The sequence below is a fragment of the Polyangium sp. 15x6 genome (assembly GCF_029960785.1).
Taxonomy (GTDB): Bacteria; Myxococcota_A; Polyangia; order Polyangiales; family Polyangiaceae; genus Polyangium.
Map to the genome: position 1 here is coordinate 1 of NZ_JASBQE010000092.1, position 47,082 is coordinate 47,082.

44 protein-coding genes and 2 pseudogenes are annotated in these 47,082 nt (G+C 68.3%); 23 read left to right on the forward strand and 23 right to left on the reverse strand.

The genetic code is table 11. From position 1 onward, the window contains the following. Positions 1 to 199 (reverse strand): annotated as a pseudogene (locus QHF83_RS41385) (PE family protein); the annotation flags it as partial. A gap of 208 nt (positions 200 to 407) precedes the next feature. Then, complete coding sequence (locus QHF83_RS41390) at positions 408 to 1,763, reverse strand: carotenoid oxygenase family protein (RefSeq protein WP_282423615.1); 1,356 nt, start codon at positions 1,761 to 1,763, stop codon at positions 408 to 410. Positions 1,764 to 1,873: 110 nt separating this feature from the next. On the opposite strand from QHF83_RS41390, the gene QHF83_RS41395 reads away from it, so the two are divergent. Further along, complete coding sequence (locus tag QHF83_RS41395; RefSeq protein WP_282423616.1) at positions 1,874 to 2,281, forward strand: MarR family transcriptional regulator; 408 nt, start codon at positions 1,874 to 1,876, stop codon at positions 2,279 to 2,281. Between the two features lie 77 nt (positions 2,282 to 2,358). Further along, positions 2,359 to 3,912, forward strand: a complete 1,554-nt coding sequence (locus QHF83_RS41400; RefSeq protein ID WP_282423617.1) for an MYXO-CTERM sorting domain-containing protein — start codon at positions 2,359 to 2,361, stop codon at positions 3,910 to 3,912. Here QHF83_RS41400 and QHF83_RS41405 read toward each other — a convergent pair. From QHF83_RS41405 to QHF83_RS41420, 4 genes are all read right to left on the reverse strand, one after another. After that, complete coding sequence (locus QHF83_RS41405; RefSeq protein ID WP_282423618.1) at positions 3,897 to 4,691, reverse strand: hypothetical protein; 795 nt, start codon at positions 4,689 to 4,691, stop codon at positions 3,897 to 3,899. The two genes, QHF83_RS41400 and QHF83_RS41405, sit on opposite strands and share 16 nt — an antisense overlap. 60 nt (positions 4,692 to 4,751) lie before the next feature. After that, entirely contained in the window at positions 4,752 to 5,570 is an 819-nt protein-coding gene (locus QHF83_RS41410) for an SRPBCC domain-containing protein (RefSeq protein WP_282423619.1), read from the reverse strand. Beyond that, positions 5,567 to 5,923, reverse strand: a complete 357-nt coding sequence (locus QHF83_RS41415) for a metalloregulator ArsR/SmtB family transcription factor (protein WP_282423620.1) — start codon at positions 5,921 to 5,923, stop codon at positions 5,567 to 5,569. Before QHF83_RS41415 ends, QHF83_RS41410 begins: the two co-directional genes overlap by 4 nt. 113 nt (positions 5,924 to 6,036) lie before the next feature. Next, positions 6,037 to 7,428 (reverse strand): GH25 family lysozyme, encoded by a 1,392-nt coding sequence (locus tag QHF83_RS41420; RefSeq protein ID WP_282423621.1) that lies wholly within the window; start codon positions 7,426 to 7,428, stop codon positions 6,037 to 6,039. A 215-nt stretch (positions 7,429 to 7,643) separates the two neighbouring features. On the opposite strand from QHF83_RS41420, the gene QHF83_RS41425 reads away from it, so the two are divergent. The 5 genes from QHF83_RS41425 (at position 7,644) to QHF83_RS41445 (ending at position 12,561) form a co-directional block, all read left to right on the forward strand. Next, positions 7,644 to 8,375, forward strand: a complete 732-nt coding sequence (locus QHF83_RS41425) for a hypothetical protein (protein WP_282423622.1) — start codon at positions 7,644 to 7,646, stop codon at positions 8,373 to 8,375. A gap of 32 nt (positions 8,376 to 8,407) precedes the next feature. After that, the gene (locus QHF83_RS41430) at positions 8,408 to 9,679 is read left to right on the forward strand and encodes a radical SAM protein (protein ID WP_282423623.1); all 1,272 of its coding nucleotides are present in this window, start codon (positions 8,408 to 8,410) and stop codon (positions 9,677 to 9,679) included. Next, a complete protein-coding gene (locus QHF83_RS41435) occupies positions 9,676 to 10,629 on the forward strand; it encodes a hypothetical protein (protein ID WP_282423624.1) in 954 nt (317 codons plus the stop codon). Before QHF83_RS41430 ends, QHF83_RS41435 begins: the two co-directional genes overlap by 4 nt. Before the next feature lie 60 nt (positions 10,630 to 10,689). Further along, positions 10,690 to 11,520, forward strand: a complete 831-nt coding sequence (locus QHF83_RS41440; protein ID WP_282423625.1) for a hypothetical protein — start codon at positions 10,690 to 10,692, stop codon at positions 11,518 to 11,520. 66 nt (positions 11,521 to 11,586) lie between these two features. Beyond that, positions 11,587 to 12,561 carry a hypothetical protein gene (locus QHF83_RS41445; protein ID WP_282423626.1) on the forward strand — a complete coding sequence of 325 codons (975 nt, stop codon included), beginning with the start codon at positions 11,587 to 11,589 and terminating at the stop codon, positions 12,559 to 12,561. Positions 12,562 to 12,564: 3 nt separating this feature from the next. Here the strand turns inward: QHF83_RS41445 and QHF83_RS41450 are convergent, their stop codons facing one another. The 3 genes from QHF83_RS41450 to QHF83_RS41460 form a co-directional block, all read right to left on the reverse strand. Beyond that, entirely contained in the window at positions 12,565 to 13,254 is a 690-nt protein-coding gene (locus QHF83_RS41450; protein WP_282423627.1) for a hypothetical protein, read from the reverse strand. An 88-nt stretch (positions 13,255 to 13,342) separates the two neighbouring features. Then, positions 13,343 to 14,497, reverse strand: coding sequence for a PAS domain S-box protein (locus QHF83_RS41455; RefSeq protein WP_282423628.1), 1,155 nt, complete (start codon positions 14,495 to 14,497; stop codon positions 13,343 to 13,345). Between the two features lie 213 nt (positions 14,498 to 14,710). Beyond that, on the reverse strand, positions 14,711 to 15,955 hold the full coding sequence (locus tag QHF83_RS41460) for a hypothetical protein (protein WP_282423629.1): 1,245 nt from the start codon (positions 15,953 to 15,955) through the stop codon (positions 14,711 to 14,713). Between the two features lie 115 nt (positions 15,956 to 16,070). On the opposite strand from QHF83_RS41460, the gene rsmG reads away from it, so the two are divergent. Next, complete coding sequence (gene rsmG / locus QHF83_RS41465) at positions 16,071 to 16,790, forward strand: 16S rRNA (guanine(527)-N(7))-methyltransferase RsmG (RefSeq protein WP_282423630.1); 720 nt, start codon at positions 16,071 to 16,073, stop codon at positions 16,788 to 16,790. Between the two features lie 11 nt (positions 16,791 to 16,801). Here rsmG and QHF83_RS41470 read toward each other — a convergent pair whose 3' ends face one another. From QHF83_RS41470 to QHF83_RS41500, 7 genes are all read right to left on the reverse strand, one after another. After that, entirely contained in the window at positions 16,802 to 17,602 is an 801-nt protein-coding gene (locus tag QHF83_RS41470; RefSeq protein WP_282423631.1) for a metallophosphoesterase, read from the reverse strand. A 40-nt stretch (positions 17,603 to 17,642) separates the two neighbouring features. Next, on the reverse strand, positions 17,643 to 18,371 hold the full coding sequence (locus tag QHF83_RS41475) for a response regulator (RefSeq protein ID WP_282423632.1): 729 nt from the start codon (positions 18,369 to 18,371) through the stop codon (positions 17,643 to 17,645). A 25-nt stretch (positions 18,372 to 18,396) separates the two neighbouring features. After that, positions 18,397 to 19,524 (reverse strand): HAMP domain-containing sensor histidine kinase, encoded by a 1,128-nt coding sequence (locus QHF83_RS41480; protein ID WP_282423633.1) that lies wholly within the window; start codon positions 19,522 to 19,524, stop codon positions 18,397 to 18,399. A 14-nt stretch (positions 19,525 to 19,538) separates the two neighbouring features. Next, a complete protein-coding gene (locus tag QHF83_RS41485; protein WP_282423634.1) occupies positions 19,539 to 20,042 on the reverse strand; it encodes a GTP-binding protein in 504 nt (167 codons plus the stop codon). Then, positions 20,039 to 21,769 carry an OmpA family protein gene (locus QHF83_RS41490; protein ID WP_282423635.1) on the reverse strand — a complete coding sequence of 577 codons (1,731 nt, stop codon included), beginning with the start codon at positions 21,767 to 21,769 and terminating at the stop codon, positions 20,039 to 20,041. The genes QHF83_RS41485 and QHF83_RS41490 overlap by 4 nt, the downstream gene beginning before the upstream one ends. After that, positions 21,766 to 22,332: a hypothetical protein gene (locus QHF83_RS41495; RefSeq protein WP_282423636.1), complete on the reverse strand. Its 567-nt coding sequence runs from the start codon at positions 22,330 to 22,332 to the stop codon at positions 21,766 to 21,768. Before QHF83_RS41495 ends, QHF83_RS41490 begins: the two co-directional genes overlap by 4 nt. Positions 22,333 to 22,507: 175 nt before the next feature. Further along, positions 22,508 to 24,418, reverse strand: a complete 1,911-nt coding sequence (locus QHF83_RS41500; protein ID WP_282423637.1) for a mucoidy inhibitor MuiA family protein — start codon at positions 24,416 to 24,418, stop codon at positions 22,508 to 22,510. Positions 24,419 to 24,502: 84 nt separating this feature from the next. Here QHF83_RS41500 and QHF83_RS41505 point away from each other — a divergent pair, with 84 nt between their 5' ends. Beyond that, positions 24,503 to 25,030: a DinB family protein gene (locus tag QHF83_RS41505; RefSeq protein WP_282423638.1), complete on the forward strand. Its 528-nt coding sequence runs from the start codon at positions 24,503 to 24,505 to the stop codon at positions 25,028 to 25,030. On the opposite strand, the gene QHF83_RS41510 is transcribed toward QHF83_RS41505, so the two are convergent. Beyond that, positions 25,027 to 26,064: a hypothetical protein gene (locus QHF83_RS41510; RefSeq protein ID WP_282423639.1), complete on the reverse strand. Its 1,038-nt coding sequence runs from the start codon at positions 26,062 to 26,064 to the stop codon at positions 25,027 to 25,029. The two genes, QHF83_RS41505 and QHF83_RS41510, sit on opposite strands and share 4 nt — an antisense overlap. Before the next feature lie 332 nt (positions 26,065 to 26,396). Between QHF83_RS41510 and QHF83_RS41515 the strand changes: the two genes are divergently transcribed. The 7 genes from QHF83_RS41515 to QHF83_RS41545 all read left to right on the forward strand — a co-directional run bounded on the left by QHF83_RS41515 (position 26,397) and on the right by QHF83_RS41545 (position 34,314). Further along, complete coding sequence (locus QHF83_RS41515; protein ID WP_282423640.1) at positions 26,397 to 27,218, forward strand: class I SAM-dependent methyltransferase; 822 nt, start codon at positions 26,397 to 26,399, stop codon at positions 27,216 to 27,218. Positions 27,219 to 27,403: 185 nt separating this feature from the next. Next, positions 27,404 to 28,756 carry a hypothetical protein gene (locus tag QHF83_RS41520; RefSeq protein WP_282423641.1) on the forward strand — a complete coding sequence of 451 codons (1,353 nt, stop codon included), beginning with the start codon at positions 27,404 to 27,406 and terminating at the stop codon, positions 28,754 to 28,756. Positions 28,757 to 28,868: 112 nt separating this feature from the next. After that, positions 28,869 to 30,287 carry a C1 family peptidase gene (locus QHF83_RS41525; RefSeq protein WP_282423642.1) on the forward strand — a complete coding sequence of 473 codons (1,419 nt, stop codon included), beginning with the start codon at positions 28,869 to 28,871 and terminating at the stop codon, positions 30,285 to 30,287. 111 nt (positions 30,288 to 30,398) lie between these two features. Next, complete coding sequence (locus QHF83_RS41530; protein WP_282423643.1) at positions 30,399 to 31,019, forward strand: TetR/AcrR family transcriptional regulator; 621 nt, start codon at positions 30,399 to 30,401, stop codon at positions 31,017 to 31,019. Beyond that, positions 31,016 to 32,440 (forward strand): amidase family protein, encoded by a 1,425-nt coding sequence (locus QHF83_RS41535; RefSeq protein ID WP_282423644.1) that lies wholly within the window; start codon positions 31,016 to 31,018, stop codon positions 32,438 to 32,440. Before QHF83_RS41530 ends, QHF83_RS41535 begins: the two co-directional genes overlap by 4 nt. Positions 32,441 to 32,445: 5 nt before the next feature. Next, on the forward strand, positions 32,446 to 33,258 hold the full coding sequence (locus tag QHF83_RS41540; RefSeq protein WP_282423645.1) for a 2OG-Fe dioxygenase family protein: 813 nt from the start codon (positions 32,446 to 32,448) through the stop codon (positions 33,256 to 33,258). Positions 33,259 to 33,309: 51 nt separating this feature from the next. Then, complete coding sequence (locus QHF83_RS41545) at positions 33,310 to 34,314, forward strand: AraC family transcriptional regulator (RefSeq protein WP_282423646.1); 1,005 nt, start codon at positions 33,310 to 33,312, stop codon at positions 34,312 to 34,314. A gap of 3 nt (positions 34,315 to 34,317) precedes the next feature. On the opposite strand, the gene QHF83_RS41550 is transcribed toward QHF83_RS41545, so the two are convergent. Then, positions 34,318 to 35,136 (reverse strand): metal-dependent hydrolase, encoded by an 819-nt coding sequence (locus QHF83_RS41550; protein ID WP_282423647.1) that lies wholly within the window; start codon positions 35,134 to 35,136, stop codon positions 34,318 to 34,320. Positions 35,137 to 35,314: 178 nt separating this feature from the next. Here QHF83_RS41550 and QHF83_RS41555 point away from each other — a divergent pair, with 178 nt between their 5' ends. Next, a complete protein-coding gene (locus QHF83_RS41555; RefSeq protein WP_282423648.1) occupies positions 35,315 to 35,845 on the forward strand; it encodes an MXAN_0125 family MYXO-CTERM protein in 531 nt (176 codons plus the stop codon). Between the two features lie 24 nt (positions 35,846 to 35,869). Continuing rightward, on the forward strand, positions 35,870 to 36,949 hold the full coding sequence (locus QHF83_RS41560) for a hypothetical protein (RefSeq protein WP_282423649.1): 1,080 nt from the start codon (positions 35,870 to 35,872) through the stop codon (positions 36,947 to 36,949). Here the strand turns inward: QHF83_RS41560 and QHF83_RS41565 are convergent. Next, positions 36,931 to 38,436, reverse strand: coding sequence for a hypothetical protein (locus QHF83_RS41565; RefSeq protein ID WP_282423650.1), 1,506 nt, complete (start codon positions 38,434 to 38,436; stop codon positions 36,931 to 36,933). The two genes, QHF83_RS41560 and QHF83_RS41565, sit on opposite strands and share 19 nt — an antisense overlap. 55 nt (positions 38,437 to 38,491) lie before the next feature. Next, entirely contained in the window at positions 38,492 to 39,451 is a 960-nt protein-coding gene (locus QHF83_RS41570; protein WP_282423651.1) for an AraC family transcriptional regulator, read from the reverse strand. A 124-nt stretch (positions 39,452 to 39,575) separates the two neighbouring features. On the opposite strand from QHF83_RS41570, the gene QHF83_RS41575 reads away from it, so the two are divergent. Genes QHF83_RS41575 through QHF83_RS41585 form a run of 3 tightly spaced genes read left to right on the forward strand, consistent with a single transcriptional unit; the run spans position 39,576 to position 41,410 of the window. After that, a complete protein-coding gene (locus tag QHF83_RS41575) occupies positions 39,576 to 40,019 on the forward strand; it encodes a nuclear transport factor 2 family protein (RefSeq protein WP_282423652.1) in 444 nt (147 codons plus the stop codon). After that, positions 40,016 to 40,858, forward strand: coding sequence for an oxidoreductase (locus QHF83_RS41580; protein WP_282423653.1), 843 nt, complete (start codon positions 40,016 to 40,018; stop codon positions 40,856 to 40,858). Before QHF83_RS41575 ends, QHF83_RS41580 begins: the two co-directional genes overlap by 4 nt. Positions 40,859 to 40,909: 51 nt before the next feature. Then, positions 40,910 to 41,410 carry a hypothetical protein gene (locus QHF83_RS41585; protein WP_282423654.1) on the forward strand — a complete coding sequence of 167 codons (501 nt, stop codon included), beginning with the start codon at positions 40,910 to 40,912 and terminating at the stop codon, positions 41,408 to 41,410. Positions 41,411 to 41,513: 103 nt separating this feature from the next. Here QHF83_RS41585 and QHF83_RS41590 read toward each other — a convergent pair whose 3' ends face one another. Both QHF83_RS41590 and QHF83_RS41595 read right to left on the reverse strand, forming a co-directional pair. Beyond that, positions 41,514 to 42,830, reverse strand: a complete 1,317-nt coding sequence (locus QHF83_RS41590; RefSeq protein ID WP_282423655.1) for a lamin tail domain-containing protein — start codon at positions 42,828 to 42,830, stop codon at positions 41,514 to 41,516. 104 nt (positions 42,831 to 42,934) lie between these two features. After that, positions 42,935 to 44,131 (reverse strand): cytochrome P450, encoded by a 1,197-nt coding sequence (locus QHF83_RS41595; protein ID WP_282423656.1) that lies wholly within the window; start codon positions 44,129 to 44,131, stop codon positions 42,935 to 42,937. A 135-nt stretch (positions 44,132 to 44,266) separates the two neighbouring features. Here QHF83_RS41595 and QHF83_RS41600 point away from each other — a divergent pair, with 135 nt between their 5' ends. Continuing rightward, positions 44,267 to 44,893, forward strand: a complete 627-nt coding sequence (locus QHF83_RS41600) for a hypothetical protein (RefSeq protein WP_282423657.1) — start codon at positions 44,267 to 44,269, stop codon at positions 44,891 to 44,893. A gap of 24 nt (positions 44,894 to 44,917) precedes the next feature. Next, positions 44,918 to 45,721 carry a hypothetical protein gene (locus QHF83_RS41605; protein WP_282423658.1) on the forward strand — a complete coding sequence of 268 codons (804 nt, stop codon included), beginning with the start codon at positions 44,918 to 44,920 and terminating at the stop codon, positions 45,719 to 45,721. Between the two features lie 12 nt (positions 45,722 to 45,733). Here QHF83_RS41605 and QHF83_RS41610 read toward each other — a convergent pair. Continuing rightward, a pseudogene (locus QHF83_RS41610) lies at positions 45,734 to 47,082 on the reverse strand (hypothetical protein); the annotation flags it as partial.

Below are 47,082 nucleotides of genomic sequence, written 5' to 3' on the forward strand. Positions count from 1 at the left end.
CGCCGGTGCCGCCGGTGCCGCCGGTGCCGCCGCTGCCGGCGGCGCCGCCGCTGCCGCCGGCGCCGCCGCTGCCGCTGGGGTCCGGCGGGATCTGCGAGGAATAGGCGGTCGCGTCCCCGCCCGTGCCGCAGGATGCCGTCCCGAGCATGCAGGGCAGGAGCGCGAGCGCGCCGGCCAGGCCGAAAAATGAATGTTTCATAAGGATCCTCCAGGAAACGAGCCCCGAGGGCACATTCGCGTGCCCTCGAAACGCAAGCGTGACGTCTGAACGCGTGTGACAGCGACCCAGACTACACGATTCGGATGCTAGTCGCGCTCCTCTCTCGTTGTAAATGTGCGCTGGGTGCCGTAAACGTGCTTACGGCACGTTCAGCAAATCAGGCTGAAGGTCGAGCTCGAGACGGGGTTCACGAGGGCGCGTGCGCCGCGGGGACCCACGACCCGTGGAATCCGAAGGGGACGCGCTGGGGCAATCGGACGCGCGCCACCGGTGGAGCGCCGAAGTTCTTGGCGTCCAGAACGACGAGATCGCTGCCGTCGCGCTCGCCGTCGTAGACGATGCTGAGCAGAAAGCCCGCATCTTCGGTCGGATCGTCGCCCCGAGGGGCGAAGACGCACTCGCCGGGCACTTGCCGCGGGCCGAGGTCTTGCGCGACCGAGCCGCCCGTCGCCGCGTCGTACTGGCGCAAGACCGTGCCCGTCGGGACGCCGGCCACGAAATCCCGCATTTGGACGACGTACGTGTAGCGATGTGGTTCTCCGGTGCGGCGGTCGTCGATGCGAGGAAAATCGACCACGCGCTCGTCGATCGCCCCTTCGCGGGTGCGGCCGGAATCGAGGTCGATCTCCCAGCGGTAGAGAACCGGCGGGCTCACCTCGAAGCGCGCGGAGCGGGCGCCCGTGAGGACGAGCGTTCCATCGCGCTCGAATGCATTGGCGGTGTGACTGAGATACGCGGGCTCGAACTCGAACCAGCGCGCTGCCCCTCCCGCGCGCGGCACGACGCCGATACGCGTCCTGTGGGTATCGCTCCACGCGAAGGGCATTCCATCGCCCCAGTCCCGCGTCATCCGGAGGGGGGAATCGAAGAACACCGCGTATTGCTCCGTGATGGCGAAGTCGTGCATGAGGGAGGGACCGTCGACCTCGATCTCCCGCTTCGCGATCACCCGGCCCGCCGCGTCGGCGATGTAATATGTCAAATAGGGCTGTATCGGCTGGTAGCCGAAAAAGTGGAGCTCGCCGGTCCGGGGACAACGTTTCGGGTGCGCCGTCATCGGTGTGTCCAGGGCCCCGTCGAAATCGAAGGGCCCGACCGTCGACAGCTCCCGATCGAGCTGCATCGGCAGCGCGGCCTCGACCAGCGAGAGGATGCGGCCCGCGTGCTCGATGACGTGGGTATTCGACGTGCCGCCGCCGCGGAGACGCCTCGCCCGGGCCACGCTCGCATCCTCGCCGTCCTTGGGGCCGAGGTCCGTCCCGTGAAACCTTGCGGTCCGTACGTAGCGATTTCGGTACCAGCATGCCTTTCCGCCTTCGAGGTGGACGCCGTGCACCATCCCGTCGCCGAACCACCAATGGGGGGAGGTCCCGTTCTTCGGATTGGGGCCGTTGCGTAGATACATACCGCCGAGCTCGCGCGGTAGCTCGCCCACCACGGGCAGATCGTACGTGGTCACCTCATCGGCGACCGGGGCGAAGGGGCCGCGCAGCCAGAACGGCTGCACAGGAGAGCTGGCATCGCTCTCTTCATGCGTGGACATGCGTTTCTCTCCTGGCAGTTGGTTGAGTTCTCAACTAACATCCGTGCACGACCTCCGCAAGGGATTTGTTTGAGGACTCAACAAAAGAGAGGGGCATGTCTGCCTACCACTTGACGTTCCTGTTCGACCTGAACCGGGCACACGCGACCACGATCCGCCGTTTCGACGCCTCGCTCGGCCAGGTGCACGGTATCGGCCTCAACGATCTGCACCTGCTCCAGGTGCTCGACCAGGCGCCCAGTCGCAGGCTCAGGCGAATCGATCTGGCCCAGCAGCTCGGCGTGACGGCCTCGGGCGTGACCTGGATGCTCCGCCCGCTGACGCAGCGCGGCCTCATCTCGAGCCAGCCGAGCGAGGACGATGGTCGCGTCACGTTCGCGGTGCTCACCGAAGCCGGGCGTCAGCTCATCGCGGATGCCGTGCCGACAGCACGACGGATTGCGGCCGATCTTCTGGGCCCGGAATCCAGCAAAGAGGAGCTCGCGAGGGTGGCGGTCGCGATTGCGCGGCTTTCGTGAGCCGAACCCCGAGAGCCGCGCACGAATCCATCCCACGAAAAATCCCACGAACGCGCGGCGGTGCGGTACCCTGGGGCATGCGCCGTGTACCGCTTTTTGCTTCCACCCTCGCCCTCGTCCTCGCTTCCGGCACCGCTCTTGCGGTCGTCACCGAGCCCAATGGCCTCGTCGTGCCGCTCGATTCGGCCAACGCCGAGGTGCAGCTCTACACCTTCTTTCAGAACCAGAACGACCCCGTCGACTGGAAGGCCGACGCGCACACCACGCCGAACGCGTTCTCGCCGCTCTGCGGCTTCACCGCGACCTTCGTGCTGAACGAGGCCGGTTCGCACTTCGGCCTCGCCTGGTACAACGAGACCGGGCAGAAGCCGCCGGCTGCGGATCTGCACGTCCTCGTACCGCCGAACTCGCCGGTCGGCACCACGTTCAACGGTACGTCGATCAAGAACGACCCGGCCTACGCGGGCGGGCTCGTCGGCTTCGCGCTCGTGGGCGGCGAGACGCACTACTCGAACCCGGCATACAACAACCTCTGCTCGGCCTGCAACCCGCCGGCGCCGTGGATCACGGCGGTGATTTATGCCTCGAAGACCACGGCGAACGCCTATTACATCGCCTTCGAGGACGGCGCGACCACGGCCTCGGGCTGGAACAACGACGGCGATTTCAACGACGACGTCTACTTCCTGACCGGCATCACGTGCTCCGGCGGCGGCCAGCCCTGCGATACGGGCAAGCCCGGCGTCTGCGCATCGGGCGTGACGCAATGCACGTCGAACGGCGTCGTCTGCCAGGACCTCTCGCAGCCGAAGGGCGAGAACTGCAACGGGATCGACGATGATTGCAACGGGACGGTCGACGAGGGGGACATCTGTCCGAGCGGGTACGTTTGCGACAAGGGCACCTGCGTGCAGAGCTGCAAGGGCGGCGAGTTCGACTGCCTGCCCGACCAGGCATGCAACAGCAACGGTTATTGCGTGGACGCGGCGTGCAAGGACGTGACCTGCGAGGCCGGCAAGGTCTGCATCGGCGGCACCTGCAAGGGCCCGTGCGACGACGTCGCTTGCCCGTTCCCGCAGGTTTGTCGCGTGGGCGCGTGCGTCGATCCGTGCGCCGGCGTGACGTGCGAGAGCGGCCAGGTATGCGACGGCGGCGTGTGCGTCACGCGCTGCGATTGCCTGCCTTGTGCCGGCGGCGAGGCGTGCGAGACGTCGAGCGGCCTGTGCATCGAGCCTTCCTGCATTGGCGTGACGTGTGACGCGGGGACGCACTGCGCCGGCGGGACGTGCGTGGACAATTGCATGGGCGCCGTGTGCCCGACGGGCCAGGCGTGCATGGCGGGGCAATGCGTGGAGGCGCCGAGCAGCTCGGACGCGAGCAGTAGCTCGTCGGGGATCTTCGGCTCCGGCGGCGAGGGCGGCGCGGCCGGCGGCGGGATGGGTGGCGCCGCGGCGAGCGGCGGGAACAGCGGGAGCGGCGGTGCCGGCAGTGGCAATGCCGGGAGCGAGGGCTCGTGCGGGTGCCGGGTGGTGGGCAATGACGACGCGACGGGGGCCGCGTGGGCGGCGCTCGGGATGATGGGGCTCGCGGCGATGCGGCGGCGGCGACGCGCTCCTCAACCGGCCAAATGAAAACGCAGAAACCCGAGCATCTGCCGGATCCGCTCCCGCGACGTCTCGCTATCGTCGACGATGTCGAACGCATGCGGCGCGGTCGGGTCGTTGCTCAGGGTGATCGGCAGATTGCGCGAAAGCGCCGCCGCGACGAAACGATCGAGCGCGGTGTTGAGGCCGGCGTCGTCACGGCCGGCGCGCACGAGAAAGAGCGGCACGTCGGCGCGGAGATCGTCCATCGACTTGCCGGCGGCCGGCGTCGCGAAATGGTATTGCTTCGCGGCGTCGGCCACGTGCGTCGCGCCGTCGAGATCGAGCGTATGGCCGTACGCGAGCACGGCGCACGCGACGCGGACCTCGGCGTCGCGCAAGAGCAGCGATAACGCATTGGGGACGTTGCCCGAGGACGCCCACACCCCGATCCGATCCGGATCGATCCCGAGCGTCGCGCCGTGCGCGCGAAGATGCCGCATCACGAGGGCCACGTCCTCGGGCTGCCGATTCGCGTAGGTGACCGCGATCATCCCCGACGCCGCCACGAGTTTCGCCCAGGACACGTACGACGCCATGTCCTTGAGCTTGCATCCGAGCATCATCTCGAATCCCGGATCCGGGTATCCCGAGACGAACACGACGGCGGGCCGCAGCCCGCCGCCGCCCGGCGGTGTATACACGTCGAGGGTCGGACCACCGGCGTCGATGTCGGCCCGGACCGTCACCTCGTGCATGCCGGGAAGCTCGAGGACCACCGGCTTCAGGGTCATCGGGTTGCGCGGAGCACGCGTGGGTTCGCTCATGGTCGAGGGTTCCTTTCGGGGGACGAGCGTATCAGGAGCCGCAAAGCCGCGCCAGACGCCCTACGCCCCGCCCCGCCCGAGGTTCCGTCCTGAAACAGCATGCATCGTCCGCGTTCCCGCGGAAAACCTCCCCGACACACGAGCGCCCCTTGGGATGACGAACTCCCGCCCCGCGCCGAGCTCCATGTCCATGCCATTGATGCGCAGCACGTAGCTACCTTCCAGCACTGCCAGGTACTCGTCGAAGTCGCGCCACTGCTCGTCCGTATTCGCATCCGTCTTCGCGTGGCAAAGCAAGAGCTCGGTGCCATCCGCGCCGGTGAACGCGTACGCCTCGACGCCCGGGATGCGCAGGGCGCCTTCCGCGACGCGGTTTGCCTCGCTCGTCATGAAGGCCGGGAAGCTGCCGAGCCCGAAGCGCGCAGCGTACTCCGCATTGAGCGCGGAGAAGCGCTCCTTGTCGAACCCTGCGGCCGGCGTTCCGTCGACCGCCGCCTCCAGGTTGTCGAGACAGAAATGCCAGCCCGTGGCGTCGCGCGCGACGTTCGCGCGGTCTGCCGGGATCGTCGTGAAAATCAAGAGGCAGCCCGTGCCCTCGGGCGCGAGCTCCCACCGCAGGACGTCTCCCTCCCACGTGTATTCGAGCACGCGCGGCGGATCGAAGACGGAGATCTTTCCCTTGCCGGGCTCGCCTTCCGCGAAGAAGAACCGCAGCTCCGCGCCGACCTCGCGCGCGCCCTCGATGCGCGCGGGAAACCAGTGGGCGAGCTCCTGGCTCTCCGTGAGCGCGCGCCAAACCTTTTCGGGTCGGTGGGCGAGGCGCCGTTCGAACCGGAGCTCGACGTGATTGCCTTTCGTGATCAACGTCCCGTTTTTCATCGTTTCCTCCTCGGGGTCGGGCTCCGGCGGGAGCTTTCGGGCGGTTCGTCCGTCATCGTGTCCAGGTGGCGCTCCAGCGCGTCGAGCCGCCGCGACCAGAGCGCTCGATACGGCGCGAGCCATGCGTCGAGCTCCTCGAGGGGCTCCGGGCGCAGGCCGTACAGCCGACGCTGAGCGTCCTGCTCCACATCCACGAGCCGCGCCTCCTTGAGCACGCGCAGGTGCTTGGACACGGTGGGCTGCGTCAGCCCGAGCCGGTCCGAGAGCTCCCCGACAGGACGGCGCCCCTCGCGAAGGAGATCCAGGATGCGGCGGCGGTTCGGCTCCGCCACGACTTCGAACGCGCTCAGCATGGACGCGTATATGCCCATCGAGGTATATGCTTGTCAAGGCATATTCATCGATGGCCTCGCCTGGTCGTGTGTATGTGCGTTGCGTTGTGGACGGAATGTGCGTAGGAGGCGAGTCAGGCGGACGCGCGCCGTCGACGTCGCATCACCGACCCGAGCCCGAGGAACAGCGCGAGCCCGAAGGACCCTGCACCGCGCGCCCCGCCCGTCGCCATCGCGCACCCGCTCTCGCTGCCCGGGTCGCTCCCAAGGCCGCCGCCGTTTCCGCCCGCGCCGCCCGCGTCGCCCGCGTCGCCCCCGCCATTTCCACCCGCGCCGCCCACACCGGCGCCGCCCGCGCCCATGCCGGGCACCACTTCGAAGAGACCTTCGAGCTGCGCATCCGGCGGGCCTCCCTGACCCGGATCACTGAACCAGGTGACGCCCTCTTGCACGAGACCAAAATGCTCGTCGTACACGCCCGTCTCCAGGGGCGCGTGCAACGTAAAGGTGAACTTGTACGTCCCGCCCGGCGGCACCGTGCCCTCGACGCGCGCATAACGATTCGGCCCCGGCCATTCCGGGCCGGCGAAGGGGCTCGTCCGGTCCCGCGGCTCCGTGGTCGCGAGCAATGTATTGCCATCCCACGCCTTCGTGCCGACGTTCAGCATCTCGATGTACGCCTCGAGCGTCCCGCCCGCTTCCACCTGCAAGGGGCCTTCACTCGCATACGGGAACGATTGGCTCACGAACTTCGCAGCATATTCGGGCCCGCTGTTCGCGAAGGCCATCAGATCGGCCAGGCTGCCGTTGAACGCATTCCGATCCACGTTGCCCGCGACGCCAGGCACCGAACCGCTGTCGGTGTACTGGAACAGGATCCATTGGTCCCAGTAGTTGTCGGGCAGGTTCGGGCAATCGAAGCTGTAGTTCGGGATCCAGAGCGGGTAGTCGCCGAAATCGTAGCTCGCGACGTTGTCCTGCCAGAAATACTTGCCCGTGTAGATGATCGGCTTCGCGCCCGTGGCGGCCTCGACGTGGGCGAGCCATTGCTTCATCTTGCTCACGACCGTCGATTTGCTCTGCCCGGCCATGTCCTCGACGTCGAGGACCGGCGGCAGATCTCCCGGGCCGAGCTCGCCCATCGCGTCGATCATGAGATCGGCCTGGGCGATGGCGTCCTGGTGCGGCAGGAAAAACTGATACGCGCCCCGTACGAGCCCCGCGGACTTGATGCCGCTCCAGTTCGTATCGAACCAGGTATCCTTGCTGGTCCCGTAGCTGACGCGGGCGATGGCGAACTCGATGCCCGCGCCTTTCACCTGGTCCCAGTTCACCTCGGCCTGCCATACCGAGACGTCGATTCCCTCGACCGTATCGCCGTCGGCGCACACGGTGAAGGCCTGCTCGGTCTCGGCGAGCGGACCCTCGGACGAATCGAATGCATCCGCGCCACACGCGGGCAGCACGAGCGCGGCGAGGGGCAAGAGAGAAGCGCGGAACAGGTGTAGGCTGGACGAAGTATGCATGGTCGAACGCATCGGCGCGGGGCCTGCGCAATGCTCGTGCCAGCGCGCACGGCCCTCTCGCGTGGGGCCTTTCCGCGGTGAATCGAGACCCTTACCCGCGCGAGGGTGAAGCTTCAAGGATCCAGTTGGATCGCGGGCGCACCAGGTGGCCGTTCCGGGAAGAAACGACGTGTCGGATCGTTGACACGGGCGCGAGCGTACGATTTGCTGGTCCGATGGACGAGACGACCGAGATCGAAACCATGGGGGATGTCACGATCACCCTCCGGCGACCCAGGAGCAGGCTCGCGGAGCTCGCGGGCCGGGTTCGCGAGGTGCTCGGAAAAGATCTCCCCGACGACGTCGCGGCATTTTATGAAAGGAGCGACGGCCTCGTGTTTCGCGCCACCCGCGGCGGCGTGCCCCTCGGCGAGGAAGCCTCGATCTGCGGGCTCGAAGCGGCGTTCGCGGGGTTTCGTCCGCACCGGCAATATCGAAGCATGAGGGACCACGAGAACGACGTGGAGACGGGTGACCTTTACGCCCAGCCGTTTTGCGAGGAGCTCTGGAGCGACGGATTCGAGGTGGAGTCGAGGCGCGATCTCGATCGCCTGAACACGCTCAAGCGGTCGAAGCTCCTCGTCTCCGTCCCCGGCGAGTCCGTGTGGCTCACGATCGACCACTTCGATCCGAAGGGAGCCCCCTATCGGATCGGTATCGCCGAGGACGGTTGTGATCTCTTCCCCCTCGACCTCTCGTTCTCGGACTTCGTCGCGTACTTTCGCCGGTTCGGGGCGGCGCGCTGGTACCTCGCCTTCGCCGGCAAGAAGGCCGAGAAGGCGAAGAACATCGACTTTGGGGCCGAGATCGAGCGGAGCCTCGAAGGCCACGCGGCCGCCTTCCCGGCGGAGGTCGCGGCGCTCATCCAGCGGGTGGATCCGCGGCGAAAACCAAAGAAGTCCGGTTGACTCGAGTCCGTGGGTCGAGAACCATGTACGGTATGGAATCCTTCATCGCCTTCATCCCGCTCTCGAACTGGCTGCGGGGCTTCGACCGCTACGGGATGTGTTATTCGAAGGCGTCGATCGGCGAATCGAGGTTTCCCGACGCGTTCTACATGCTCAAGGAAGACGAGCGCTGGGCGCCGGGGCTCGAGAAGGCGCGGCGGCTCGTGGCGAAGCTCGGGCGCCAGAAGGATCGCGTGGTGGCGCTGCGCGCGCGGCTCCCGGTCGGGCCCGAAGGCATGCGCCCGAACGACGTGACCGGCACGGGCATCGGCTGGCGCTGGCCCGCGAGCGAGATCCCCTTGAGCGGCGTGGCGTGGGTCGACGAAAAGGACACGCTCGTCCCCACGAGGCACGAGGAAATCACCGCGGAGGCCTTCCGCTTGGGCGACGACGGGCTCGTCGAATGGGCGAAATGCCGGCCGCGCAGCGTGTCGGTCCTGCCGGTGGCGAAGGCTTGTCAGGCGCGTTGTGCATTCTGCTTCTCGAAGGCGAGCGTCTCCGATCTCGCACGCCAGCGGAGCGGCACGCTCGACCAATGGCTCGCCTGGGCGAAGCTCGCGAAGGAGCGCGGCGCCGAGCGCGCCGTCATCACCGGCGGCGGCGAGCCGACGCTGATCGAACCCGAGAAGCTTCACGCGCTCGTGCGTGGCCTCGCGGGGTTGTTCTCGAAAACCCTGCTCATCACGAACGGGGCGCGACTCGACCTCACCGAGCTCGAAGGCCTCCGGGAAGCGGGGCTCACCACGCTCGCGGTGAGCCGGCACGGCGTGACGCGCGAGGACGACGCGCGAATCATGGGGATCGCAGTCGACTCCGGGGCATTCGGCCGCGCGCCGGGCCTGCGCACGCGGGCCATTTGTGTGCTCCAGCGAGGCGGGGTCGACGATGCGGCGAAGGTGCGCGCGTACCTCGAACGGAGCGCTGCCGACGGCTTCCAGGAGGTTTGTTTCAAAGAACTCTACGTATCGAGCCTCTCGGAGAACCCGTGGGCGCCGAGCGCGGCGAACCAGTTCTGTGAGATGAACCAGGTGCCTCTCGCGCTCGTGCTTCGTACGCTCGCCGAGCTCGGCTTCGAGAAGCGCGAGGCGTTGCCCTGGGGGAGCCCGGTGTTCGAAGGTGAAATCGGCGGCCGCGTGCTCCGCGTGGCCGCGTACACGGAGCCCTCGGTCGGCTGGGAGCGGACGCATGGCATCGTGCGCTCGTGGAACGTGATGGCCGATGGAACCTGCCTCGCCTCGCTGGAAGATCCGAGCTCGACGTTATGAACCACGAAACCTTCCTCGCGCGCCGCGCGGAGCTTCGGGCCACGCGCCCGGCGCTCGTCGATCTCGCGGAGCTCAACGTCTACCGGAGCCTCGGGCGCGCCTTTGCCGCCATTGCGCCCTCGACGCACCCCGAAGCGCCTTATCGTTGTCACCTCGCGGAGCGCTTCCTCGCGCACCTCGAACTCCCGCAGGCGCTGAAGCCGCGCACGCAGGTGAGCCACGGTGTTCGGCGTTCGCTCCGCGCGCTCCTCGGGCTCCTCGCCAAGCGGAATGCGCGCGTCGGCGTGCCTGCCGACGTGTACCCCGTCTATCTGCAGCTCGCGGCGGAGGCCGGAGCGACGGTCGTCCCGTGGGAGGCGCGTGTCGGTCTTCCCGAGCTCGACGCGCTCGACGCGCTCCTCGTCTGCGAGCCGCTGAAACCCTGGGGTTCGTCGCTGACGTCGTTCGACGTGGAAGAGCTCCGGCGCTGGGCACGCGTGGACGAGCGGCGCATGTTGATCCTCGATTCGGTCTATGCGACGCCGCCGACGGCGGCCTCACGGGCATTGCTCGAAGACGAGAGCGCCCTTCTCCTCGCGTCGCTGTCGAAGGGCTGGCTCGTCCCGGATCACGCGGGGATTTGCATCGTGCCCGAGCGTTTTCGGAAAGAGACGCGGGACGCGTTCGCGGAGCTGCCGAAGGACGAGCCGAGGCTCCGCATCGGATACGCGGCCCTCACCGAGCATGCCGCGCGTCCCCGAGAGGTCTCGGCCGCTTTGCGCGAACGCGCGCGCAGGCTGGACGAGCTCACGAGCGCGAGACCCGAGCTCGGAGCGTCCTCGTGCATCGGCTACTTCGCCACATCGTCGAGGTCGTTCGACGCGCTGCTCGAAATGGGAATCCTCGGCGTCCCTGCCACGGTCTTCGGCGGACCCGAGGGCCTCAGCGTGCTCTCGAGCCTCGAAGCCTGAACCACCGCTCGCCGGGGATGACGTCCATGGGGTCGGGGCTCCATGACGATCCCAGACGCCGTGAGCTCGTACCGACCATTGCCGGCATTCGCCGCACTCGTGCTCATCCTCTCGACTGGCGCTCGGGCCTCAGCCGTCACGCCGCCGCCGGCCTCGGCGCGGGCGGGCACGGCCAGGGTCGATCGCAGCAAACCGAGCGGACCCACGCCCATGGTGCAGCGCGGGCTCATCTTGCCCCAGGGGCTGCTCGATCCCTACGTGAGCCCTTTCGTCGAGCACCCCATCGGGGAAGACTATTACCGCATGGGGACGAGCTTCGGCACTCTGTGGGGCTTCGCCCCCGAGATGCACGTCGACATCCAGATCGGCCCCTATTACATCGGTCAGGAGCCGCCTCCGGGCACGAACCGCGTCACCATCACGGGCCGCTACCTCAAAACCCCGCCCGTCGACCTCGGCGCCTCGTTCATGGCCGTGCTCGACCCGAACCCCAGGCACCCGTTCGTCAGCTACATTCAGCCGGGGCTGCCCGCCATCATCCGCCCGAACAAGCACCTCCGTATCGACTCCGGCGTCTATGTCCCCTGGTATCCCACCACGGATTCACATCTCGGCCTTCGCGTCCCGCTGAACGTTTACGTCCAGATCGCGGACCGCTTCCATGTCGGCGGGACGAGCGCCCTCGTCGTCTCGGACCTCCGCGATCCCCATGGGACCACGTCCATCCCGTTCGGTCTCACCGGCGGCTACAGCGCGGGCCCCGAGCTCGACTTCCTGGCGCTCACCCCGTACGTGACCTGGACGCGCTTCTATTCGACCGCGACAGGCGCCCTGGACACGCGCTCGTTCGTCGCCGGACTCATCGCCGACTTCATCATCGACCTTCGGTGAGCCTCCTATCACGGCAGGCGTGACGTGGCTCGGGTTTCCTCCTATCCTCGGGACCGGAGGTTTGCCATGCATTTTCTTCACCGCTCCTTGCAATTCGTAGTCCCTGCGGTGCTCGTCCTTTCCGCCTGCGGCGTCACGCCCAGCGGCGGAGGTCCTTCCGGGAATGGCGGCGACGGAGGCGAATCGAGCGGCGGGCTCGGTGGAAGCGCCGAGGCCGGCGGGATGGGCAGCGGGAACGCCGGTTCGGGCGGCGAGGGCGGAGATCTTTTCGGCGACGGCGGACTCATGGGCGCAGGCGGCGGATCCGGCGACGACGGCTGCGCGGACGAGGCGAAGCTCGTCTACATCATCGGCCAGGACAACGAGCTCTACAGCTTCAACCCACCCACGCTCGACGTGAAGCTCATCGGCGTGATCGACTGCCCCACGGGCGGCCTTGGCACGCCGTTCTCGATGGCCGTCGACCGCAAAGGGACGGCGTGGATCCTCTTCAGCGACGGCCGCATCTACCACGTCGACGTGAAGACGGCGGCCTGCGCGGCGACGACCTACGCGCCGGGGCAGCAGGGTTTTACCACGTTCGGAATGGGCTTCGTCTCCAATACGTCGGGCAGCGCGGAGGAGACGCTCTACGTCGCCGACTACAACGGCAAGGGGCTCGCGCGGATCGACACCCAGTCGCTCACGCTCTCCTTCGTCGGCCCCTGGGACCAACTCTCCGGCGCGGCCGAGCTCACGGGCACGGGCGACGCGCGGCTCTTCGGCTTCTTCAACTACAGTCCGATCATCATCGCCGAAATCGACAAAGCCTCGGGCAAGATCCTGAGCCAGGCCCCGCAGCCGAGCGTATCGATCGGGAGCGGCTGGGCGTTCGCGTTCTGGGGCGGCGATTTCTGGCTGTTCACGAGCCCCACGGGCGACTCGCAGATCCAGCAGTATCGACCCTCGACCGGGACGACGACCGTGGTGAAGACGGGGCTCGGTACGAACATCGTCGGCGCGGGCGTCTCCACGTGCGCGCCGGTCGAGCCGCCGAAATGAGCGCTACTGGAAGTTTATCGCGATCCAGCCGCCGGCGGAGCTGAATCCACACGCGACCTTCGAGAAGTACTTCGCGCTCATGTTCACGTAATGCCCACAGACGTCGCCCGTGGATTGCCCGTAGAAATCACAATTCGGGCAGTTCGGGTTGTACCCTTCATTGCAGGCGTCACAGCCGGAGCAGCCGGTCTGATCTCGCTCGGCCCACATACCATCGAGGCAACCCGCGACGTTCTCGGCCCCGTGGCCCAGGCACTCGTTCTGGCCGCTGCCATTGCAGGTCGGGTAGAGGCCCATGCCCCACGAGCCGTGCGCCTTGTTGTTCTGCTGATCCCACGTCGCCTGCTGATCCACGCAGGGCTCCGCTTCCTTCCAGCGCGCGTAGGGCGGGAGCCCCATCGTGGCGCGGTGCGCGTTGATCGTGTCGACGCACGCTTGCCGGGCCGCCTCGTACGGATCGGACCCGCCGCCGCTGCTGCTCGTCGTGCCGCCGCCGGCGCCGCCCTGGCCGTTGCCGCCGCTGCCGCTCGACGCGCTGCTGCTCGGCATCCCTCCTTGTCCGGCCGCGCCGCCGCTCCCGTCGCCGCCCGCCCCGCCATCACCGCCGCTCCCTTGCGACCCCGCGTCCGAACACGCGACGACGCCGAGCGCCAAAAGACCCAGAAAAACCCGGTAGGCCATCTTCATCCACATGGGGAAGCTCCTTGTTACCCCATCGAGTGTAGAGGACGACAACGGGCGCCTGGTATGGAAAACGACCGGGACGGGCGTCAAACCCGTTTCATGTGGACGGGGCAGGGGAGCGGCGTGGCTTCACGGCGCGGCGCTTCATGACGAACCGGAGCGCCTCCTCCAGATTCCCGAGCGTCATGACGCTCCCGAGATCGACCCCGAGGCCCACGAGCGCCGTGGCCACGCCGGGATTGACGCCCGTGACGAGCGCCGTCGTGCCGAGCAGCCCGAGCGCGCGCAGCACCTTGAAGAGGTGATCGGCGGTCGTCGCGTCGACCTCGTCGATGCCCGTCATGTCGAGGATCACGTAATGCGCTTGCTCGCTCACGACCGCGTCGAGCAAGGTGGCGAGGATGCGCTCGGCGCGCGCCGCGTCGATCGTCCCGACGAGCGGCAGCGCGAGCACGCCGTCCCATACCCGCACGATCGGCGTGGAGAGCGTGCGAATCGCGCCCTCTTGCTGCGCGATGAGGTCGAGCTGCTGGCGGAGCGTGCGTTCGGCTTCGATGCGCTCGGTGACGTCCATCGCGACGCCGAGCACACCCTCGACGGGGTCGCCGTCGCCGCCCCGGATCGGGATGTATCGGCATTCCCAGGAGGCGCCGCCTGCATGGGCGAGAGTGACCTGGTGGGTGCCGCCGAGGGCGGCGCGGATCGCGGACAGGATTTCGGGGACGTCGCGATAAAGATCGAAGGCGCTCATGCCGACGACCTCGCCGGGCGCGAAGCCGAGCGCGTGCAGCCCGGCGCCGTCGGAGAGCGTGAAGACGCCCTTTTCGTCGGTGGCCCAAAGCACGAGCGGGGTATTGTCGAGCATGCGCCGGATGAACCTGCGTTCGGCGGCGAGCGTGGCGCGCGTTTCGGTGGCCTCGGTCGTGTCACGAACGAAAGCGGCGCGGCCGAGGAGATCTCCGTTTTCGTCGCGCAGGGCGCGGAGTTGCCATTCGCAATGAAATCGCGCGCCGTCCTTCCGGGCGCACGGGGCCGAGAAGGACGGCGGGCTTTGCGTGTCGAGCTCGGCGAGGAGCGCGCCCGGGTCGACCTCCGCGTCGGGGCCGAGCAGGTCACGTATCGTTTTTCCGATGACCTCGGTCGCGCCGTAACCGAACACGCGCTCGGCGCCCGGGTTCCACGCCACGATGGCGCCGCTCGCGTCGAGGCCCACGATGCCGATCGGCGCCTCGCGCGCGAGCGCGCGTAGCATCTTTGGATCCTCGAAATAAGCTGACGCAGTCCGTTCGTGAATACCCATCCAACCCCGTGTACCAAAAGTGTCGCCGCACGGAAAGCACCCTTATCCTGAGGAAGTACGCGCGGTTACGGGATTGTCGGAAATGGCCCACTGCGTCAGTGATATGACAGTGGTCCGCGTTTCAGCGGCGCGCGCGGAGGTTTGGCGAAGCGAGCGCGCTCGCTTTCACGAAGCGGTGGGCTGGGTCGAACGGCGAGGCGACCGCGCCGCATGGCCACGCCCCTGCTCGACGAGCGCCTCGCCGGCCGGGCGGAGGACCTGCGCCGCCGCCTGCCGCCGCAGCGCGGAGACCTCCTCGGCGGGCAGGAAGCCGTGTTCGCGGGGCGGCTCGTCGCCCGGGACCGTCGCTTCCTTGCAGGCCATCCGGAGCGCCTTCTCCAGGGTCGTCGCGACCTCGGCCGCGAGCGCCGCGCCGCCCGTGCCGATCGCCCAGCGCACGAAGGCCCATCCGAGCTCGGCGTGGCGCATCTCGTCCTCGGCGATCTCCAGCAATGCAAGGCGAACCGCCCGCGGACCGGCCTCCTTTGCCGCCGCGGCCGCCTCGATGGCCGCGAGCGTCTCGCCCACGCAGCCCTCGACCACCGTGGCGAGCGTGGCCGCCGTGAGCGAGCCGAGATCCTCGAACGCGCCGTCCACCGCGAGCGGCCCGAAGCCGAGCGGCTCGCCTCCATACGCGGATGCGAGCGACATGGCGAGGCGCGCGTGCCGCACCTCGTCGAGCGCTGCTCGATGGGCCGCCTCGACGAGCGCCGGCGGCGCGCCGAGCGCCATGAGCGCCATCGAGAATCGGGCGAACGAGGCCACGGACGCATGCTCGTTGCGACCTCGCTCGGCCCAGCGCCGCGCGAGGAGCGCGCGCACCTCGGCCGGGAGAGCGGCCGTATCGAGATCGCGGAGGGCGGCATTGAATTCGCGGAGCGCCTGCCCGCGATCCGCGGGCACGTCCGGCGGGCTCGACCAGGCGCTCGGCCCTTCGCGCACGTCGGCGAGCCTGGGTTTTCCTTGTACGAGGAGGGGGCGCCCATCGCAGCCGATCGAGCCGACGAGATAACAGCAGCTCTCGGCGCTGCCTTGGTTTTCACTGGCATACGGCCCGCGGAGCGGCTCGCATTCGCATTCGCCGGAGCCCGGCGGCCGACCCTTGAGGACGACCTCGTTCGCGCCGGGACACACGCCGTTCACGGGCGCGGTGCAAAGCGTGATGTCGCAGCACTGGCCGTGATAGCCGAAATCGTCGTCGTACACGGGCCCGTAGCAGGCGGGCGCCGGCGCGGGCTCGAGGTTCTGGGCAGGAGCGGCCGGGCCGGGGGCGCCGGGAGCGCTTTCGACGTCGGCCCCGCACGCCGAGGCCAGGAGGAGGCTTGCGCCCCATTGAGAAGCGACGAGAAGGCGATGAAGGAAGACGCGCATGAGGGGCCATTGGGCAATTCGCATGCCGATGGCCGCGCCCGTGTTTTTCGCGAGGATGTGCTCCAGGGGCTGTGCCGGGTTGTGCCGAGCGCTCCGGGCGTGCTACGCCCTCGACGTGACCAAGGCCGCCCGTCCTCCCCTCCCGCTGCCGAGCTCCACGCCCCTCGCGCCTCCCGACGGCTTCGAGGCGCGCCTCGTGGAGATCGGCGTTCGCCTCGACGCGCCCGTGCTCGCGACGCTCGGCGACTACCTCGCGCGGCTGCTCGCGATGAACGAGCAGATGAACCTCACCGCCATCAAAGATCCGAGCGACGCCTGGGAAAAACACGCGCTCGACGCGCTCACGCTCGTGCCCTTGCTCGGGGACGCATCCCCGGGATCGCGGCTCGTCGACGTCGGCTCGGGCGGCGGTTTGCCCGGCATTCCGATCGCGATCGCGCGGCCCGATCTCCTGGTCACGCTGGTCGAGGCGACGCAGAAAAAAGCGGCGTTTCTCTCGGCCGTCGTCGCCGCGCTGGGCCTGCCGAACGTTACTGTGCGCGCCGAGCGGGCCGAGCAGGTCGGGGCCGGGGAGCTTCGTGGGGTGTTCGACGTCGTGACCGCGCGCGCCGTGGCGCGATTGAACCTGCTCGTGCCGCTCACCGCGCCGCTCGCGAAGCCGGGCGGGCTCGTGCTGCTGGTGAAAGGGCAGCGCGCCGAGGAGGAGCTCGCGGAGGCCAAGCGCGTGCTCGCCGAGCAGGGGACGACCCACGAAAAGACGGTCGCGACGCCGACGGGGCGGATCGTCGTGCTTCGACGAGGCGCGGGGGAGGCGCGGCGCAAGGCGAAGCGGTGAGGGGAGGCGCCTCAGAATTCGAATGTCGATTGCACGATCGGATTGCCGTAGTCGTCGACGTTCGGCGGCCAGCCCCCCGTGCGGACCACGAGGTTCGGCGCGGCCTCGAACACGCCTTGCCCGTGCGTGTGCCCGCAAAGCACGGTGATCCGTGTCGCTGGATGGTTTGCCGCGTACTCGGCGAGGACCTCGCCCGTCGAGACACACGTGAACCACGGGAGCCACTCCGGCGATGATTGCGCACCAGCGTACCAGCAGGCCTGGGGGAACGGCGGGACGTGCGTCAGGACGAACAGCTCTTCGGCGTCGGGCGCGCGGGCGAGCTTTTCACGCAGCACGCGGGCCTCATCGGCGCCGAGCTTTTGGAGCAGCTCGATCCGGCCGAAAGGATCCATGCGCACGTCGAAAAAATCCGTGATCAGGTGCCAGTCGGAGAGCTGGATGGGTGAGTCGAGATCACCGCATCGCGCGTCGCCCCAGCCGTCGACGCCGAGCAAGACGACGCGGTCGTCGAGCCGCACCGGATCGACGCCGGGGAGCCAGGTCGCGAGCTTGGGGATACGCGTGACCTGCTCGCGGACGTGGCGAATGCTCGATCGGTAATAGTCGTGGTTCCCGAGCACGAAATACACCTTCGCGCCGGTCTGCGTCGCGATCTCGTCGACGAAATGCACGACCGAGTCGGACTCGGCGATGTCGCCCGAAAGGAGGACGATGTCCGGCGCTTCCGCCTCGATGGCCTCGTAAAACTGCCGGAGCGCTCGAGGGAGCGGGAAGTTCAAGTGGATGTCGGTGCACCACGTCGCGCGCATGACGAGCGGAAGCATACCACGCCCGCGGCGCCCTCGTCGCTCACGCCGATCGGACGGAAAGGGTCGAGAGTTGCTCCTCGATCTGCGCGATCAACCACCCGATGAAATCCTCTTTCCGCATGACACGCGAGACGTGGAGCCCCGACCAGATCGGGGAGCGGACCGCGGAGGTGTCGCAGCTCTGCACGACGACGGGCAGATCGCGCATGCGGGCGTCGCTCCGGATGGCGCGGACGAGCTCCACTCCGTTCATCACCGGCATGTGGATGTCCGTGATGACCAGCGCGACCGGGTGCGTCGCGAGCAAGGAAAGCGCGTCGCGACCATTCTCGGCCTCGAGCACCTGGAATTTTGGCTCCAGCACCGAGCGATACACGCTACGCAAAAACGAATCGTCCTCGACGAGCAAGATGGCCCCGCCCGTGGCCCCGCCGAGGACGCGCTCCACCACCGCCCGGAGCTCTCCCGCCGTGACCGGCTTCTCCACGTACCCCGAGACGCCCTGGAGGATGGCCTCGGCCTCGCGCTTCACGACCGTGACGAACATCGTGGGGATGCCATGGCTCCGGAGGACGCGGTTGACGGCGAACCCGTCCATTTCCGACATCAAGACGTCGACGATGGCGAGGTCCGGTCGCCACGTCGAGACGACCTTGACCGCGTCGCGACCGCTCGGGCTCATGCGCACCTCGTGCCCGACGTCGGCGAGCGCGGTGGCCATCCAGAGCCTGGTTTCGTCGTCGTCGTCCACGATCAAAAGCTTCGCCATGGCCGGTCCTTCCTCGCTCTGTCCTTCACGCCGCCAGGGTCCCTGTCGAGCTGGGGGGCTTGCGGAGGCGGAACCAGAACCGGGCGCCTCCCTCGGGAGGCGCGGCGTACCCGATCGAGCCGCCCCAGCGCTCGACGGTGATGCGGCAGAAGTAGAGCCCGAGCCCCGTGCCCGCCTCGGGCCCGATCCCCCGGCCGAAGCGCTGGAACAGGCGCGTCGCGAGCGAAGGTGGCACGCCGGGTCCCTCGTCCTCGACGCTCACCTCGACGCTCGTGTCCTCCTCGCGCACGCGGACGCGCACGTGGCCCCCGACCGGGCTGTGGCGGACCGCGTTGTCGAGCAGGTTCGCGAGGACCCGCAAGAGCCGCGGTTCGTCCGCGACGACGAGGCTCGGGAGCGGCGGCACGTCCCGCTCGATGCGCACGTTGCGGCCGCGCGCGGTGAGCTCGTGCTCGGCGACGACGCGGAGGATCCCGGCGCGTAGATCGGAGATCGCGGTCTCCTCGTGCGTGGTGTCGAGGTCGCCGTGCTCGGACGCGAACACGCTCAGGATCTCGCGGATCATCCGGCGCTGTCGGAGCGCCGCGTCGAGCGCGAGGGCGATCATGTCGCCGTCCTCGCCGGGCGGATGTCGCTCGTCGAGGGACGAGAGCACGCCGAGGATCGTCTGGAGCGGGTTCGCGAGATCGTGGACGATGCAATGCATGAGGATGTCCTTCTGCTCGATCTCGCGGGCGAGCGCGTCATGGGTGATGCGCAGCTCGCGGGCGCGCTGCAGGACCAGGCGCCGCTCGTGGAAGAGCTCGTCGCAGCGGGTGATCACGAGCAGGCGGCAAGGGCCCACGAGGAGCGCGGTCGCCGCGAGAGGCAGCTCCTCGCCGCTTTCGGCGGTCTCGCACCAGAGGTCGGAGTCGAGCCGCGTCAGACCTCCGCTCTCTGCCTGCCAGACGGCCTCTGCCTCGGGCAGGAAGACGGAGAGGAACGGGAACATGCACTCCACGCGGATGGGCGTGTTCGCGCGGAGGACGCCCCGCAGCATGCGCGAATACCAGTCGGGCGCGCTTCCGCGTTGCAAGAACGTGCCGTCTGGCTGGCGTTCGAGGACGACCTTTTCGAGGGACGCGAGGATCGAGCTGGCAATCGAGGTCTCCATGGCAGGCCTGCCCTTCAGCGCTGGAGCAGCGCGTGGCCGAGCGCGCGGAACGCTTCTTCGACGCCCGCGCCGGTCTTCGCGCTCGCCTCGAAGACGGAAAAACGCGCGGTGAGCTCCCGCTCGTAGGCGTCGTCGAGCTCCCAGAAGGCGCGCAGATCGGCCTTGTTCAGCACGAGGACACGAGGCACGTCGCCCACGACTTCCGCGGCGACGTGGTGGAGGGCGATCGCGGTCTCCACCGTGGCGCGGCGGGTCCCGTCGGCGACGAGCAGGTAGCCCGCGGCGCCGCGCAGGTACGAGAGGCGGACGCGCTGGAACTCGTCCTCGCCGCTGAGATCCCAGAGCACCAGGACGAGCTCGTGATCGCCGTAGGTGAGGTGCTTCGTCTCGATCTTCGTGCCGATCGTGGTCAGGTATTGATCCGAGAAGATGCTGCGGACGAAGCGCATGACGAGGCTCGTCTTGCCGACGCCCGTCGCGCCGAGCAGGCAAACCTTCCGCTTCTCCAGCGTGTTCATGACCCCTCGCTCGCCGGCGAAAGGCGCACGTGGAAGGTCACCTTGCGCGCGGCCAGATCCGCTTCGCCCACGCCCCGCACGGAGAGCCGATCCGAAGCGACGCCGCGCGCGTCGAGCTCGGCCGCCACGCTCGAAGCGCGCTCCTCGCTGAGGTGCTGGTATTTCTCGGGTGTGCCCGTCGCGTCGGCGTGCCCCACGATCTCGATCCGCGCGGAGAGGCCACCCCGCGGGGCGGCGTCGAGGAGCGCCTGCACGGCGCGCGCCGCGGCGTCGAGGCGGGCGCGCTCGGCAAGAAGCGGACTTGCCGAGCCGGGCGGGAACGAGATCTGGAGGCCCTCCAGCGTGGCCGCCGCGGCCCTCGCGGACGTGATCGCCTCGGCCTCGAAGAGGCGCGTGTCGTCGAGCGCCGTGACGCCTGGGAGGCTCGTGGCGAGCAGACGCGCCCGGTCGATCCACGCGCGCTCGGCGACGCCCGCGGCCACGAGCGTCCCTCCCGCGAGGCGCAGCGAGACGTCGGGCGGAGGCCGCAGCACCTGGAACGCGCGTCGCTCCGTGAGTGGAGGATCCAGCGAGTAAACCGGCTTGAAGCGCAGCTCGACGTCGGACGCGCGCAGGCCGTGGGGCGCGAGCAGGGCGGCGGGGTCCTGCGCGAGCGGATCCCCGAGCCCTTCGACGAAGCGGCGTCCTCCGTCGCGCCCCGTCCGCGTGACCGTCAGGCCGGGCTCCTCGCCGAGCGCCTCCAAGTACGCGTCGAACCGCGCGTTTCGGTCGTGCACGACCTTCCACCCGATCCCGGCGCCGACCAGGGCGAGGACTGCGATCGCCGCGAGCGCGAGGGTGCCGCGGCGGCGGCTCTTCGGCTTCTGAATGCGCTCCTCGCGCATGCACCCGACGAGCGCGTCGCGGGTCGGCTCGAACGTGGCCACATCGCCTTTGAACTGCTCGAGCGGGGCCGCGTAGGTTCGGTGGATCTGCTCCAGCGTCTCGGCGAGTGATGCCTCCACGTCCTTCGTGGCGACGCCGCGGACGATGGCGACCAGCATGGCGCGTGGCCCGTGCTCGACGACGCCCGTGAGCCCACCGACGCAGAAGCGTGACAGGCCCGCCTCTTTTTCTTCGCGAAACGCGTCCCGCGCGAAATCGTCGATGGCCGCGAGCATCGCCGACACCTGATCGGGATCCTCCGCCGCCACGTTCTCCGCCGCGACGTGCTGCAAGACGAGCCCACTCTCGCGATGCACCAGGAACACGTGCTCCACCCGATAGGCGAGGTTGTGGAGCATCACGACCTCGACGAACGGCCGGCCGGTGCGGGCCGCCTCGATGCGCCAGCGCAGGCTCTCCAGCGTCATCGTCTGCTGCACCATGTCGTCGACCCGCTGGAGGAGCCCTTCGAGCGCGGCGCGGGCGGCCTTCCGGACGGCCGGGCCGATCGAGGGGAAGATGGCGTCCGCGAAGAGCTCCGGGTTTTTCCGGACGGTCTCGTGGATGCTCGACAGCATGAGCGGCTGCATCGCGGACGAGAGCTCCTCGCCGCGCTTCTGGCTCGCGACGGCGGCCTGGGGCAGCACCTCGCCGATGGCCTCGGCGAGGGCCTCGGGCGTCTCGAGCTTGTGTTCGAGGGACTTCAGCCGCTCCTGTTCGGGTTTCACGAGGAACGGGCGCAGGTCGTCGAGGGTGTAGTCGTGTTCTCGCCGCCGCGCCCGCGCGCGCAGGCGGGCGCTCATGACTGCTCGGCGCGAGGCTCCGGGGTGCGTGTGGCCTCGACAACCCCGCTCGCGGGGCCGCTGGCCTCCGAGGGCTCGCCGGTGTACAGGGCGAGCTCACGCTGGAGCGTGGACATGAGCTCGTCCCTGAGGGAGCGTGATTGCTCGACGAACCCCTTGGCTTCGTCGAGGATCTGTTGTCGGAAATCACGCTGCGCCCGGATCAGCCCGTCCTCGAGCTTCTTGATGCGCTGGTCGAGCTCGGCGACGGCGTCCCGCGCCTCGCGCGCGACGTTGTTCAGCGCGGCCATCTGGGCGGTGCGGTCGGATTCCCGCTGCGCGTTCTGCGCGTCCGTTTCGCGCTTCACGTGGGCTTCGAGCACGTCGATCATGCGCCTCGTATCGGCGCGGAGCTCTTCGCCCTGCGACGCGACCAGGCCCTCGATGCGGGCGATCTTTCGCTCGAAATCGCGAACGTAGGCGCCGAACAGGATCTCGCGCACCTGATCGAGGCTGTTCGCCGGTGACGGCGCGGCGTGCGTGGTCCCCCTGCTTTCGAGCTCGGCTCGTGCACTCGGGTTCATGGCTCCCCTCGTCGTGGACGGCCTCTCGCGTGGATTTGGCCGCGAGCGTTCCGGGCCGCCTTGTCGTCCAGATGCGCTGGAATCCATAGGAAATGACTCCCTTGGCCGCAGCGGATCCATAAAGCGGTGGACGCTCATCGCCACCCCGCGGCGCCGTGCGCACCCGGCCGGCTGCTCAGAACTGCTGCTCGATCTCGATCAGCCGCTCCTCGAAATCCATCTTCTTGCGAGGGGCGGCGGGGCTCGGCGCGTGCGGCGCTTCCATTTGTTGCTTGCGCCGCACGTCGAACACGAGGGACGGCGGGTATTCGACCTGGTACGACACGCGGAACTCGCGCTCCTCGCGCGGCGCGAGCGTCACCTTGAAGCGAACGATCCCTCTCGCGTCCGGCTTCTCGTTCGGCGTGATCTTGACGTTGCTCACGCGAATGTCGCTGTTCTCCGAGACGGGGATACGCTCGGCGAGGACCACCGTGACGGGGCGATCCGAGAGGTTCTTCGCTTTGCTCACGAACGAGAGCTGCATGCGATTTCGCGCATTGCGCTGGAGCGAGCTCTGGTGTTTGTCGAGCTCCCGCGTCAGCTTGACCTGGTCGGCGACGCTGAAGAAAACGGAAAAATCCTCGTCTTTCGCGACGAACTCGATGTCGGTCATGCCGAGGAACGCGCCGTCCTGGTACCGCGCGACGCTGCCGGGCAGGAGCGGCTGGCTCGTCTTGTTGGCCATCTCCAGGGTGATGGCGGCATTGAGGGATTCTTCCGGGGCGGCGATGATGTGGCGCTGGGCCTTGATGCGGCTCGAGCCGATGCGCAGCCGGATCGAACGACCGTCCGAGCGGACGATCGCCGGATCCTTCGCGATGAAATGCGCCGTCGTGCCGCGCGTCTGCAGGCCCTGGAAGATCTGCACCGTCTTGCTCTGCACGCGCTCGAGCAGCGCCAGGTTCGACGAATAGGATTGCTCGAACTGCTCCACCTCGGAGATGCGCTGCGACGTCGCCTGGTTCATCCGGTTCCAGTGGCGGTTCTGCTCCTCGAATTTCTTCTGCGCGGAGCTGAACGACGTCACCTGCCGCGTCACGCTCCGGGTGACCTCCTGGGTCTTGCCGAGCGCCAGCATTTCGAGCTCGGGGATGCGCTCGCTGTCGGAGGAGGATTGCGTGGAGAACGAGAGCTCCGCGTGGCTCCAGTCTTCGCCCGTCGTCTGGGTGACCACGGCGAACGACGTGAGCTCCACCCAGTCGGGATCGGCCGCGCTCGCGCGCACCTCGTGCATCGGCTCCCACGTGGCGCCGGGCGTCGCGTACGTCAGCGTCAACGCCGCATTGCCGGCGGCGCTGCCTTGCACCGTCACGAGCACGGTCGTCTCTTCCAGCTTGGTCAGGCGGCGGAGCTCCTCGAGATTGCGGGCGCTCGCCTCCACGTCGGGGGCGAGCTGCTCGCGCGCGGCCTGCACCTCGCGCCGCGACGCGCTCGTCTTGCGAAGCGCCCCGGAGACGAAATCGATCACTTGCCCGTACGTATCGACCTTGATGTCGCGGGTGACGGCGTCCCCTTCGAGCTTCTGCACGGAAAACACCTTGATCGATTCGACGTGCTCTTGCTGCGCGTCCAGGATCGCGAGCTCGTCGTCGAGCGCTTGCAGCTTCCGGAGCAGCGCCTTGTGTTTTTCCTCGACCTTGCGAAACCCGTCATCGGTCGATCGTGCCAGAAAGCGCCGCTCGACGGCCACGTCCACGATCTTGCCGGCGCTCGTCGACGCCCGCACGGAGCCTTCGTCGACCCAGCCGGGCAGCTTCTTGAAACGAAAGACCGTGGGCTCGGTCGTGAGCGCCACGGCGGCCTCGCGGCTCACGAGCGCCCGATCGGAGTACACGGTCACCTTCGTGATACGCGACGCCACGCCTCGGTCGGCGGGGTCCTCGGCCGTATCGGCGACGGTCGCCGCCAGGGCGAACAAGGGTGGCGTGCTCGGCGGCGGATTTTCCGCGCGTGGCGTCACGGGCGAGGGCGTACTCGTGCACCCGAGGGCCGCGGAGAACAGGAGGGAGAGGGCGATCCACTTCGAAGGGAGGGGCAGCGTCATGGAGATCCCTACTGTACGAACGAGACGTGCCCAGGATCTATCCGAATGTGTGACCCGACCACCTGCACCGGCTACGATGCCGCCATGCTGCTACCGACGCTGCGCTACCAGCTCGACGTGTCGTGGTCCCTTTTGGCCCTTCACCTCGACGGCTTGACCGACGAAATGTGCCTGTGGGAGCTGGCGCCCGGGGCGTGGACGGTCCGGACGACGAACGGACGCTGGGTCGCCGATCTCGTCTTGCCCGAGCCGGATCCTCCGCCCACGACCACCATCGGCTGGGTGACCTGGCACATCGGCTGGTGGTGGACGGGGGCGCATGCCCATACGTTCGGCGCGCGACGCGGCGAGGCGCTCGACATGATCGAGCACGCGAAGACCGTGGACTGGCCGGGCAGCGCCGCGGGCGCCGCCGCGTGGCTGACCCGCCTGCGGGATCAATGGACGCAGGCGCTCGACGGTCTCACCGAGGCCGACCTGGACCAGCATATCGCGTGGTTCGACAAACCCTTGAGCCACGTGATTGCCTGGGCAAACATCGAGCTCATGAAAAATGCCGCCGAGATCGGCCAGCTGAAGCTCTTGTACAGGGCGCGAAACGGCCGCGCTTAGTTGGCGAACCAATCGCTCGGCCGCTGCCGCTGGGTCACGACGATACGCGCTTTCGTCCACTGGCCCGCGGTGGGCGCGAGGGTCCCCGAGCATTCGATGGGCCGACTCGACGAATGCTCGTACTCGTCCATGAGGTAAAGCCAGGCGGAGAACCCGCTTCCGCCCTTCCGCTCGACGTTGTGCGCTCCGTAGCCCGTCAGGCTGACGTCGACCGTCTGCGCTCGGCTCCCGCGGGAGCAGGCGACGCTGCCGCTGACCTTGAAATTCGAGCCGCTCGTCGTCCCCTCGTCGACCACGAGCCAGACGTTGTTGAACGCGTACCCCGTGCCGTCCCATTTGAACTGGACCTTGAAGGGTTTGTCCGGCTCGACGGCCACGCTCGCGACCTCGGTATCGGGGACGTGTAGTCCGCGGCCCTCCTCCTGATAAAGGAGATATCCGCCGACGCTCAACACGAAGAGGACCAGGGTGAAGCAGCCGGCGCCGAGGAAAAGGCCGACCCGGTTCACTTTCCCGGACGTGGCCGGCCGGACGCCTGGAAACGGGGCGCCTTGCGGGCCGGGAGGCGCTGCGCTGCATTCCGCGGCGGCCGCGGCGAGGAACGTCTCGGGGCTCATCATAGGGAGATCGGCGCCCCGGATGCGCATGAGCCCTCCGCCCGGCGCCTGCCGCCATTCGGCCCAGTAGGCCCGCTGCGCGCCGCCCTCGCCCTCGATTCCCCGCTCCATCACGAAGTAACGGGGCGGCTGGCCGCCCGCGCGCACGAGGGCGACGTAATGGCATTCCGTGGGCGCCTGCGGAGGCGGCAGGGGGATGAGGAGCGCCTCGACGCCGGGCGCGGGGTACATCGGCGTGATCGCGAGCGCCGAACCGTCAACGCGATCCTCGGGCCCGAGGCCCTCGCCGGCGGCGGCCCATGCTTGCTGCAGCATCGCGTTTCCCTGCGCCGCCGCGGCCGCCCACCACGCGGACGGGTCACGCAGCACGGCACTCATCAAGACCTGATGCGCAAAACGGTAGTGTTGTTGTCTCACCGCGGACCTCCTCCGAGCCGTACGTTGGCGCCCCTGAGGTCTCACGGGCCGGCCGTCGCGTCAATGGTTGCCATCGAGCGAACGGTCGGTCCGGGCAACACGCGGCTTCGAGGGCGCTGGAAATTCAAATAATGTGCGTTCTCGCGGCCAGGGCAACGGACCTCCGACGGGAATGTGCTTCTTTCACGAGGCAGGCGACCTTTTTTCGGACATCGGGCATCCTCCTCGTGAGGAGGGACGCCGCGGGACCGGACGATCCCCCCAGGGGATGCAACGGAGCCCGCTTCGCAGGCCCATGCGCGGCTGAGTCCCACCGCGATCACAGGACGACCATGACGACCGACGAAAAGGTAACTCTGCGCGAGGAGAAAGAGACCCTCCTCCTCACGGTGTACGGCAAGGCGGAAGAGAGCCGCATGCCCGATTCCCTCCTGCGTGATCGTTTCGCCGCGGAGGCCATCCGCCGGGTCGACTACGATTTCTCGAAGCTGAAGGTCCGCCGGGACGACATGATCTCCCTGGCGATACGCGCGCACATCCTGGATGGCTGGACGCGCGAATTCATCGCCCGCCACCCGGACGCCACCGTGCTGCACCTCGGATGCGGGCTCGACAGCCGGGTCTTCCGCGTCGACCCGCCCGCGAGCGTCCGCTGGTTCGACGTCGACTATCCGGAGGTCATCGCGCTGCGCCGTCGTCTTTATCCCGAGCGTCCGGGCTATACCCTCCTCGGCACGTCGCTCACGGATCCGCAATGGCTCGACGCGGTGCCGTCGGATCGTCCGGCGATGATCGTCGCCGAGGGCGTCCTCCCTTATCTCCGCGAGGACGAAGTGCCCCGCCTCTTCGATAGGCTCACGTCGCATTTCCCGGCGGGCGAATTCGGATTCGACTGCTACAGCCGCCTCGGTGTGCGGCTCCTCCGGCGACACCAATCGATCAAGGCAACCGGCGCCTCCGTGCACTGGGCCCTCGACGATCCCCACGAGCTCGAAGCTCGCATCCCGAAGCTCGTGTTCCTGGCGGAGGTCAAGAGCCACGATCCCGCGCAGCTCGCCAGGATGTCGAGGGGAATGCGCCTCATCAACCGCGTCTTCATGGCGATTCCGGCCCTCAGGAAGGTCGGACGGATGGTGCGATACAAGTTTGGCTAGACAAGCTAGAACCACGCCACGGCGTCGATGTCCTCCGCGCCGGCTCCTGGTTCGATTACGTCCCCCGCGACGAACGATCGTCCCTCCGTCTCCACAACGAGCCGGAGACTCGCCTATCCCGGCTCGGCTTCCGGTGCGCAGCAACCGCCACGTTGTCACGAGCGAATCGTGGTAACATCGGCGTCATGCGTGTGCAATCGTATCATCTTTTTTGGATAGGGGTCGTCACGCTCGCCGCCGCTGTGGGCTGCGGCGGGCAGACGAACGAAGTGGACGCGACATCGGTGGGCGCCGGCGGGGCTGGCGGAGGCGGGAACGGTGGGGCTGGCGGAGGCGGGGCCGGCGGAGCGGGAGGCGAGACGTGCGACGCGCTCGTTCCCCTTGGCGAGCCGGTCGTCGTCGATGGGCCATTGGACCAGTCCGCGCTCTCCCCGAAGCTCGTGCGATCGGGCCTCGACGCGAAGACCGTGGTGCTCGCTTTCGTGGGCGCGCCGGTCGGGGGGCCCGCGGGCGCTTTGAACGACATTCACCTCCGCTTTCTTCTGGATCCCTGGAGCACGTGGCCGCCGACCGAGGGGTCGAATGTCGCGCTGGCCGACGCGCAAGGGCCCTTCGTGATATCCGAGGGCGCAGGCATCGAGGTCGCCACACTCCGCGGCACGAGCGCTGGGCCCGTGCGATATCAGGTCATCCCCAGCCTGGACATGGGGTTCCCGTCCTTCCCGTCCTCCTCGCTCCCGCCCGACGCGACCCAGGCAGCCCTCCTCCGAATGCATCCCGGGGGGCACATCGTCGGATATGGGCGCCCCCACGCCGGAGATACGATAGAGCTCCTCGTCGGGCTCGGCCATCACGACCAGAAGCCCACCGCGGAGGGATTCACGCCCATCGGCTGCACGAAAACCTCCGTGCTGATGGACGCCGTCCATACGGAGAAAGGGACGCTCGTCGGCTTTGCGAGCAATGACGAGTCGCCGAGCGCCAAGGGCTGCACGGGCTCGCTCGGGGCCGCGACGAGGGTCGCCGTCGCCCGCGTCACCGATGGGAGCCCGGTCGGCACCGAGCTCGCCGCGACGACGCCCGACAATCCGGCGTGGATCATGGGGCTCGCCATGGCAGGCCGCAACGACGGCGCGTGGGTGACCGTGGGGCGATCGGGTTGGATTGAGGCGACGGCCACGATCCTGGCGCACTTGCTCGACGCGGCAGGGGCCTCGGTGGCAGCGCCGTTCAACTTGGCGGGATCGAGTGACCTCAATCCGGATTCCGTCGGCGCCAGCAGCATGGCCGGCGATCTCGTCGCCGCGTGGTCCTACGGCGGGCTGCCGCCCGACCGTATCGAGGTGAAGCGCATCAACGCCGCGGGCGCGGTCGTGGCCACCGCGATGATCGAAGCAAACCCCAGCCTCTCCCAGCCGATCGCCGTCCTTGGATCCCCCACGGGCGACGCCGTGCTCCTCGCGTATTCGTCGATCTCGCCGGTGGACCAGACTGCACGTATCCATCTCCAGCGGCTCGGTTGCGTTCCTGCGCCCTGAGCGCGCCCCCAGGCGGGCGCATTTTTTTTTGCTATCCTCCTCCTCGGTGACCGTTGTAGAGAAGTCACAATGGTCGCGGGGGCTCACTCCCGCGGAGCGAGGGACAGCCGCAATGAACACGTTCAATTTCACACAAGCCGACGGCTCGTCACGGGCCGTCGTCGGATATCGGTATGCGCCGCCCAAGGCTGCGGCGAAGCGTTACGTCGCCGGCCGCGGCAATCTCTCGCGGTTGCCCCCCAAGGTCGATCTCCGGCCGTTCATGTCGCCGATCGAGGATCAGAAGAACACGAACAGCTGCGCCGCCAACGCCACGGCGGGCGCCTACGAGTACCTCGTCAAGCGCCACCTGGGCGAAGACGCCTACGACGTGAGCCGCCTCTTCATTTATTACAACGGCCGCGCCGTCGACGACCCCGAGAACATCGAGGACGAGGGCAGCTTCCTGCAATCCGTCATCGCGAGCCTCGAGGCGCACGGCGCGTGCTCGGAGGAGACCTGGGCCTTCGATGTCGAGGCCGTCAACGAGCAGCCCTCGGACGAGGCGTACCAGGAAGCCGCGCACTTCCGCATCGAGGACACCGAGCTCGTCCCGACGAACCTCGAGGCCTGGAAGACGGCGCTCGCGGAGGGGCACCCGATCATCTTCGGCGTCAAGCTCTTCTCCTCGTTCGACAAGCACAAGAAGGCGGGCCTCGTCCCCGTCCCGACCCCGCGGGAGACCGGGCGCGAGAGCCACGGCGGACACGCGATGCTCTGCGTCGGTTATTCGGACCCGGACCAGGTCTTCATCGTCCGCAACTCCTGGGGACCGGAATGGGGCGACAAGGGATATTGCTACATCCCTTATCGGTACCTCATGAACGAGGAATACAACTTCGGCGACTCGTGGATCATCAAGCGTATCGACGTCCTGCCGCCCGACGAGGAGACCTGGTCCGACGACGAGGAGTCCGTGCTGGAGGACGTATCGAGCGTCCTCGCCCAGCTCGACGAGGACGAATATACGAGCCTCCTCGACCGCATGGGCGACGTTCCGCTCGAAGTGCGGCTCTCGCTCCTCTTCTTGTGCGCCGCGGGCGCGGACGGGGACATCGCGGATGACGAGCTGCGGGCCACGGCGGAGTACGTCACGCCCGTGCTCGAGCAACTCGGCTCGCGGCAAAGCGCGGAGAAGGTGCTGCGCAATGCGCTGCGCCGCCTCGATGACGAGCAGCTCGTGGAGGAAACCATCGAGATCCTCGGCGAGGTCTTCTCGCAGGAGGTGCTCGCCTCGATCGCGTCCCAGCTCCAGGAGATCGTCGGCTCCGACGACGACGTCTCCGAAGAGGAGCAGGGCTTCGTCGACGCCGTCGTCGAGCGCTGGCAGATCGAGCCCGCGGAGGACGAGGGCGACGAGGACGACGAGGAGGAGGACGAGGGCGACGAGGACGACGAGGACGACGAGGAGGAGGACGAGGAGGACGAGGGCGACGAGGAGGAAGACGAAGGCGACGAGGAAGAGGACGAGGACGAGGAAGAAGACGAGTAGCCAGCCCGAGACCACGCTCGGCGAAAAGTGAACGCCTCGTTCACTTTTCGCCACCCCATCCTTGACGTCGTCCTAAAGTGAACGTACGGTTCACTCAACAGGGCGGACGACGTGGCACGACAGCTCAACGAACAGGTACGCGAACGGGTATTTCGCGCGGCGGCGGAGGTGTTTGCCGAGGCCGGGTACCAGGGCGCGACGATGGCGGCCATCGCCACCCGCGCCGGGGTCTCGACCGGCAATATCTACCGGTATTTCGAGCACAAGGATGCACTGTTTTACGCGGTGCTGCCGGACGAGTTCGCGGCGCAATTCCTCCGGCTCACCCGCAGGCGCGTGCAGGCGCTCGTGCGCGCGCCCGTGCCCACCGAGCTCGATGCGGGCGCGGAGGAGCGCGGCGAGGAGCTCCTCCGTTTCTGGATCGAGCATCGATTGAAGGTGATCACGCTGCTCGACCGCGCCCAGGGCTCACGGCACGAGGGATTCGCCGAGGCATTCGTGCGGGAGCTCATGCGCCCCTCGCTCGCCAAGCTGCGCGTCGATGCGCCAGAGAGGCGGGTGAGCCCCATCGCGCGTTTCGTCCTCCAAACCATCTTCCGCAACACGGTCCGCACGATCGTGTCGATCCTCGAAGCCCACGCGGACGAGGCGCAGATCCGCAAGGCGTTTCAAGGGTTCTGGAGTTATCAGCTCGCCGGTTTGTCCGGATTTACCAAATGGGTACAGTCATGAGCCAAGATCTCTGGGAGCTCGACGCGGTCGGGCAGGCGGCCCTCGTGAAGTCGGGCGAGGTGAGCGCGCTCGATCTCGTGGACGCGGCCATCGCGCGTATCGAGAAACTCGAACCCGTCGTCCACGCCGTGGCCAGCGTGGACTTCGACGCGGCCCGCGAAAAGGCCCGATCACGGCCTTCGGGGCCGCTCGGCGGCGTGCCGTTCCTCATCAAGGACGTCCTCGCGTATCCCGGGCACAAGTTCACGTTGGGCTCGCGCCTCTTCCGCGATTACATCGCGCCTGCGGGGTCGCCTTATACCGATCAGCTCGATGCCGCGGGGCTCGTCACGCTGGGAAAAACCACGACGAGCGAGTTCGGCCTCCTCGGCAGCACGGAGACGCTCCTCGCGGGGATCACCCGCAATCCGTGGGATCTCACGAAATCGGCCCTGGGCTCGTCCGGCGGCGCCGCGGCCGCGGTCGCGAGCGGAATGGTGCCGATGGCGCACGCGAGTGACGGCGGCGGATCGATCCGGATCCCCGCGTCCGCCTGCGGCCTCTTCGGCTTCAAGCCGGGGCACAGGCGCTGCGTGACCACGGGGCAGGTCGACACGTTCGAGCTCGTCATCGATCATTGCGTGAGCCGAACCGTGCGCGACAGCGCGCTCCTGTTGTCGCTGACGGAGGACCCGGACGCGCATCCGCGGGTCGGATACGTGGATCGCCCGCTCGATCGAAAGCTGCGCATCGGCGTGTATTCGACGACGCTCCTCGGCCGGGCGCCCGATCCCGAGGTGATGCGTGCTCTCTCGCAGACGATGCGGCTCTGCGCCGACCTTGGGCACGAGGTGGTGGAAGCGCCGCCGCCGCCCGTCGACGGCGTGCTGCTCTCCGAGGCGTTCTTCGATTCGGCCGGCGCCGCAATGCACGAGATCGTCCGCTCCATGGAGAGCATGCTCGGCAGGTCCATCGGCGAGGACGACCTCGAGCTCTTCACCCTCGCGCTGATCCACCATTCTCGCAGCTTGCCCGAGGGCGCCGAGGCGCGCGCGAAGGCCACGGTTGCCCACGCGTCCGCGCGAATGCTCTCCTACATGGAAAGCTACGACGTCCTCCTGTGCCCGACCCTCCCCGTGGCGCCGTACGATCTCGGCACGCTCGCGCCGCATCTCGATCGTGAGCTCCTCATTCGCCGCACGGAGGTGCTCGCGGGGTACACGCCCATCTACAGCATGGCGGGTGTCCCGGCCATGTCCGTGCCGCTCGGCTCCTCGGAATCGGGCCTGCCGCTCGGCAGCCATTTCGCCGCGCCGCTCGGACAGGAGGCGACCCTGCTCGGCCTCGCTTATCAGCTCGAAGCGGCCGCCCCGTGGCGGCATCGCTGGCCCGCCGTGACGATCGCGGCGCGGGAGCGCGCCTCCGCGGCCGTGCTAGGGTAGCGCCCATGTCGCCTGCCGAGTTCGAACCGCCGATCACCCCAGCCTCCGACATCGTCGAGACGGTGCGAAGACAAGGGTTCGCCGTCGCGAGTTCGTCCTGGGCCCAGGGCCTCACCGGCGCGCCGCGCCCCGATTGGGCAAAGATAGCCGCGGAATGGGACGACATGCCGCTCGACCCGTACCTCAAGGACGGCGGGCACTACCGACGGCGCCGGCACGCCTCGTTCATCGTCGACGAGGCGTCTTGCCGGCTCGTCCCGCACCGCGCGCACTTTCAGCCTCTGCAATACAATGCGCTCCACGGCGGCATGGAGCGCTGGTTCGAGCCGATGCGGCAAGATATGATCGGGCAGCCGTTCTGGTCCGACTTGCTCACATCCCTCGCGCGGGTTTGCTCCGAGATCAAGCGTCCTTCTTCCGTTCCACGCTCGGGGGCTACGCTCGGACAAGCCGAGCTACGCCCCCGAACCCCCTGGTACGTCGAAGCACACCAGTTCCGGATCGACACGAGCGAGGGAATCGGGCGGCCCACGCCCGAGGGCGCGCATCGCGACGGCGTCGACTTCGTCGCGCTCTTCCTGATCGGGCGCCACGGGATTCGCGGCGGCGAGACCCGCGTCTTCGATGCGCGTGGCCCGCAGGGGATCCGCTTCACGCTCACCGAGCCCTGGTCCTTCCTCTTGCTCGACGACGAACGCGTGATCCACGAGTCCACGCCGATCCAGCCGCTCCTCGGCGGAGAATCGGGGACGCTGCCTCACGGGCATCGCGACACGTTGGTCCTCACGTACCGCAGGAATGGGTTTCAGGACCGGTGAACCCGCGCGCGCCTCTTGACAGAGGCGGCCCTGTTCGATTCTCTTGCGTGCATGGGCGCGGGTAACGCGAGCGGAGATCTGCCGGCGGCGTACGCGCTGCACCTGGTCGATCTCGCGGCGCGATGGGGCGTCGCGCCCGACGAGCTGCTCTCCGGCCTCGGGCTCACGCGTGATTCCCTGACGAACCCGGCGGCTCGGATATCCCTGGAGACCACGGGCACGCTCGTGAAGCGGGCGACGGCGCTCACCGGAGAGCCGGGGCTCGCCGTTTTCATGGGCCTGCAGATGCGCCTCTCGTCGCACGGGTATCTCGGCTTCGCCGCCATGACGGCCGGGACGATCCGCCAGGCGATCGCGCTCGCCATTCGTTTCGTCCCCACCCGCACCACGGCGCTCGCCTTCCACCTGCACGTCGAGGGCGATACGGCGTCCCTCGTCTTCGAGGAGCGCGCGCCGCTCGGCGAGGCGCGGGAGTTCATTCTCATCGCGCTCATGATGGGCATTGCCCGGATCGGCCGGGACATCACGAAGCAGGAGCTCGGGGGGGACGCGTACTTCGCGTTCGCCGAGCCCTCTTATTTTTCGCGGTTTTCACACCTCGCGCCGGGGCGGATTCATTTCGGGCAGCCCTCGAACCGCATCGTCTTCGCCTCCTCGGTGCTCGATTTGCCCCTCGACATGGCCGATCCGGTGGCGATGCAGCTCGCGCGCGAGCAATGCGAGCGGGAAATGCAGGCCCTCGGGCGGGATGATCGGACGGCGGCGAAGGTCCGCGAGCTCTTGCCGCTGCCGGAGGGATATCGCTCGCTCGAGGAGATCGCGCAGCACCTCGGCGTCTCGCCGCGCACGCTCAAGCGGCGCCTCGCCGACGCGAATACCTCCTATTCAGAGATCCTCGACGAGCTCCGGCAGGAGCGCGCCATGCTCCTCCTCCGGGACGAGAGCCTCTCGCGCGAGCAAATCGCCGAGCGGCTCGGCTACTCCGACGCGGCGAACTTCGCGCGCGCCTTCCGGCGCTGGACCGGACGAACCCCGGGCATGCTCCGCAAACCGTGACCTTTACGGCGAGGTCGCGGCTCGATACGAGGCCTTCCAGCGATCGAGCTCCTCCCTGTTATCCATGTCCCAGGGATGGAAGCTAGGCCGGTAGTAATCGAGGTAATGCAGAAACAGCTTGAACATGCCGCCCGGGCGGAAGAATAGGAAATCGACGAGCGACACCCATTCCCGGGCCGAGAAGAGAATCCCGTTTTCGTGCATGAGCCGCGCCTGGTGCTCGATCACCTTCGCCCAGAAGATCAGGGTCGTCGGGATCATCAGGGCACAGCGCTCGAACGCGTGGCCGCCCGACGCGAGGTAGACGTCGAATGCGACGGCCTTGTGCTCGTTCTCTTCGGCGGCATGCCAGCGCCAGAGCGCGGCCATCTCCGGGTGCGCGCCTTCGAGGAGGCGCGGATCACCGAGGATGAAATGCCCCATCAGCGCGGTGAAATGCTCGAGGTTACACGTCACCGCGAGCCGCCAGCGCGGAGGCAAGAGCTTCGTCGCGCGGCGGAGGATGCGCTCGACCCGCTTCTCCATCGCGTCGATCGGATACCCCTCCTTGCGCAGCATCTCGTTGTACCGGTCGTGCTCGCGGCCATGAATGCCCTCCTGGGCGACGAAGGCTTTGATCTCCGCGAGGAGCCGGGGATCTCGGACCCTGTCCCGATGGGCCTTCACGGCCGCGATGAAGAATCGCTCGCCCGCCGGGAAGAAGATGGAGAGGTTGTCGAAGAAGAGCGTGACGGCCCGCCGCTCTCCGTGCCAGAAACGCGGGATCCGCTCGTCGGTCTCGAACCGCAGGTTCCGAACCTCGATCGTCGGGGAAACGGACATGGCTCACCTCGTACCGGGACATGCGGATCGTGACACGATGCGCCAAGCGTCGGCAGGTTCGCGCGTGCCAGATCCGTGTCATCTGGGGCCACGGCGGAAGGTCGGCGGCAAGCTGGCTTGCGAGACGGAGCGCTTCGCCGGGGTTTCGTGGTAGGGTCGCGTGCACGGAGGTCTTGTCATGAAATTGCTTGCGTTCGCCATTCCTCTCGCCGTTGCCTTCGTCCTCGCCCCGCGCGCCGCGCACGCCGGCTGCCCCCAGGCTGCCGGTGATGGATGCGATGCCATCATCAAGATCGAAGCTCGCCTCGAAGGCGCGCCCGCCTGCGCCCGCCTCGACCAGATCGAGCCCGAGAACGGCTGCGTTTGTCACGGCACGGTCTCCTTCGTGAACAATTGCGCCTTCGACATCGTGGCCCAGGATTTCTCGTTCGGCAGCGACAAGACCCTGATCCTCGCCGGCGAGACGGCCTTCCTCAACGTCGAGGGGAGCCCCTCGGACGACGCCGTGGGCGGACCGCCGGGCGTCCATCACGACGAGCTGAACCTCCAGGCCGACGGGCAGGCCTTCAAGCTGATCGTCGATTACACCGTCGAGCACCGCGTGCTCGAGACCGGGTGCAGCGTGTCCGGCGCCGATCGGCCGGGCCTCGCCGGCGCGGGTCTGGGCCTCGCCGCGCTTCTTTTCGCGCGTCGCCGCCGGGCTCGTTGAGGCTGCGGAGGAGGGACGGGCACCATGCGAATCGGAATGCGCATCTTCATGATCGCGCTGCTCCTCGTCGCGGCGCAGGCCACCGCCGGCTGCTCCGGCGGCGGGAACAGCGGAACGGGAGCGGGCGGCGCCGGAGGAACGGGCGGGGTTGGTGGAATGGGCGGCGCCGGCGGCATGGGAGGCGTGGGCGGCGCCGGAGGAACGGGCGGGGTTGGTGGAATGGGCGGCGCGGGGGGCGGTGATCCCGGGCCGAGCGTCGATACGACGAATCCGCAGCTTTACAAGGTCTCCTTCAAAGCGGACCAGGCGGATGCGGCGGCGACGCAGGCCCTCGGCACGCAGCTCGCGCACCTCGATACGCGGGTCACGCCGCGGGGGCAGCTCGTCGTGTATCTGCACGGCGCGGGCGCGCCTTCCACGTGTGGATCGAATGCCCACGGCGAGGTGCTCGCGGGCCTCGGCTTCCACGTGCTCGGCCCCTGCTACCTCAGCGATTACGGCGTGGGGAACTGCGGCGACGACATCGAGGGATGCCGCCTCGAAGCGTTCGACGGCACGGATCACCACCCGTTCGTCGACATCGCCCCGCCGGACAGCATCGAGACGCGTATCGTCAAGGGGCTCGCCTATCTCGCCGAGCAAAACCCCCAGGGCGACTGGACGTATTTCGTCGACGGCGACAAACCCCGCTGGGACAAGATCGTCATCTCGGGGATTTCCCACGGCGCGAGCACGTCCGCGGTCATCGGAAAACACAGGCTCGTCCACCGCGTGGTGAGCCTCTCCGGGCCGCTCGACAGCAACCAGGCCTGGCTGAAAGCACCGTCACTCACGCCCATCGATCGGTTCTATGCCCTCTCCCACACGGCCGATTCGCAGCACCCGGGGCATTTGAAATCCTTCGAGGATCTCGGCCTCCCCGGCATGCCGATCTCCGTCGACGGAGCGATGCCGCCCTACGGGGACAGCCATCGCCTCCTTTCGTCCGCCGAGACGAGCGACGGCCACGTCTCCACGCAGGCCGGCGGCCCCTCGCCGAAGGACGCGGACGGGAACTACGTGTTCCTGCCAGTCTGGACCTACCTTTACACCGGATCGCCCTGAGCGTTCCTGCCACATCGACGCGCCTCGCCCGCCCGCGTCTCGAGCGCGAGGCAGCGTCGCATGGCCTCCAGGAAATATCGATCTCCGAACGAGAGGGATTGCTGCGGCCCTCCGTAGGACGTGGATCCGCGCGCCAGAATGCCTCGGTGGGGAGAATCCACCGCGAGATAGGCGAGCTTGCCGTCGGGGGCGCGGAAGGTGAGCAGGGAATGCAGGATGTTCTCGGCGGCGCCGAGATACCGCTCCCGCAGGCCGGGATCGTCGACGAGCGCGCCGAGTTCGAGCAGACCCGAAGCCGCAATCGCGGCAGCGGACGAGTCCCGCGCCGTGAACGCATGCGTGCCCGGCCGCCGGTCGCCGAGGACGCCGTCGCCGTTCGCGTCGTTCCAGGGCCCCTCGGGCTCCCCGAGCGCCGCGTCGAAATCGCTGGGCGGAACGAAGTCGCTGGGGACGTGGTTGTAGGGATCGCGCGTGTCGTTCGGCAGGTGCGCAAGGAAATAGTCGGCGACGCGTGTGGCCGTTTCGAGGAACCGTGCCGGCTCGACCGAGGGATCGTCCCTGGTGAAGCGATAGACCGTGGTGAATCCGTGAAGGGCCCATGCCTGACCGCGTGACCACGTGGATTCCGCGGCAAAACCTTGAACACTGATTTTCTTGTGGATCCGACCCGCCCCCGGGCCCGCGCCCTCCCCGTGCTGGACGATGTGGTAGGTGCTGCCGTCGGTGCGAATGTTCTCGGCCATCACCGTCTTCGCGTGGGTCACCGCGTGCTCGTAGAGCATGCGCAGCGGCCCGGACCCGGGACGACCGGCGAGGTCCCAGGCGAGCAAGGGAAGCTCGACGTTCATCATGCTGTCGATGTACACGGGGTAAGGCGCGAGGTAATCGTTCGAGAGCGGGAACGCTCGGTAGGCCCCGACCTTCGTGGAGCCCGCGTCGAAGAGCCGATCCAGCGAGAACGCGCTTCGCTCGATTGCGGTCCGCGCGCGTCCCCGCCAAACCCCGCCCGGATCGTCGCGCTCGTCCAGCACGGAGAGCGCCTCGCCGAACGTCGAGAGGAAACGAAAACCGAGATCATGGTCGATCGCGTCATTTTCCAGCGTCGCCATGTGAGACGTCCACGCGAGCGCCGCTTGTCGCATCCGCGGATCACGCCCGTGGCGATAGAGCTCCCACACCACACCCGGGAAAAAGCCGCTGCGCCAATCCTCGACGGGCTTCTGCACCCAGCTCCCGAGGTTGGGCGGCGAAGGCTTGGTCACGACTGGGTAAAGCGAGGCGAAAGAATCGGGAGCCGCGCCCGCGAGCTCGTCGATCGTGGCGCGCGTCCGTTCCTGGGCGAAGACGAACGCGTCGTCGATTCGTGGGCGAAGCGGAGATGCGGCAGATTCGCTCGGCGGCTCCTCGGGCACGCACGTCGGGAGCGTGAGGCATAACGCGGCGATGACCGGGAAAATCCGACGGAGCCGGCCTTGGGGCTCGTGCATGCCTCATGTCTCGTGCTCCGGGGGGCCGGCGTAAAGCCGCCGAGTGCCTCACGAATCAGCGAGAAATCGCGGCGCTCTGCCCGGAGCCGAAGGTATCCGCCCCTGCGCGTCGCGCCGCGTGCGCGAGCCTGTGCTCCCGCGGGCCCTGGCCGTGGGCGCGCGTAAAAGCCCGCGTGAAGGCCGCTTCGCTATCGTAGCCGACGCGCGCCGCGATCACCTTGATGGGCAGCGTCGTCCCCGCGAGCAGCGCGGCCGCGCGGTCGAGGCGCAGGCGGCGCACGTAGCTCCCGAGCGGCTCGCCGAGCAGGGCGGTGGCGCGCGCCGCGAACGCCGAGCGCGAGAGGCCGACCCGACGCGCGAGCTCTCCGAGCTCCCAGTTCTCCTCGGGCGCGGCCCGCACCTCGGCGAGCGCGGCCGCGATGGGCTCGTCCTGCAGCGCCTCTCGGCCGGGAAGCGGCGAGGCCAGCGTGCGGAGCGCGCAAGCAAAGAGCGTGTGCCCGAAGGCCTCCACGATTCCGTCGCGTAGCGGCGGCGAGAGATCGGGCGCCTCGGCGAGCAAATGCAAGGTCTCACCGAGCCACCGGGACAACCCCGGATTCGAGCCCTGGAGGTGCACGAGCGAGGGCAGGAGCGAGAGCCACGGCGCGCCCGCGGCGTCGAAGCGTAGATCCACGATGACGAGGCGCGTCTCGGGCGGCGCCTCGGTGCGTATCGTGGTCGGGCCCGTGGGCCGGAGGGCCTTGCAATAAACGTCGGAGAAGCCCGAGAGCGAGGTCGTGGGTTTGTCGCGGATCGAATGCGCGTCGCCGCGGGGCAAGAAGACGAGCTCGCCCTCGCGGAGCGCGAGCCGCTGATCCTTCTGGCCGACCCAGCCGCCCCCGCGCAGGGCCGCGTAGACGCGCGCCTTGCCTTGCGAGGGGAGCTGTTTTCCCCATCGCTCGCCGAGATCGGCCTGCTGCACCTCGGTTCCTTGCAGGCGGAGCGTCCGTGCCAGCTCGTCGAAGGCTGCCGACATGCCGGGGAGCCTAGCGTGGAGGCGCCGGGACGTCACGCGTGGACGCGCGGGCATGTGATCCGGACGCGCGGCAAAGCCCTCTGCCGTTACCTTCTGGGCATCCCTCGAACGGAGGAGGTTTCCCATGACGAGTATCGGACATCGTGACGCCGCGCAGGCCCTCGACGAGCACCTCGCGCTCATTTCCCAGGACATCCAGCGCTGGATCGATCTCTTCGCGGACGACGCGGTGGTCGAGTTCCCTTACGCCCCGCCCGGGCTGCCGGCGCGCCTCGAAGGCAAGGCGGCGATCGACGCGTATTTCCGCCCCACGCCGCAGACCTTCGTTGGCCTCACGTTCAGCAACCTGCGCCGGTACGTCACGACGGACCCCGACGTGGCGCTGGCCGAGGTGCACGGCACGGCGTTCCTCCCCGCCACTGGTAAGCGATACGAGCAGGACTACATCATGGTGCTGCGAACGAAGGAGGGGAAGGTCGTTCATTATCGCGAATACTGGAACGTCGGGCTCGCGCTCGAATCGTTTGGCGGGACGGACGAGGTGCGCAAGGCCGTGGGTGCGCCATGAGCGGCCATATTCTGATCACGGGCGGGACCGGGAACACCGGTCGTCGGATTGCAGCGCGCCTCGGCGAACTCGGTGTGTCCGCGCGCGTGGCGAGCCGCGCGGCCAGCGGCGGCAATCACGTCGTGTTCGACTGGGCCGACCCCTCGACCCACGGGCCCGCGCTTTCGGGCGTGGATCGGGTGTATCTGATCGCGCCGGGGATGGTCGAGGATCCTTCCACGCTGATGCTGCCGTTTCTCGAACGTGCCCTCGCGAGTGGGGTCGGGAGGTTCGTCCTTTTGAGCTCGTCCGCCATTCCCGAGGGCGCTCCGGGGCTCGGCACGGTGGAGCGATTTCTGCGCGAACGCGCGCCGGGCTGGGCGATCCTGAAGCCCTCGTGGTTCATGCAGAATTTCGTCGATTCGCGACACCCGCACGGGGCGAGCCTGATCGGCGAGGGAAAGGTGGTCACCTCGACGGGCGCGGGGCGGGTCGGATTCGTGGACCCGGACGATATCGCGGAGGTCGCCGTGCGCGCGCTCGTGGACGAGGTGTCGCATGACACGGCGCACGTGATCACCGGGCCGGAGGCGCTCGCTTATGCGGACGTGGCGGCGATCCTGGAGCGCGTCACCGGCAGGCCGATGCGGCACGTACACGTGGACGACGACGAGGCCCGGCGCCGGCTCACGGCCGCAGGCATGCCGGAGCCGTATGCCGCGCTGCTGATCGGGCTCGACGTTGCCATCCGGGGAGGCGCGGAAGGCCGCGTCACGGATACGGTCCTCCGCGTCACCGGGCGGGCGCCGCGTTCGTTCGAGGCGTTCGCGCGGGCGCACGCGCAGGTCTTTCGGGGCTGAGCCACGAGGGCGGGGCAGGTCGACAATCGGCTTCAATCGAGCGGGCACGTCGTGAGCGCGGCGAAGGCGCACGCGGAGCAGGTGGCCGCGAGGCTCGCGGCGCGCGCGGTCTCCGTGCAAGGGGCGGATACGAAAGCGACGAAGGATCTTTTCCTCGTCCTCTTCGAGTTTTTGTCGGATGCCCTCTGCGCCTCGGCCCAATCGCTCGACGTGGCCGAGCTCCGCGTCGTCGCGGCGCGCGCCGACGACGTGGGCCTGCGCGAGGCGCGCGACATCAAGAAGGCCAATACGCGGGCGAAGGCGCTCGCCGACATGCAACGGGAGGAGCTGGAGCTCGCCGATCAGCTCGGCCGGCGCGATCAGCAAGTGCTCGCCTGGGTGGAGGACCATCAAGGCATTGCCGATACGCTGATCGGGCTCTTCCGGCTCGCTGGCCGAAAAGACCTGGCCGAGCGCGTGAGGCCGACGAGCCGGGCGCTCGCCGGAGAGGAAATCACGCCGGCCGAGACGACGACGAGCGAGGAGCCGTCGGGCGGGCCTGTGCCGGGGTGAAACGGGGGCCGGTGACCCAGAGCGATCGTTGTATTGCCGCCCCGGGGCTGCTCGCCCCATTTCCGGGGTCCAGTCCATCGCGGGGACGGGGCTCTGCGTGGGCTCAAGGGCGAAAACGGACGGCCTCGCCCCGCCGGGTGGGGCCGTAGCTCGCCGCGGCGACGAGCGTGTTCCGGTCATAAAGGAGGATGGTCCCGCCGCGATTGCCGAGCGCCATGCCCCCGTCGACGTCGCGGCGCAGCTCGACCTCGAGGTCCTCGCCCGCACCGAGCGTCCCTCCGAGCGGCGCGGAGCGCGCCATGCGATCCCGCAAGGCCCAGCCCGAAAGCTCGATTTCCTCCGAAGACACGTTGCGCAGGCGAATCCATTCCGTCCCGCTGTCCGGGTGAGGCATCGCCTCCTCGATGACGACCGGCCCCTCGTTGCGCAGAGCTGCTCCCACGGGCCGGATCACGACAGGGCCTTCCTCCAGCGCGTCGGCCCTGCCGTCCCCGACGAAGACCGGATAAAGCGATCGAATGTGGTCGCCGGGGGAGCCGTCTTCACGGATGTTGCGGCAAAGGACGAGATCGTAGGTCTCGTCATGGATCCGGATGCGCCGCCGGATGCCCTCGAAGAGGCCGGCCACGCTCTCGTGGAAAGCGACGGCGCCGATGGCGAGGTCGAACGCGGGGCTCGTGCCGACGAAGAATCCGCCGATCTTCTTGAACAGCTCGGCCCGCATCGTCCCCGATAGGTCGAAATAGTACGAGAGCATCTGGAGCGTCACCGAGCTCGGCGCCGAGCGAGGGTCGGGGTGGCGCACGCCGCACTGATACCCCAGATAGTTCACGCGCCGGTGGGACTCGTCCAGGTAAAACTTGATCCACGAATGGTACCCGGAGAGCTCGCCCAGCGCCTGGGCGTCGCGGCGTGGATCGTACCGGCCTTCCCCCACGAAGACGTGCTCGAACCCGGAGGCGTCCGAAAGGACACGGCCGCCGTAATGGTTCGTGTAGGTCCGAAACCACAGGTCCCGCAGGTGTTCCTGGAGAGACGCCTCGGAAAGCGCGTGCCCGAGCTCCTCGCGAATGTACACGAGCGCGCGCTGCATCACGGGCGTCTGGGCGATGGTTCGAAGGAAATCGTGGATCTCCCGCCCTTCTTCCGGCGTCTCGATCTCCGGGGCGTACGGGTCGGGGATGTAATTGTCGAGGAGAGTGACGAACGCCGCATACGTCGGCCTCTGGAGGACGGTCGGATCGACGTAGGCGAAGAGCGGGCGCGTCGCGAGATCGATGTGGCGCTTGCCGGATGCGCAGCCCTGGAGATCGAGCTTCACGTGGGCGTCCTCCGGGATCCACGTGTCCTCGGCCGTTCGGGCCGCGACGCGGCATCCCTCGTGCGCCTGATCGAGATCCCATAACTCCTCGTAGATCATAGAGCCCCCTCGGAAATATCTATGGCCGAGGAGGCCCGGCGGCCATCCCACCCGAGCGCCCGTCCCGCGCTGGAATTACGAGAGATCCTGGCGGGACCACGCGTTCAGGCGGAATGCAGCACGATCGGGAGCGAGCCGGGGCCACGCACCAGAAGCGTGCGGTGCCAGGCCATGGGCTCGGGGCCGGGCGAGATGCCGCGCGCGCGATCGAAGAGCGCCTCCAGGGCGAGGCGCCCTTCCATGCGCGCGAGCTGCGCGCCGAGGCAGAAGTGCACGCCGTGCCCGAAGGGCAGGTTTTTCGGGCCGGGCCGCTCCAGGTTGAATTGGTCGGGGTCCGGGAACTGGGATTCGTCGCGGTTCGCCGAGCCCGTCATGACGAGCAGCGGCGCGCCTTTGGGCAATTTCACGCCGGCGAGCTCCACCTCCGTGGTCGTCGTGCGCGGCACCGCGTGGAGCGGCGGCTCGTACCTGAGCACCTCGTCGATGAACGCGGGGATCCGCGAACGATCCGCGCGGAGCTTCTCCCAGAGCTCCGGCCGTTCGAGGAGGACCACGAGCGACGCGCCGAGCATGTTCACCGCGGTCTCGATGCCGCCCACGAGGAGCAGGGTCATGAATGCGATGAGCTCGTCCTGCGTGAGGGCCTCGCCGTCGACCTTGGCCGCGAGCAGGTCACTCACGAGATCCTCGGCGGGCGCGCGCCGGCGCTCCTCCAAAAGCTCGCCGAAATACCGCCGCAGGTCCGCCACCGCGCCCCGCGCGAGATCTTTGCGATCGTGTTCGTCCGGACGCACCGTGGTCACGCCGCCGGTGATGAGGTCCGCCCATCGCTTGAGGCGCGCGTGCAGCGAGGGGGGAAGCCCCATCAGGTCGCCGATGACGAACGCCGGGATTCGCAAGGCGTAGGGCGGCATGACGTCGACGGGCTCTCCGAGCGGCAGCTCGGCGACTGCCTGCTCGGCAAATGCTCGCACGCGCGGCTCCATTCGCGCCATGGCGAACGTGCCGAAGGCCCGCGAGACGAGGGCTCGCAGCCGCCCGTGCTGGGGCGGATCCATGGTGATCATCGAATCGGCAAACGGGTTTCCGCCGAGCCACGGCGGGTTCACCGCCAGGCCAAAGCCGCGTGAGGAAAAGAGCTCGGGATTCTTGAGCACGAAGATGACGTCCTCGTGCCGCGTGACGGCCCACATGCCGCCCGGATCCACTTGACACACGGGAGCGTTGCGGCGCATGTCCGCATAAACCGGATAAGGATCGTTCCTGAACTCCGGGGAGAGCACGTTGTAACGAACGGTCATGAAGTCCTCCGAAGAAGGGGGGCCCATGATACCGCGCCAGGGCGTTCTGGGTCGGCGAAAACGTGCGTTGCGAGGGCATGGGCGCGCGCCCACGTGGTTCGGAAGGGGAACGGGTCGCTACGCGTTGGCGCGGCGATGAGCGAGCCCCGCCGGACCGGAGACCCCACGAAGACGCTCGTCGCGCTGGCCGCCGCGTTTGCCCTGGCCGCGAGCGCCTGCTCTCGCCCTGCGTCGCGATCCGACGACGTCGCGGTCGCGCCCGAGCCCGTCGCGTCCGCGGAGGTGCCTGCGCCGCCTCCCGAGGTTTCTCGGGTCACCGACAACCGCATCCTGCTGCACGACCTCGCGTCCGGACAAACCAGCGAGATCGCCAGGAATGGCACGTGCCTGAGCTTGTGGTCCCCGGTCTTCGCGTTCGACGATCTCGTCCTGCTCGACGCGCGTGGGTACGAGATCCCGCGGTATACCCACACGAGCGTCTGCGGCGTCGACCTCCGGAAAAAATCGCCCGTGGTGAACACCGTCGCGAGCGGGACCGATTGCGTGACGGCCATTCGCTCCGGGCCCCACCGGGGCCACCTCTACGCCGAGGGGTATCGTAGCCCCGGCCCCACGGAGTATTTCGCGATCGTCGATCGCTCCGGCCGCGCCGTCCGCGAGCTCGAAGCTTCGGCCATCACCGAGGATCCCCCCGAGGGCCCGGTCGCCCAGACCGGGGCTTTCTGTCGTCCTCCGCGGCGGCTCGATTTCGAGAAAAAGTGAGCCCGCCGTGATAGAGTGCGGACGATGCTCCGCCACCATCGCCTCGTTCTCGGCGCCGCGCTGTCCGCATTTTGTTTGAGCTGCAACGTCATCTCGCCACCGCCGCTTTTGCCGAATCTCGCGCGGGTCGCGCCGAACGAGCCCGGCGACACGCGGATCATGCTCGTCGTGGGGCTCGGGGCGGGGGTCTGGGTCGACGGCGGGGTCGGTGCCGAGCTCAGGGTCGAATCGCAAGTGAACGAGTGGGCGACCGTGGGCGGCGGGCTCTCGGGCGCGCTGAATCTGGAGCACGACGAACCCGAGCCCGGCTTCATCGTACGAGCGCGGCACAGCCATCCGCGCTGGCTTTATGGTCTGCGGACGTGGGGGCGGTTCAATCCCGGCGAGCTCGATTGGCTCGCGCTGAAGGCAGGCGCGGGGATCGCGGGCACGAACAAGGGGACGGTCGCGTTGACGCTCGATGGAGCCCCGCTGTTTGGCCATTCGTTCGAGGTCGGCGGCGAAGCGGGGAGCGCGCCCTGGCAGGTGAGCCCGTATGGCGGGCCCGTCGTGGCCCTGTCGGTGCCTTTGCGGCAGGGGGAAAACATCATGAACCAGCGGATCAATCTGGGGCTCGGGCCCGATATGCACACGACGAGCCATATCGAGCCCATCCCCTTCACCACGACGTTTTTCGTGGGCGCGCAAGGAGGGCTCGCCGTGGACGCGCCCGGCGCCCCTGCCTGGACAGGGGCGCTCGAGCTCCTCACGTTGCTCGGTATCTCCGACACCCACGCTGCGGTGCTCATGGGCATTGCCACGGGGCAGGGCGTGCGCGTGCGCCCGTGAGCGGGCGAGCCTTCAGCGCTTCGGCCGGCCCGCCACGGTGCGCGCGAGCGCGAGCACGCGGAGCGCGACGATCTGCGATTCGCTCTGATCTTGCTGCGGCACGGCCTCGACGATGAGGCGGGCCGAGAACCTCGAAAAGAGCGGCAGCTTCTTCGAGAGATCGAGCGGCAGGTAGGTCGGGATGCCCTTGTCCGCCATCGGGCCGTGGAGGAGCGCACGGATCCATTCGGCGCCCGAGAGCTCGCGTTTCTGGTACTTGCGTTGTTCGAGCAGGACCCGCCGTGAATGCACGTCGAGGTAATCGGGCGGGAGCATGCGGTTCGCCTTGGCCCACGCCTCGCGCACGCGGAGCGACAAATTCGCCGCCACGTCGGCGGAGCTCCCGAGCGGCGTGCCGAGCGCCTCGTTCGCGAGATCGAGCGTCTCCTTGAGCTTCTTGTCGCCCACCGCGAGCGGCGCGGCGGCGCTCGAGAGGACCTTGAGGACCTCGATCTCGTCGAAAGGCAATTCGAGCTCCCCCGCCACGACGAGGAGCGGAGGTTCGAGCACGCCGTCGTCGTTGACCGATGAGAAGAGCGCGTTCTCCACGTCGAGCGTGGGGATTCCGCGCGTGAGGACCCTCGAGACGCGGGATTTGTCCTCCTTCGCTTTTTCTTCCGGGGTCTTTTCTTTCTTGCGCTCGGGCTTCTTGCGAGGCTTCGGCGGCGGAGCTTCCAGGTCCTCGTCGTTCCACGGGTCCTCGGACGCTTCGCTTTCGGGTTCTTCGGGCGCCGCGGGCGCCGCCGGCTCGAAGAGCGGCTTCCACGCCTCGTTTTCGGGAAGACGCGGGGGAAGCTCGGCGGCGAACCACAGGAGATCGACGAGAAAACCCGCGGGCGCAGGTGTAGCTGCGGGTGGCGTGATTGCGGGTTTGTCGCGCCGCTCTCTTTCGCGGTCGTCCTCCGTGGGCGCCGTGGCGGCGGCATTGGAGGCCTCGGCCGCGCCGAGGAAGGCAGCCGTGGCGAGGACGCGTGGATCACTCTTCCCGGGGCGGGGACGATCCTTTTCGAGTGGCGCCGGCGGAGCCGCGGGCGGCGGGGGCTCGGGCGCGGGGCGCGCCTTTTGCGCCGCGAGCACCGCCGCTTGTCCCACCGTGGTCCCGGATGGCCGCGTGACGGGCGGCGGCTGTATCGGGAGGGCGGGCGCGGGCGGCGCCGAATGCGGGACGACGACGCCCGGGAGCGACGGGACCTGCGGGCGCGGCGGCGCGGGCGCGAGGTGCGTCTGCGGCGGCGTCGGAATGGGCGGCGGCGCCACGATGGGCGGCGGGGCCGGGGCCGCAGGTTCGGCCGGGCGCCGGAGCTGCGTCATCGGCGGCGGCG

Excerpts from the sequence above, each read along its gene's own strand:
- QHF83_RS41390 (WP_282423615.1), bottom strand. The coding sequence starts at position 1,763 with ATGTCCACGCATGAAGAGAGCGATGCCAGCTCTCCTGTGCAGCCGTTC.
- QHF83_RS41400 (WP_282423617.1), top strand. The coding sequence starts at position 2,359 with ATGCGCCGTGTACCGCTTTTTGCTTCCACCCTCGCCCTCGTCCTCGCT.
- QHF83_RS41405 (WP_282423618.1), bottom strand. The coding sequence starts at position 4,691 with ATGAGCGAACCCACGCGTGCTCCGCGCAACCCGATGACCCTGAAGCCG.
- QHF83_RS41410 (WP_282423619.1), bottom strand. The coding sequence starts at position 5,570 with ATGAAAAACGGGACGTTGATCACGAAAGGCAATCACGTCGAGCTCCGG.
- QHF83_RS41415 (WP_282423620.1), bottom strand. The coding sequence starts at position 5,923 with ATGCTGAGCGCGTTCGAAGTCGTGGCGGAGCCGAACCGCCGCCGCATC.
- QHF83_RS41420 (WP_282423621.1), bottom strand. The coding sequence starts at position 7,428 with ATGCATACTTCGTCCAGCCTACACCTGTTCCGCGCTTCTCTCTTGCCC.
- QHF83_RS41425 (WP_282423622.1), top strand. The coding sequence starts at position 7,644 with ATGGACGAGACGACCGAGATCGAAACCATGGGGGATGTCACGATCACC.
- QHF83_RS41430 (WP_282423623.1), top strand. The coding sequence starts at position 8,408 with ATGGAATCCTTCATCGCCTTCATCCCGCTCTCGAACTGGCTGCGGGGC.
- QHF83_RS41435 (WP_282423624.1), top strand. The coding sequence starts at position 9,676 with ATGAACCACGAAACCTTCCTCGCGCGCCGCGCGGAGCTTCGGGCCACG.
- QHF83_RS41445 (WP_282423626.1), top strand. The coding sequence starts at position 11,587 with ATGCATTTTCTTCACCGCTCCTTGCAATTCGTAGTCCCTGCGGTGCTC.
- QHF83_RS41450 (WP_282423627.1), bottom strand. The coding sequence starts at position 13,254 with ATGTGGATGAAGATGGCCTACCGGGTTTTTCTGGGTCTTTTGGCGCTC.
- QHF83_RS41455 (WP_282423628.1), bottom strand. The coding sequence starts at position 14,497 with ATGCTACGCGCGCTCGCGCGCGAGGCGCCGATCGGCATCGTGGGCCTC.
- QHF83_RS41460 (WP_282423629.1), bottom strand. The coding sequence starts at position 15,955 with ATGCGCGTCTTCCTTCATCGCCTTCTCGTCGCTTCTCAATGGGGCGCA.
- QHF83_RS41470 (WP_282423631.1), bottom strand. The coding sequence starts at position 17,602 with ATGCGCGCGACGTGGTGCACCGACATCCACTTGAACTTCCCGCTCCCT.
- QHF83_RS41475 (WP_282423632.1), bottom strand. The coding sequence starts at position 18,371 with ATGGCGAAGCTTTTGATCGTGGACGACGACGACGAAACCAGGCTCTGG.
- QHF83_RS41480 (WP_282423633.1), bottom strand. The coding sequence starts at position 19,524 with ATGGAGACCTCGATTGCCAGCTCGATCCTCGCGTCCCTCGAAAAGGTC.
- QHF83_RS41485 (WP_282423634.1), bottom strand. The coding sequence starts at position 20,042 with ATGAACACGCTGGAGAAGCGGAAGGTTTGCCTGCTCGGCGCGACGGGC.
- QHF83_RS41490 (WP_282423635.1), bottom strand. The coding sequence starts at position 21,769 with ATGAGCGCCCGCCTGCGCGCGCGGGCGCGGCGGCGAGAACACGACTAC.
- QHF83_RS41495 (WP_282423636.1), bottom strand. The coding sequence starts at position 22,332 with ATGAACCCGAGTGCACGAGCCGAGCTCGAAAGCAGGGGGACCACGCAC.
- QHF83_RS41500 (WP_282423637.1), bottom strand. The coding sequence starts at position 24,418 with ATGACGCTGCCCCTCCCTTCGAAGTGGATCGCCCTCTCCCTCCTGTTC.
- QHF83_RS41505 (WP_282423638.1), top strand. The coding sequence starts at position 24,503 with ATGCTGCTACCGACGCTGCGCTACCAGCTCGACGTGTCGTGGTCCCTT.
- QHF83_RS41515 (WP_282423640.1), top strand. The coding sequence starts at position 26,397 with ATGACGACCGACGAAAAGGTAACTCTGCGCGAGGAGAAAGAGACCCTC.
- QHF83_RS41520 (WP_282423641.1), top strand. The coding sequence starts at position 27,404 with ATGCGTGTGCAATCGTATCATCTTTTTTGGATAGGGGTCGTCACGCTC.
- QHF83_RS41525 (WP_282423642.1), top strand. The coding sequence starts at position 28,869 with ATGAACACGTTCAATTTCACACAAGCCGACGGCTCGTCACGGGCCGTC.
- QHF83_RS41535 (WP_282423644.1), top strand. The coding sequence starts at position 31,016 with ATGAGCCAAGATCTCTGGGAGCTCGACGCGGTCGGGCAGGCGGCCCTC.
- QHF83_RS41540 (WP_282423645.1), top strand. The coding sequence starts at position 32,446 with ATGTCGCCTGCCGAGTTCGAACCGCCGATCACCCCAGCCTCCGACATC.
- QHF83_RS41545 (WP_282423646.1), top strand. The coding sequence starts at position 33,310 with ATGGGCGCGGGTAACGCGAGCGGAGATCTGCCGGCGGCGTACGCGCTG.
- QHF83_RS41550 (WP_282423647.1), bottom strand. The coding sequence starts at position 35,136 with ATGTCCGTTTCCCCGACGATCGAGGTTCGGAACCTGCGGTTCGAGACC.
- QHF83_RS41555 (WP_282423648.1), top strand. The coding sequence starts at position 35,315 with ATGAAATTGCTTGCGTTCGCCATTCCTCTCGCCGTTGCCTTCGTCCTC.
- QHF83_RS41560 (WP_282423649.1), top strand. The coding sequence starts at position 35,870 with ATGCGAATCGGAATGCGCATCTTCATGATCGCGCTGCTCCTCGTCGCG.
- QHF83_RS41565 (WP_282423650.1), bottom strand. The coding sequence starts at position 38,436 with ATGCACGAGCCCCAAGGCCGGCTCCGTCGGATTTTCCCGGTCATCGCC.
- QHF83_RS41570 (WP_282423651.1), bottom strand. The coding sequence starts at position 39,451 with ATGTCGGCAGCCTTCGACGAGCTGGCACGGACGCTCCGCCTGCAAGGA.
- QHF83_RS41575 (WP_282423652.1), top strand. The coding sequence starts at position 39,576 with ATGACGAGTATCGGACATCGTGACGCCGCGCAGGCCCTCGACGAGCAC.
- QHF83_RS41580 (WP_282423653.1), top strand. The coding sequence starts at position 40,016 with ATGAGCGGCCATATTCTGATCACGGGCGGGACCGGGAACACCGGTCGT.
- QHF83_RS41590 (WP_282423655.1), bottom strand. The coding sequence starts at position 42,830 with ATGATCTACGAGGAGTTATGGGATCTCGATCAGGCGCACGAGGGATGC.
- QHF83_RS41595 (WP_282423656.1), bottom strand. The coding sequence starts at position 44,131 with ATGACCGTTCGTTACAACGTGCTCTCCCCGGAGTTCAGGAACGATCCT.
- QHF83_RS41600 (WP_282423657.1), top strand. The coding sequence starts at position 44,267 with ATGAGCGAGCCCCGCCGGACCGGAGACCCCACGAAGACGCTCGTCGCG.
- QHF83_RS41605 (WP_282423658.1), top strand. The coding sequence starts at position 44,918 with ATGCTCCGCCACCATCGCCTCGTTCTCGGCGCCGCGCTGTCCGCATTT.